The following is a 55,628-nucleotide window of genomic DNA, read 5'->3' as shown; positions in this document are numbered from 1 at the left end:
CCTGAAGGCCCGGGGTTCCTCGCAAGATCCCGCTGAAAGACTCTCCGCCGCAGGCCAGAGCCATCCGCAGGTGGAATCAAGAAGATCTCAACACCGGCTTCATCAGGTACCGGATCGACCTGCCGCGGTAGGGCCAGCCTCACAGCCAGCCGCGGCGCTGGGCCTGGAGGGCGAGCTGGAAGCGGGTGGTGGCGCCCAGGCGGGCCATCAGGAGCTCCACGCGGCGGAACAGGGTCCGGCGGCTGATGCCGAGTTCGCGGGCGATGTCCTGGTCCGGCACACCGCCCGCGAGCAGCGCGAGCAGGCGGCGGTCGGCGGGCAGCGGGCGCTGCGGCGGGCCGGCGGGGCCGCGCAGGGAGGGTGTGCGGGAGGCGTGCAGAGGCAGTGCGCTGTGCCAGGTCTGCTCGAACAGCGCCGCCAGCGCCGAGAACAGCCCGCACGGCTGCACGATGAGCAGGGTGTGGTGCACGTCGACCTCCTGGATGGACAGGGAGACCAGCGCGCAGGCGTCGTCGATGATGATCAGCTTCACGAACACCGAGCTCACCACCCTCGCCTGCTCGCCTGCGGCGATGCACGGCTCGATGGAGCGGATGAGGTTGCCGGGGAATTCCAGCGACTCCCGCGAGTACACCACGCGCTGGGTCACGCCCCGGGCGAGGGTGGCCAGAGCCTCGTCGGTGGCGGTGGGGATCGGGAAGTACGGCGGGGAGTCCAGCTGGCGGATCTGGCCGCAGGCGCTGGCCCAGGCCTGGCGCAGCCGGGGGCCGATCTCCTCCCCGGTGGCTACCTCGACCAGGTCGTTCTTGAACGCGCCCGACCGCCGGCGGCGGAAGGCGTCGAAGGCCCCGGCGACGGTGATGCAGGAGGCGTCGAGCTCGGCAGCCCGGCGGCGGCCGAGGAGTTGCAGTCCTGCGGCGGGCGGCAGGGGGGCGACTGTCTCGCGGCCGTCGGCAGCCACGCTGCCGAGCCCCGCCTCGACCAGCTCGGCGTAGGCGGCGGCCAGTTCGGCCCCCGTCAGGGCGGTGACCGCGCCCAGCTCGGGAAGTCGTACGGGCGCCCGCTCCAGCAGGGCCAGGTAGAGCCGGATCGCGGCCGCACTGATGCCCAGCCGCCGCAGTGCCTCGCCGACCTCCCCCGTCGCCATGGGCGGCAAGGTACCAACGCGGTGCGGCGGACGCACCACCTAGGCCCAAGAAGGCCGGGGTGGTGCGTCGCACGGCGACGGGTCAGTAGTCGATCGTGTTGTGGTGCAGGCAGGACCGGGGACCCGCGCCCACGTCGTAGCCATCGGCGGCGCGGTGGCTCCAGAACTGGCTGAAGCTGCCGGACACATGGCCGAGGAAGGTGTTCCACAGCGGCCCGGCCGGGTCTTCCGTGCAGGTGTCGCCGGGCTCGTTCGTGGTGTCGTACAGGTCGATCACCGAGCCGAGGACCCGGCCCTCGACCGTGTCACCGTTGTCCCAGCCCGTGGTGCCCCAGGTCGGTCCCTCCAGGTCCTGAGCGCGGCCGCCGGGCCAGCGGAAGGTGGGGTCGCCGAGCGCCGCGACACCGAACCAGGTGGCGAAGCCCTCGGTCCAGGCGCAGCCCGCCGAGCTCGTCTTGGTGATGTAGTGCGGGCTGCAGTTGGGGGAGGCGGGGAAGGCGTCCTCGTAGACATCGTCCATCATCGCGTGGCCGAACTCGTGCAGGACGAGGATGGGAGCGTCGGGGTCCTCGGCGGCGAGGTGCACGGCGTTGCCCTGGAGCGAGTAGTACGTGCCGTCGGTGGAATCCGGGGCCCAGTTGACCAGGCCACGGCGGCAGGTGGTGTCCCGGGCGTCCCAGCAGTTGCCCGGCTTCCAGTTCCAGCCGGTGTTGACCGCGTCGAAGGCCTCCACCCCGCGCATCAGCGCTGCGTCGGCCGGCTGGAAGGCGCCGACGTCGGCGGTGGAGCCGGCAGGGACGTCGGCGCGGACCGGGGTGGCGAAACGATACGGCTGACGGGACTTGCCGTTGCGTATCACCCAGTTCTGGTTCTCGGTGGCGAACTGGACGTAGACGTCCTGGCCGCCGCCCTCCTCGTCCGTGTTGTCGAAGCAGAGCGTGAAGCCGCCATCGGCGCCCGTCACACCGGTGGTCAGGAGGTCGTCCGCGCCGCGCGCGTCGTCGTCGTAGACGGCCACGCGGGCGTTGGCGGAGACCCGGGTCACGCCGGTGTGGTCTACGTAGTTCCAGGTCCCGGTGGCGCAGGCGGTGTTCGCGGCGGTGATCGTGCCCGCCGGGGCGGAGACCGGCTCGGCGGGGCGGTGGGCGAGGCCCGGCCGGGTACGGCTCGCGCCGGAGGCCGCCGGGGCCGCGGGGCTGACACTCCCGACCGGGATGCCGAACTGCGACTGCCGTGCCCCGACCGTGACGAAGACGCTGTCGGCGTCGGTGTCCTCCGGGTCGGCGGCCGAGGTGGCGATGGCCCGGACGCCGGCCGGGCCCTCGGCGACCGCGCGTACGGTGCCGCTGAGCCGCCACGGGCGCTGCTGCCCGGCACGGCCGGTGCCCTCGGCCCGGTGTAGGCGGCCGCCCTGGACGGGGACGAGCGAGGCGGCCGTGGAGGTGCTGAGCCCGGGGGGCGCGCTCACCCATTCCAGGCCTGCGGGGAGCTGTACGTCGAGGCGTACGTCCCTGTCGCGGGCGACGGCGGATACCTCGATGTCGAGCCGGGCCGTCCCGCCCAGGACGGGCGCCTCGGACAGGCGCAGCGTGACGGCGAGGCAGCGGCCGCCCTCGTCGGTGCGGTCCGGGTCCGTCTGCGCGGGCGGTCGGCATACGGCGGTGTCACCGCCGGGCGCGGCCAGGGCCGGGCTCCCGCCGGGCACGCCGGCGAGCGCCAGCAGCAGCCCGCACACGGCGGCGCGTACCGCGGTACGGCCGGGGCGCCGGTGGCGCCTACGACTCAGATGCATGGGGGTCCTCTCCAGTCGGCGAACTCGGTGTGGCAGCGCGTTCTACCGGATCCGGCCCCCGCGCGGTGGCCGATCCGTGTCACCGACGCGGATCGGCAATCCCGGCAAGTCACAAGCAGGCCAAGCTGGTCGGGCGCGCCGACGGGGCGGCGTCCGGAGCGGTGGAAGGGGGTGTCCGGGCGGTCCCCGCCGCAAGGACACCCGCTCCGTTCCGGCCCACGTCGACCACTGGCGGCTTTCAGCCGATTCGGCGCGAACTTCGTGGGCCCGCGTACCGGCGGCCGACATCCCCGGCGATCCCGGCGGCGCACGCGATGACGTACAGGAAGGGCCTGCGCTGCTGCTCGGTCACGTGGGTACTCCCAGCCGGCGGCTGAAGTGGTGCAGTTCGGCAGCGTACGACGACGGTCCCGGGCGGCCATGCCTGCGACCAGCTCGCGGACGGCAGGCCCATCCGCTTATGACGCGCAGCGGACCGGAACGCGACCCCGACCGGACGTCCGCCGTCGAGTACGCGTGCCGTCCCCCGCTCCCAGGCCAAGCCGCTCAGCCTGTCCGGCGACCAGCTCACTCGTCGCCCTCGTGGCGACTCCACTCCAGTTCCAAGGTGATATGTGCATCGCCGGAAGCCTTGGCCACGACAAGCCCCGCCTCGGCGACGTGTCGCACCGGGCCAGGCCCGACTCGAAGGTGTCGGCCGAGGACTCGACCAGCCCCTCACCGCGGCTCGCCCTGATAACTCCGGAACCCTGTCCTTCGGACAGTTCCACGACGAACGTCTCACTTGTCGAAGGGCACTCTCAGGTACACGCGACAGCCTCTCCGGTAGTCGGGCAAGTCACCTAATTTGTCAGCAAGTTGAACAACACTCAGCTACTGCTGTGCGGTCATGTTAGGCCGAGCGGGTGCTGTGAGCCGAGGGAACAGTGACGGCCATTCTCATGCTTTTGGGAATTCCTGCCAGCGACCTGCCGGGCAAGCCCCGATCGCACGACCGGGAGGGCGTCGACCGGTCTCAGTGATCGATTATCCTGCGCGCTAGCACTCGAGTCGCAGCACTGGCATGACGCCTTCGGCCGCCCTCAAGCGCACCGCGCCGCTCGGCCGGTACTCCGGTGTCTCCTTCCGTCACCTCGAGGCATCCGGCTGAGCTGGAGTGCCTGAAACAGGTATCGCCCAGAGGAGACGAAACACTTTGTCGAGAACGCACATCAGGGGTCGCTGGAGACGGACCCTGCACCGGGCAATAGCCGTTGCCGTCGTGGTCGGTGTGGGATCGGTCGGAACGGTGCTGCCGGCGGGGTCCGCCGCAGCGCTGGTACAGCCGGCGGCAGTCACCGCCGACGGCGACGACGGCAGCGTCAGCCCGGAGGACAAGGCCCTGGCGGAGGCGAAGGCGACGGGGCACGCGGTGGAGCTGACCTCCGCCCGGACCGAGCTCTCCGACACCTGGGTGAACCCGGACGGCACGTTCTCCGTCAAGAGGTACGGTGCGCCGGTACGGGTGCTGCGCGACGGGGCGTGGCTGGCCGCGGACCCGACACTGGAGTTCGCCGCCGACGGGTCGGTGAAGCCCAAGGCCACCTCCGTCGTCGTCTCCTTCTCCGGCGGTGGCACGGGACCGATCCTGACCGGTGTGAAGGACGGCCGCACGCTGTCGCTGTCCTGGCCGACCGCCCTGCCGAAGCCGACGCTGAACGGCAACGTGGCGACGTACGCCGAGGTACTGCCGGGCGTCGACCTCCAGCTCAAGTCCGAGGTCGAGGGCTTCTCCCAGCTCGTGGTGGTCAAGACCCCGCAGGCTGCCGCCAACCCGCAACTCGCCACCCTGAAGTACACGATGTCCACCGTCGGGGTCACGGTCTCCACCGACCCCTCAACGGGCGTGGTCGTCGCGAAGAACCCGGCGGGTCAGACGGTGTTCAGCAGCCCGTCCCCGCTGATGTGGGACTCCACCACGACCGGCAGCAGCCCGCAGGTCCCGGCGGACGGGATGCGCCTGGCGTCCGCGTCCATGACCACCTCGGTCGCCGAAGCCCCGGAGCCGGACAGCTCGTTCGAGCAGCCGGCCGGTGCCAAGGAAGCCGTGATGCCGACCACGGTGAGCGGCAACAGCCTCCAGATCACCCCGGACCAGAATCTGCTGACGGCGGCGGACACCACCTACCCCGTCTACATCGACCCTTCCTGGGCCTGGGGTGGCCGTAACAACTGGACCCGGGTGTCGAAGAAGTACCCGACCAAGAACTACCTCAACGCCAACGAGGTGGCCCGGGTCGGCTACGAGAACGAGACCAACGGCCTGTCGCGCTCGTTCTTCGAGCTGGACACGTCCAACGTCCGCGGCGCCAAGGTGGCCCGATCCACCTTCCGGATCAAGAACGTCTGGTCCTGGTCCTGCCAGGACCGGCAGGTGCAGCTGTGGCACACCGGTGCCATCAGCAACAAGACCACCTGGCAGAACCAGCCGGCGAAGATCGACTGGCTGTACAACGTCAATGACTCCAAGGGCTGGTCCAACGACTGCGCCGCGGGCAACCTCGAGTTCGACCTGACCTGGAAGATGCAGCGCGTCGCCGCCGCCGGCGACACCAGCATCACCCTCGGCATGTACGCGGCCGACGAGAGCGACACCTTCGGCTGGAAGAAGTTCGACCCGAAGACGGCGGTCCTGGAAACGGTCTACAACAACCCGCCGCAGACCCCGAGCGGCCTGGGCACCAACCCCAAGACCGACTGCTCCACCGGCGGCCTGATCGGCAACACCACGGTCAGCCTCTACGCGCTCGTCACGGACCCCAACGCGGGCAACCTCTCCGCCCAGTTCCAAGTCTTCCGTGACGGAACCATGGTCGCCGACGAGTGGATCCCCGGCCTCAGGGACCGTGTCTCCACCCTCGTGGTCCCCGACTCGAAGCTCCCGTCCGGCAGCTACACCTGGAAGGTGCGCGCGTACGACCAGAGCGAGTACTCGGACTGGAGCCAGACCTGCAAGTTCACCGTCGACCGTACCCGGCCGGCGAAGCCGCCGAAGATCAGCTCGACCGTCTTCCCGAACGGTGACGCCGGCTGGCCGGCCAATACCGGCAAGGCCCGCACCCCCGGCTCGTTCACCCTCTCCCCCAACGGCGTCAACGAAGTGGTGTGGTACGGCTACTACACCGACTGGGACCCGGAGATCAAGAGCGTCACCGTCGCCGCCGGCACCTCGGCCAACGTCAACCTGACCCCGCCCGGCGTCGGCCCGCACTTCGTGTACGCCTTCAGCCAGGACCCGGCCGGCAACCGCTCCGACACCGCGACGTACCTGTTCTACGCGGGCCGGTCGGCGACCCGGGATCTGCCCGGCGACCTCAACGGCGACGGTCACAAGGACATCTGGAGCAACGACTCCTTCGGCACCCTGCTCACCTACGCGGGTCAGGGCAACGCCAAGTTCTCCTCCATCACCAACGGCGGGATCAGCCTCGGCACGGCCAAGACCAGCAGCTCCGGCGACTGGGGCCAGGACGGCTACAACGACCTGGTCACCCTGGAGAACGACCCGGTCGACAAGATCGACAAGCTCTGGTCCTACCCGAACAACGGCTTCGGACACCTCCAGCAGAACAAGCGCACCCAGATCAACGTGAGCTGCCCCGTCTACAACGAGGAGCTGGGCTGCTTCGAGGAGGGGGACGACCACTGGCAGGGAGCCTCCCAGATCGTCAACCCGGGTGACCTCAACGGGGACGGCCGGCCCGACCTGCTGGTGAAGCAGGGCAAGCGGCTGTGGGCGTACTACGGCGAGCGCAACCACCTCCTCGACATGCACGGAGCCCCCGTGCTCGTCGGCGGCGAGGACTGGGACAAGTACACCGTCATCACCCCGGGCGACCTCAACGGCGACACCATCCCCGACCTCTGGCTGCGCGACAACGCCAACGGCGACATCCTGCGCAGCTACGGCAAGAAGAGCCTGGACGGCAAGATCGTCGACCTGGCCACCTGGGGCGCCGAGCCCCGCACCAAGGTCGGCGTCGGCGTGACCCAGGCCGCCTACCCCGAGGTCGGCTCGGCCGGGGACCTCTCCGGCGACGGCGTGACCGACCTGTGGGCGCGGCAGGCCGACAACACCATGTTCGGCTGGTACGGCCAGGCGTGGAGCGGCAGCGTCAACTCCTTCTCCGGCGGCTTCCAGATCGACGGTGTGAGCGGTTCGCGCATTCCCCCGGGCACCACCCTGGCCTCGGGCCAGCAGTACACCACCGGCAGCTCCAAGCTCGTCATGCAGACGGACGGCAACCTCGTCCTGTACACCAAGGACAACAAGCCGGTCTGGGCCACCAACACCAATGGCAACCCGGGGGCAGTGGCCCGGATGCAGACCGACGGCAACTTCGTCGTCTACACCGCCAACGGCTCCACCGCCCTGTGGAGCAGCAAGACCAGCAACCACCCCAACTCCTACGCCGTCCTGCACGGCCGGGGAGTCCTGGTGATCTACGACGCCGTCGGCCGGAGCCAGTGGACCAGCGGCTCGCAGAGCCGCCCCGACTACAACGGCGACGGCTACACCGACGTACTCACCCGTGACGCCAACGGCGACATGTGGGTGTACCCGGGCACCGGCGGTACGGGCACCAGCACGCTGGGCGGCCGGTACTTCGTCGGCAACGGCTGGTGGCGGGACTACTGGACGAACGCGTACACCGCCGACCTCAACAACGACGGATACACGGACATCGTCGGACGCAACCGCAACGGCGAGCTCCACCTGTACCCGGGTACCGGCAAGACCGGCACCAATTCCTTCGGCAGCCCGTCCCTGATCGGCACCGGCTGGAACACCTACGACACCCTGGGCTTCGGCGACATGAACGGTGACGGCCGCACGGACGTCATCGGCCGGGACAGCGGGGGCGATCTGTGGGTCTACCCGCACAGCGGCGGCACGGGCACCAGCACGCTCGGCAGCCGGGTCTTCATCGGCAACGGCTGGTGGCCCGCTTCCTGGACCACCATCCGGTTCGCCGACCTCAACGGTGACTACAAGATCGACATCATGGGGCGCACCGATGGGGGCGATCTGTATGTCTATCCGAACACCACCGGCAGCAACGGCACCATCACCTTCGGCGCCCGCTACTTCAACGGCAACGGCTGGTGGAACGGGTACTGGAACCCCTTCGCCACCGACCTCAACAGTGACGGCGCGGCGGAGTCCGTGGGCATAACCAACAACGGGGAGCTCTACGACTTCCTGCCCACCGGCCGCACTCTGATCGGCACCGGCTGGGGCTCCTTGGACGTCATCCTCTGACGCCCGGCCGTCGGCCTTGAACAAGGGGGGTGGGTTCCCGTACGGGAACCCACCCCCTCGCGCATCCCGTCGCGGCCGCGGCAATCCGTCGGAGCCGACTGGGATACTGACCCCATGAGCAGAAACGCAGAGGTCATCGTGCTGGCGAGGGGCGCCGAGCAGGTGATGGAGCCGCTGACCCGGCCGGACGAGAGCCGCGAGTGGCACCAGACCTTCATCCCCGTCTACGACGCCATGTTCGAAGGATCCGGTACGACCTCCGCCGAGTGTTACACCTGGATCGTCCAGTTCCGCCGCCGCAACTGGCTCGGTCTGCTCGGCCACCTGGAATCACTGGACTGGCCGGATCCCCAATCGGTCCAGGTGCTCGTCCGGGACCAGGACGACTCCTGCTTCGGCCTGTGGATGATCTACGACGGCAAGCTGACCGAGGTGCCGTTGCCGCGTACGAACCGAACTCCGTTCACGGACAGTGTCACCGGGGTCCTCCGCCGCACCGACTACAGCTGAGCGAGCCCATCCCGAAACACCGAGGCGGGGTGCCCGCACCCCCGGCATTGCCGGAGGGCGGACACCCCGCCTCAGTCATGCATCAGGCCGGTGTCTCAGGCCCATCTGCCGGGATCGTTACGGTGCTCCTCGTTCCACTCGTTGGGGAAGAACGGGTCCGGCTGGTCGTCCGTCAGGCCCAGCGGATCGCATGAATCCTTGAACATCTCCCAGCCCCCGCGTACCCAGCCGTAGTCACGCACGTAGGCGGGCGCCTGTATCCCGGCCAGGAAGGGGCCGAGCAGACCGACACCCCGCACCTTGGGGCCCTTTGCCTTGGGCGCGGACGGCTTGGGGACCACCTTGGGCGGCGCCACGGGCAGCCGCCGGTTGTCGAAGTTCCCGGCCGGGTAGATCACGCGGACGTTGGGATTGCCCGCGAAGTGGTTGGCCCAGTCCTCCGCCTGTGCCATGTCCTTGGCCACGAAGATGACCTCGTCCGCCTGGTTCGCGAGCTTGTTGGTGACGGTGCTCGGCGCATCGCCCTTTCCGTCGGTCGTCGACCGGGTCGAACCTGTGGCGTCGGCGGTGGAGACGGACACGATCTTGCCGTTCTTCCAGGTCACCTTCACGAAGTCGGCGGTGGTCCCGGCCTTCACCACGTTGCCGTCGGCATCCTTGACCGGCGCGTACTTGCCCAGCGTTTCGGGGTTGTCCTTGTTCGCCTTCTTCTCATCCTGGAGCAGGTACTGCACGCCGGTGCCGGTCTTCTCGTCGTAGTACAGCCCGGCCCGCCTCAGGTCATCGTTGATCGTTTTGAGTGCGTCGTCGGCCGTGGTGCCGTCCGACACGGTGGTGATGTGATGCGGCACGCCTTGCTTGTCGTAGACCTTGGTGACGTTTCCCTTGCCGTCCTTGTCAGCACTCAGCGACCTGTCCGGATCGATGAACTGGTATTTGCCGTTTTTGCAATACGTGGGGTTCGCCTGGCAGTACGCCCGCTCTTCCGGGTCGTACAGACCGGTCGGGTCGCTGCGTGTGATCGGGTTGTTGTGGCTGTAGCCGTACCCGTCCAGCTGCAACGGATCGGTCAGATCCATGAGCGGGTCGACGCTGATGAAACGCCCGGTCGCCGGGTCGTACTCGCGGGCGCCCAGATGGGTCAGTCCGGTGTCCGCGTCGCGGGTGCCTCCGACGAAGCCCCGCTCACCCACCCAGGTGGTGGGCTGCGCACCGCGGGGGCCGCCGAACAGGCCGGTCTTGCGGCGGACGATCGCCTGGGTCGACGCGTCGACCTGGGTGGTGCCCGTGCCGTGGTGGTCGGCCAGCAGGAAGGTGAGCTTCCCGCCGGTCCGCATCGCCACGGTGGTCTCGCCGGCGCTGTAATAGCGGGTGCCGGTGACCGTGCCGTCCTTGGCGAGCTTCAGCTCGTTGCTGCCCGGCAGGTACATCGTAGTGCCGGAGGAATCGGTACGCGTGACGCGGTTGCCGTCGGAGTCGTACCGGTAGCTGGTGACCAGGCCGCCCTGCGTGGTCTTGGCCAGGTGACCCTCGGTGTCCCACTCCAGGACCTGCTCGGCCGCGGGACCGACCTTGCGGCTGGTGGCGTTCCCCGTCTCGTTGTACGCGTACGACTCGGCGGTAGTGCCCGCCGGGCCGGTCTGGGAGACCGAGGTCAGGGTGTGCTTGCCGGCCGCCGGGTTCCCGTAGGTGCGGGTGATGTCACCGGTGGGGCCGGAGGGCGTCTTGTGCTGGACTTCGGTCTTCCGGTTGCCCGTCGGACCGTAGGTGTACGTCGTCCAGTACGCGTCCGGGCCGCCCACGGTGGCCGCCGACGGACCCGCCGCACAGCCGTTCGGGGCGGTCGGCGCGGCCGTCCACGCCTCGGTGATCTGGCGCAGTGCGTCGAGGGTGAAGCACTGGGTGTCCGTCACCTCCTGGGCGTCCTGCCCGGAGACGGTCTTCACCGAGGTGATGTTGCCGTTCGGGTCGTAGCTGTAGCGGGTGTCGTCGATGTGCTGGGGTGCCAGCTCGCGGTCGGTGACGGAGCGGGTCAGCGCGCCGGTGTGCTCGTCGTACTCGTAGGAGCTCCACAGGTGCTTGGCGAACTCGCCGTACTCGGCCCGCGTCGCCCGGCCGTAGTGGTCGTACGTCATGGCGGAGATCAGTGGATCGACGCCCGCGCTCACGGTGTCGAGCAGACTGCCGGTGGCCGTGTAGGTGTTGACGGTCTTCTCGGCGGGCAGTCCGCCCATGGCGGGGTGCTGGACCCACATCACCTGGCCGGTGTTGGCGTTGTAGCTGGTGGTCCACTTGTAGGTGCCCGCCAGCCCGCCGTTCTCCGGGGACACGGGGATGGTGACCTGGTTGGTGACCGGCTTGTAGTTGGCGTTGTAGACCGTGACGGCCTCTTCGTACGCCTTCCCGTCGATCCACCGGGTGGCCTTGGCGAGCTTCCCCTTGCCGCCGGTGGCGGTGTCGTAGGCCCAGGTCGCGAGGGTGGTCGTGCCCTGCTTCAGCGCGGTCTTGCGGCCGAGCTCGTCGTAGTCGGTGTGCAGGGTGATGCCGCGGGCGTTGGTGATGTCGGTCGCCCGGTTGCCCGCGTCGAAGGTGACGTCCGATACGCCCTTGTCGGGGTCCTCCACATGGGTCTGCCGGCCGCGGATGTCATAGCCGAACTTCCACACCGCGCCCGAGGGGTCGCGGACCTGGTCGAGCATGCCGCGCTTGTTGTACGCGTACGTCGTCGACTGGGACGTCGTGCGGGCCGCGTCCGTGTACTGCTTGATCTCGGTCGTGCGGCCCATGCCGTCCGTGACCGTGGTCGACGCGGTACCGCCCGTCTCGGGGACGACCGTCGTGGTGTCACCGGTGTAGCTGGTGGTGGTCCGCTTGGTCTCGTCACCGAACCGCTTGGCGATCACGTCGGTGACGCGGCCCGCCCCGTCGAAGAGGGTGTCGGTGGACGCCGGGTAGTTCAGCTCCTGGCCGGTGACCAGGACCGCCTCCGGCTTGCCGGTGGCGTAGAACGTGCCCGAGGTGCGCCAGGCCAGACCGCGGGTGTCGTACGAGGTCTCGCTGATCAGCCGACCCGTGCCGTCGGGGGACGGAGTCTGGCTCTGCCGGGAGCGCAGCAGGCCGTCGTAGAAGGCGTATGCCGTCTGGTAGACCGAGTTGTGGTCCAGGGCGCTGGTCGTGACGACGTTCGGGCCGTCGTTGCGGATGGTGTACGCGAACGTGTAGCTCGGCGAGGCGGGGTTGGTGGACGCCGGACGGGTCGGGGTCCAGATCTTGGTGACCCGGCCGAACGGGTCGTACGCGGTGGTGGTGACGCGGTTGTTGGCGTCGGTGACGGTCAGCGGCTGGCTGCGCAGCGGGTCGGAGACCGTGGTGACCTGGTGGCTGAGCGGGTTGGTGACCACCGTGGTGACGGGCACCTCGCCCGTGGCCGGCGTGTAGGCCGTCGTGGTCCGCTTGCCGTAGATGTCGGTCGTGCTCAGCGGCCGGCCGTAGATGTCGTAGTCGGCGACGGGTGTGGTGCTGGTGACGTCGTACCCGGTGCCGGTGCCGTTGATCTGCTCCACCTTGGTGACATCGCCCTTGGTGGGGGCGGCGCCGAGGGTGGTCGAGCCGTCGAAGTAGCTCTGGTTGTCGGAGATGACGTCGGCCGGGCGGCTGATCGCGGAGCCGCAGGCCCCGGCGACCACCTCGGTGCGGTAGACCCGGTTCAGCAGCCAGGCCCCGGTGTTGCGGGCGAAGAAGGCGGTGGAGCAGGACTCGTCGCCGGTCTTGTCCACATCCCCCAGGGTGGAGGTCTGGGTGACCATGCCGTACGAGTCGAAGGTGCGGGTCAGCGCGGTCTTGCGCTGGCCGCCGCTGACGGTGGTGAGCGTCTCCTCCTTCTCCACACCCGTCATGTACGCCTGCAGGTCCGGCAGGCCGGCCCGGGTACGGGTGGCGGTCACCGCCGAACGCCACGGCGTGGCCGAGGTCGCGGACAACAGCTTGCTCGTGTCGTCACCGTTGAAGGTGGCGCTGGCGCGCGGCAGACCGGCGAACTGGTCCCGGTCGGTGACCGCGACGCCCGCGTAGTCCTTGACCTGCGCCCCGTCGATGCCCCGGAAGTAGCGGGTCTCGGAGAGGGACTTGGGGTCCGCGGCCGCGCCGGTGCGGGTCTGCACCCGCCCGTAGCCGCGCGGGACGGAGTACGTGCGGTCCTCGGCCTTGGTCAACTCGTCGGTGCTCTTCGTCCAGGCCGCGCCGTCCAGGTAATCGTACGAGGTGACCTTGTCCGGGGTCGAGGCGAGGTTGTCCCCCTCGACGACCTGGGTGACGACGTAGCTGTTGAACCAGTCCTGCTGGGCGGTCTGCCCCTCGAAGGCCCACTTCACGGGGAAGCAGCGGGTGGTGTTGGTCCCGTCGGCCGGCGGCAGGGTGGTGGGGGTGCAGTCCGGCTGCGAGTAGTACGCGCCGATCGTGCCGCCCGTCTCGGTGGTGATCTGCGACATCCGCAGCCTGATGAAGGGCGCGCGGCCGTCGCCGGTCGTGTCGATGCGGTTGGGGCGCTGCTCACCGGTGAAGGTCACCGGCGGCAGGGTCAGGGAGCCGCCCACCTTGCCGGTGTGCTGGATGGACTTCAGCCACATCGGGGTGGAGACGCCGTCGCCCGAGGCCGGGAAGTCCTGCGCCAGTGCCCAGTTGTCCACGTCCTTCAGGACGCCGCCGGTCAGTACCTTCGTGGTGATCGAGGTGAGGCGCTTGCGGGACCAGTAGGTCGGGGCGAACTGGTCCTTGCACTCGTCCCCGTCCTTGCAGTACTGGTCGAAGGGGGTGTCCGGCCAGTTCGCGGCGTTGGTCTCGTCGAAGGTGCCGCAGTTGGTCAGGCAGCGCTCGGAGACGTCGAACTTCACCTGCCCCATGGCCTTGCCGGTGTAGACGGCGTCGGAGCGCAGACCGTAGTCGATGTGGTCCAGCCAGCCGCTCCGGACGTACGGGGTGCTGGTGCCCTTGCCGGTGGAGGCGTTGAAGGCCCGGCCGTAGTTGTTCTTCTCGGTGTTCCAGTAGTACGCCATGGCGTCGCCGTGCGTGTCGACCACGTAGTCGAGCTGCCAGCGCCATGCCTGCTGGCACCAGCCGGAGGCGAAGGATGCGTTGTAGCAGGGCTCGCCGGACTGGTTGCCGAAGACCGGGACGGTCCAGGCGGAGTTGGTGACCGGGTCGTCGGCCGCCGTGCCGTTGTCCTTCCAGCCCGGAAGGCGGTTCAGGCCGAAGAAGTACTGGGTGCCGTCCGGCGTGGTGACCTTCCAGTGCTCACCGTTGTTGTCGCCGTTCGAGGCACCGGTGAGCTTTTCGACCTTCTCCCCGGAGTCGTTCTCCGGGTGCCATCCCATGGCCGCGTCGTAGACCAGCTCGGTCGACTTGCCGCCGAGGTGCAGCACGGCGTTGTCGTTGAACCAGCACTCGTCGAATTCCTTGGTGGTGTTCGTGCCACCGGTCTTGTCGTCCTCGCAGGACTTGTACCTGCGCTCGACGAAGCCCGGCTCGTAGGCCCACCCGTCACCGACCCAGCTCGGCTGGTTGTTGGATGCCGCGGTACGGCCGTCGACGGCCTGCGAGTTGTAGCCCAGGCCGACGCTCGGCGCCAGACCACCGGGGACTCCCGGCACCGGGATCGGGTAGTTCCAGCTCAGCGAGCCGGTCGAGCCGCCGGCGCTCCAGGCTCCGGAGGGGTCCAGCGGGGTCGCCTTGTAGTCGCCGGAGGAGCCGCCGGAGTCGGCTGTGACGGCCAGCGCCATGGCTTCGGAGCCCGAGGCGCCCGAGGCCGCCGTCATGCTCAGCGTCTTCTGGACGGGCCCGGGCTGCGGGGCTCCCGCTATCTCGGCCGAAACGCTGCCGGTCTCGGTGTTGTTGTCCGAGGGCAGCGGCTTCTGGCCACGGCACTCGGGCTTCTGCGGTGTGGTCAGCGCGCAGGCGGGAAGCTCCACGAACCGCAGCCGCGCCGCCCAGTCACCGCCGTAGGCGCCGCGGAACTTCGAGTAGTCGATCGCGACTTTGAGCCCGCCGGGCGCGGCGGAGGCACTGTCGCGGTCGACGCGCAGCAGTACGCCGTCGACCCCGGCCTTGCGGGTGGCGGCCCGGTCGGCGACCGTGACCTTCACCTTGGCGCCATTCGCGCTCGGCGCGGGCTTGCTGAACAGGTTCTGGAGGCGGTTCGCCACGCCGGCTGGGGCGACCGGGGCCTTCGCCACCTTCACGGGCTGTGATCCGGGCCCGGAGGTGGTGTTCAGGTCGATGTCGGTACTGCCCGCCGCGGGCCAGGTGACCTTCGGGGCGCCCTTCCAACGGTGGGCGGCCGCGTCGTCCTTGCGCTTCGTGCCGCCGGCGGCCATGGGCTTGACCGGTACCGGCTTCGGCTGCTTCAGCCCCGGCAGGGAGAGCCCCGCCCCCTTGCCGGGCTCGGCTGTCGCGGATGCCGGAAGCATTCCCACGATCACCGCAGTGGCGAGGCCGAGTGTCAGCCCCCGCCCGATGTTGCGTCTCAACGTGCGCCTTTTCGAAAATGAGATCGAAATTTTTCAGCCGCACAGTAGCAGTGGCCACACGCGCGGCAGGCACCTCTTCCCCGTTGCAGTGGGACGGTTGACAGACCCGCCCCGGTCACCCGGGCGGTTTGGTTTGGGGGGTGATCCTCAATACGATCCGGCGATGATCACAAGAAGATGGTTGGCGGCCGGGGCGGGCGGGCTGTTCGCCGTACTGGCCGTCGGGCTGTTCCCGGCGAATGCCGCCGCCGGGGAGCCCGCGGCGAAGGAATCCCCCAAGGTCGAGCTGGTGCTGGACGTCAGCGGATCGATGCGGGCGACCGACATCGACGGCAAGTCCCGTATGGCGGCGGCGAAGCAGGCGTTCAACGAAGTGCTGGACGCCACACCGGACGAGGTGCAGCTCGGCATACGCACCCTCGGCGCCAACTATCCCGGTGACGACCGGCAGCTCGGCTGCAAGGACACCAGGCAGCTCTACCCGGTCGGCAAGCTCGACCGGACCGAGGCGAAGACGGCGGTGGCGACCCTGGCGCCCACCGGCTGGACCCCCATCGGGCCGGCCCTGCTGGGGGCCGCCGATGACCTGAAGGGCGGCGACGCCACCCGGCGGATCGTGCTCATCACCGACGGCGAGGACACCTGCGCCCCGCTCGACCCCTGCGAAGTGGCGCGGGACATCGCGGCCAAGGGCATCCACCTGGTCATCGACACCCTCGGGCTCGTCCCGGACGCCAAGACGCGCAACCAGCTGCTCTGCATCGCCGAGGCCACTGGCGGCACCTACACCTCCGTCCAGCACACCGCCGAACTGTCGGGGCGCGTGCGGCAATTGGTGGACCGGGCCGCGACGCCCGTGGTGAATCCCGTGGCGACCGACGGAGCCAAGCAGTGCGAAGGGGCCCCGCAGTTGGGGGCGGGCCTGTACAGCGACCGCGAGACCTTCGGTGAGCACCGCTGGTACCGGGTGGACGTCAAGCCCGGCCAGGAGCTGCGCGCCTCGGTGAGCATCGCCGCCGACCGCGCCGTCAACAACGACTACGGCGTCATGCTGCGCGCGACGACCACGCACGGGCGGGAGATCGTCCGCGGTTCGGAGGCGGGCGACGGCCGGACCGACATGATCTCCACCGGCCTGCGCTACCCGAAGGCCCGGGCCGACGACGACGCCGCCGACGACGGGGACGGCAAGCCGGCGGCGGAGACCGTCTGCCTCCAGGTCAGCAACTCCTTCTCGGCGGGGCCCTCGGTCAAGACCGCCCCGGGCCTGCCCCTGGAGCTGACCGTCGACCTGGTGGACGCGCCCGACGAGGCGTCCGACGTGGCCGCCTTCGGCCTCGGCCGCGGCTGGTGGCTGCTGGCCGTGCTGGTGCTCGCCGGGTTCCTGGCGGGTCTGGTGTGGGGCTGGGTCTCGCGCTGGCGTATCTCGGTCTGGAGGACCAACTGATGCGTACCGTACGCACACTGACCGCCCTCGCGCTGGCCGGTGCCGGCCTGTTCGCCGGGGCGGGCGCGGCGGTCGCGGCCGTCGCGGCCGGCCCGTCGCCGAGTCCGAGCGGCAAGGCGGCCGGGCCGACCGAGGCCGGCACCACCTTCCGTACCGCCACGGCGCTCCAGCCGGGCCAGCAGGGTACGGCCGACGCCTCCACCGGTGACTACCTCTACTGGGTGCTCCCCCTGGACGCGGGAGCGCGGGCCACCGTCGACGCGACGGTGAAGCTGCCGCCGTCGGTCTCCCGGCACGGCGCCTCTACCTGGCGGCTCGACGTGTACGACGGGCTTCGCCGCCGCCAGGCCTGCATGTACGGCATGCAGACCAGGGCGGCTGCGAAGGAAGCCGGCTCGGTCGAGCTGTCCTGCACCCTGCGGACGGTCCGGGCCGGGGCGGACACCTGGGCCAACGACCCGCTGCCGGGCAGTTACTACGTACGCCTGACGGTCCTCGACGTGGCCCCGGAGGACCTCGGTCTGCCGGTACGGGCGCAGGTGCAGGCCCGGTCGAAGGAGATCGGGGGCGCGGTCGCGGTGGACGGCGCCCTCGCCGCGCCGCTGACCGCACCGAAGCCGGCGGTCGCCGGGGAGCCGGAAGGCGGCTGGTCCGGCGGCTGGTGGTCGGACCGCTGGATCTGGACAGCGGCCGGCGGACTGCTCGCGACCCTCGCCGGCATCGGCGGCTACCGGCTCACCCGCGGCACGGGCCGCCCCTCGCGCGTGCCCGGGGCCTGACCGCCCGGACAACGGGTGGGAGCGGGTCGGCGCCGGACGCCGGGACCGCTCCCACCCCCTCGGCGGCGGGCGCCGTCACCTCGTGAAGACGAGGCTGACGTTGTGGCCGCCGAAGCCGAAGGAGTTGGCCAGGGCGGCCGACCATTCGCCCCGGCGGTTCTCGCCCCGCACGACGTCCAGGTCGATGCGCGGGTCGAGCTCGTCGAGGTTGCGCGTCGCCGGGACCACGCCGTCCCGGAGCGCGAGTACGGCGGCCAGCGCGCCGAACGCCCCGGAGGCGCCCATCATGTGGCCGGTCATCGACTTGGTCGCGGTGACCGCCGCGTGGGTCCCGACGGCGCGGGCGATCGCCTCCGCCTCCGCCACGTCACCGGATTCCGTGGAGGTCGCGTGGGCGTGGACGACACCGATGTCCCGCGGGTCCACATCGGCGTCGCGCAGGGCCTGTTGGATGGCGAAGACCTGGCCGTCCGCATCGGAGGCCGTGATGTGCTGGGCGCTCGAACTCACCGCGCTGCCCGCGAGTGCGCCGTAGGTGCGCGCGCCCCGGGCCCGGGCGAATTCGGGGCGCTCCAGCACCATCATCGCCGCGCCCTCGCCCATGACGAAGCCGGACCGTTTGACGTCGAACGGGCGCGACACCGACTCCGGGCTCTCGGAGGCCGTCGACAGCGCCTTCATCTGGGCGAACGCGGCGATGGTGAAGGGGTGCAGGCACGCCTCCACACCCCCGGCGACGACCACGTCCACCCGTCCGGCCCGGATCAGGTCCTGGCCGAGGGCGAGCGCCTCGGCTCCCGACGCGCAGGCGCTGACCGTCGTCCTGGCGCCGCCCTTCGCACCCAGGTCCATGCTCACCCAGGCGGCCGGGCCGTTCGGCATCAGCATCGGGACGGCGAACGGCGACAGCCGGCGCATTCCGCTGCGCTCGAACACGTCGTCCTGGCCCAGCGTGGTGAGGACGCCGCCGGTGCCGGTGCCGATGACCACGGCCAGCCGTTCCGGCTCGACCTGCGGCGCGCCGGCGTCCCGCCAGGCCTCGCGGGCGCTGAGTATCGCGAGCTGCTCGCCCCGGTCCAGCTTCCTGGCCTCGGTCCGCGGCAGCAGTGACGCCGGGTCCACCGGGAGTCCGGCCGCCACATGCACGGGCACGTCCGCGGACCACTCCTCGTCGAGGAATCGCACCCCGGACTCCCCGGCCAGCAACCCCGCCCAGGACGCCCGCGCATCGGAGCCCACCGGCGTCATCGCCCCGGCACCCGTCACCAGCACCTGACCGTTGTCGGCCATCTCAGCCTCCCGAGCTGTGTGGACTTCAGACAAGACCAAACGTGATCTTGTAAAGATCCTGACAGCATTCAGAGGGCCCGTCACGGCACGTGGCCACCGTTTCGGCCGCCGAGGTTTGTGGGGGTGCGACAAATCAGGGGGTCAGGAGGCGCGTTCGGAGGCGGTCCACCGTGGCGGGGGTGATGCCGACACGGGTGGTGAGGTACCCGGCCGCGGAGCCGTAGCGGGCCTTCAGGTCGGCGAGGACCAGGGACAGGACGGCCGCCGGGGCCCGCCCGTACGAGGGCCAGCGCAGGGTGCGGCCCGGGTTGGCCGCGTGCCAGTCGGCGGTGAGGCGGGCGGTGGCCAGCTCGGTGAGGGCGAAGTCCGCCAGGATCTCCTCCTCGGGGACGTCCAGGAGGGTCAGGACGAGGGCCGCGATGAGCCCGGTGCGGTCCTTGCCCGAGGTGCAGTGGAACACCGTGGGGCCGGGGTCGGCGGCGATGAGCTCGATGGCCCGGCGGATCTCCTCGACCCCGTCCTCGGTCACCTCGGCGAAGCGGTCGGCGAGGTAGCGCCAGGGGTCGGTGTCGGGGTCGATCTCGGCTTGGTCGTAGGGCCGGTGTTCGATGCTGAGGTTGGCGTACGTGAACCGGTCCGCCTCCGGGACCCTGCCCTTGGCATCGGCCTCCCAGGGGTAGCGGAGGTCGATGACGGTACGTATGTCCAGCGCGAGGAAGCGCTCCCAGTCGGCGCCCTGGAGCTTGCCGAGGGAATCGGCCCGGTAGAGCGTGCCCCAGGCGACGGTGCGGCCGTCGGCGGCGCGGTAGCCGCCCATGTCGCGGAAGTTGTGGAGGCGCTCGAAGGTGATGTGGCGGCTGGTCATGCCGGTGTCTTCCGTTCGGTCGGGGGATGCCGTCAACGGGGAATGCCGTCAACTGCTCACCCCCAGCATGCGTTACCCGGTCGCCGAGTCCTCGGGGTCGAACAGCCGGATGTGCCAGAAGCCGGCCGGCCTCTCGTCGACGTGCCAGCGGCCGGGCGCGCCCACGTTCGGAAGGTCGACGCCGGAGGCGACGGTGGCTCGGGCGAACTCGGCCGGCCCGGAGAAGGCGGCATTCCGGAAGGTGGCCGCGGCCTGGAATTGTGGGTTCAGGAACTCCACGGGGCCGTGGAACGCGCAGTGGTCGAAATCGATGCCGGACCCGAACTGCACGCCCTCGAAGCGCACCTGCCCGTGGAAGGCCGAGTGGCGGAAGGCGGCCAGCCCCACGAAGCGCGCGTCGCGCCACAGCAGCCGGTCACTGAAGGCAGCGTATGCGAACCGTGCGCTCTCCCCGCAATGTGTCCCCTCGAAGGCGGCCGGGCCGTCGAATCGGGCGTGGTTGAAGTCCACCGGGTACTTGAAACGGGTGGCCCCGAAGGAGACCCGGGACTGGAACGAGGCGGACGGGAAATTGGCCGAGCCCTCGAAGACGGCGTTCTCCATGACCATCTTCCCGCAGAACGTGGCGTGGCCGAAGTCCGCCTGGTCCTCGAAACGGGCGCCGGTGGACACCAGGTCCCGCTCCCACGTCGAGGCCGTGAAGTCCGCGCGCCCGAGGAACACGGCCTCGGTGAGCCCGGTCAGGCCGCCGAAGGTCGCATGGGTGAAGTCGGCCCCTCCCTCGGCCCGCACCCGGTTCAGGTCCGCCGAGGACTCCAGTAGCGCCAGCCTGAAGGAGACGTCCTCACGGAACTCGGCGCCCGTGAACCCCGCAGGGCCGACGAAGAGCGCCCGGCGGAAGGCGGCCGGACGGTGGAACCGGCTGCGGTCGAACACACCGCCGTTGCGGAAGACGGCCCCGTGGAAGGAGGTCAGCCCGGTGAAGTCGGTGTTGCCGAACAGTGCCCGGCCGCCGAACACGGCGCGCTGGAAGGAGACATCGCCCGAGAACTCGGCATCCTCCGTGCTCCAGTCGTCCTTGAACTGCGCACGGTCGAAGAATCCCGAGCCCAGCGTCACGCGCCCACTCACCGGGTCCCGTACCGCGTCGAGCAACCGCGTCAGCAGGCCATCCGCGAAGGTGGTCCCCCGCAAGTCCACCGACGCCCCCGGCCCGAGTGTCCCGAGATACGCCTCCTCTCCCGCAGGGGTCTGGTGCGCAAGGCAGTAGGCGCTGCCGGGGAGTTGTACGCCGATACACGCGGGCATGCCGTTCGCCGGTACACCGAAGGCGCAGCACGGCCAGTCCACCTCCCCGTACCTCAGCCCCTCGGCCTCCGTCACGGCCTGCCCCAGCTCGCCGGGGTCACCGGTGCACACCCAGCCCGCCAGACTCCCGGAGGCCACCGAGCCGTCCCCACCCTCCCGCACCGGCTCCAGCGTACGGAGCACGGTCGGGCCGAGCAGATCGCCGAGCGCCCCGTACAGGGCGTCGGACACGGCAAGGACGAGAGATCCGCCGGCCACCGGCCACTGCGGCCACTGCGCGTCCTGAATGCGACCGGCCAGCTGGAAGGCGTCGTCCACCGCCGGAACGGTGAAGGCGTCCTGGGCGTCGACGACGGCGATCTCCCCGGCGCCCACGGCCACGGCGAGAGTGGTGTGCGACCCGCCGCGGGCCTCGGACTCCATGGCCCGGGGCAGTTCGGCGAGCAGCCGGCCGGCCTTGCCCAGGGCGCCCGGTGCCTGCACGACGACGAGTGCCCGCTTCCCGTCCTCCTTGACGCTCGCCGGGCCAGTCACCGCGGTTTCCCCCAGGAGCCGCGTCACGAGCGAAATGAGTCGCTCGCTGGGGGGACTACCGGTCGTCATCGGGCCGAATTCGGCATGCAGTGCCAGGCAGACCGATGCCCCCGGGTCCACGACGGGGCGCGTCGCACCGGACGGCTGTCGTTCCCCTCGCTGGGCTGCCAGAACCCCGCGGAACGAGGACTGTTCGACCAGCGCGTGGCCCGACAGGAACACCATCCGGTCCGGCCAGACGCTGTGCACGACGCCGACCAGCTCCCCGTCGCGGGACACCGGGGCGCCCCCGTAGTGGGTCCAGCCTTCCGGGACCGAGGAGAGGCCGACGAGTTCCCCGTTGCGGGCGCCCGCGTACGGGATCACCTCGCCGGTGAGTGCGATCGGCTCCCCCTGGTCCGTGAAGCCGTCGACGTGGGCGCGCCCCGGTCCGTCCGGCTCCGCCGCCCAGGTCAGCTCCGGCAGGGTCCGTGGGTCCACCAGGTCCTCCCCCGCCAGCAGCACGAACACCCGGGGCGTCGCGTCGTCCCACCACACGGGGCGGCAGCGGACCTCGTGCTCCCCGGCCCGTACCCAGGCGACGGCGGTGTGCGCCTGCTGGACGTCCCCGACCGTCAGCACCAGCCGCGGGGTCAGCAGCGTGCCGACCTCCTGGGGCTCGGCCATCGGCTCGAACCGGACCCGTACCAGGCGCTCGCGCAGCCCCGGATCCGCGACCGGCTGCGTCGCGAACGGCATGGCCTGCTCGGGTACCTTGCGGCGGCCCTCCTTCCCGGTGGTGAACCGGATCACGGAGAAGTCGGGGCCGGTGCCGCGGTGGCGGGACATGAACTCCCAGACCTTGCGGCGCACCAGCTCCCGTACCGCGGCCACGTCCCCGCGCAGCTGGGAGCCGAGCAGGGCTTCCCGTACGCCGGGCAGGAACTCGAACTCGGCCTCGTCGGCGGCCTGTTCGGCGCCCCAGGGAGCGAAGAGCCCGCCCAGGGCTACCTCGGCCAGGTGGCCGTGCTCCGAGTCGCGCAGCAGGGACCGCCGGACGAGCGTCATCACGGGCAGGGTCAGCGGTACGGCGGCCAGGTGGGCGGCGAGCTGCTGGGCGGTCGGGGAGGCGCCCGCGCGGAAGCGTTCCACCACCTCCAGGGCGGTACCACCGGCCGGCACGGGATCACGTAGCGCGTCGCGCAGAGGACCCCGCACGGGGCCGCGGGGCGGCCCGCCGCCGTGCGCCGCCTCCGCGTCCAGCCGCAGGCAGGCCAGCCGGCGCCAGCGCCCGTCCCCCGAGACCACCCGCACCAGCCGGGCCAGGCTCCCCGACGCGATCCCGACCACCGGGACCACCGGCCCGCCCCCGCGTGCCCGCCGCGCCGCCGGGACCTGCAGCCAGGAGCGGGTGGCCGTAGCCGGCCGGTCCGCGCGGACGGCGAACGGCACGGGCCGGACGGCGCCGCGCGTCCAGAGCCGCTCGGGCAGTACGTTGAGCACGGCGACCGAGTTGTGGGCGCACCAGTGCCGGAGCACGCCCTGCAACGGCGCCTCCCGCCAGCCGCCCGCGACGGTGTCGGAGACCACGAGGATCAGGCGCCGGCCCGCCGGGTCGGCCAGCTCCAGGGGGTTGCGGGGCGGCCCGCCGCGGCCGCGGGTGACCATCGGGGTGGCCCCGGATCCGGTGCCGGTCAGCTGCCAGGTGCGCACGTCGCGGAAGACGCCGCTGCGGGTCAGCACCCCGCGCAGCTCTTCGACCAGGTCGGACCACAGGAGCATGGAGTGGTGGGTGTCGACCACCAGTGCCAGGTCCAGCCAGCGGCTCTCGGCCGGGCGCAGCACCGGGGTCGGCACCATCCGCTCGATGCTGCGTTCCACGGTGAGCTGCTCGTCCAGCTCTTCGCCCGGACCCCCGATGGAGCGCCGGCCGACGGGACGCAGGGAGCGCATCAGGGCGAGCGGGTCGTCGAGGGAGGCGGCGCGGGGCAGCCGCAGCGGTACGCCGCGGCGTCCGCCGGCCGGGTCGGTGTCCTTGCCCGCGCGGTCGCGTACGGATGCGGGGAAGAGCTGGACGGGCGGCTCCCCGGCGGCGGCCGGCCCCCGGGGTAACGGGTCCTCGGGACGCGGTGGTTCGGCCGGGCCGGTCGGCGGCTCCGCCGGTGGGCCCGGAGCCGGATCGGCGCGCGGGGGCCGGGCGGCCGGGTCGACGCGGGCGGCCAGCCACAGGATGTCGGCGAGTTCCTGCGCCCCGATGCCGGGGCGCAGGCCGCTGTCGTCGGCGCCTTCGGCGAAGGCGGCGAGCAGCTTCTCGATCACGCGATGGGCCCGGTCAGGTGCTGCATCACGGTGGCGAGGAAGCGGTCGCGGTCCGCGGGGGCCGACCAGGCTCCGGCGAGGCGCAGCTGGATGGCGTTGAGCAGCTGGTCGGTCGCCAGGTCCCCGTCCTCGGCGCGGTCGAGGAAGCTCAGGACGAGTTCCCGGTATTCCGAGTTGCCCTCGATGTCGACGCCGAGCCGGCGGCGGACGATGCGGGCGAGCTTGTCAGGTCCCGGCGGCTCCAGGTGGAGGCGGACGCAGCGGCGCAGGAAGGCGGGCGGGAAGTCCCGTTCGCCGTTGCTGGTGAGGACGACGATGGGGAAGTACCGGCACTGGACCCGGCCTTCGGTGATCCGTACGGCGGCGTCGGGGCTGTCGTCGGTGCCGATGGCGACGGTCGGGTCCTCCTTGGCGAGCCGGGCGAGTTCGGGGATCACGAAGCCGCCGTCCTCGAAGACGGTCAGGAGGTCGCCGGGGAGGTCGATGTCGCTCTTGTCGATCTCGTCCACGAGCAGGACCCGGGGGCGGTCCTGCGGCAGCAGGGCGGTGCCGAGCGGGCCGAGCCGCAGATAGCGGGAGATCGACGGGGGCGCGGCCGGGGCGGCCGCGATAGCGACCGGGGCCACCCCGGCAGCCGCCCCGGCCACCCCGGCGGCCGCCACCCCGGTGACTCCGCCGGCGCTCGCCGCGGCGATCCCAGCCGTCGCGCTCGCCGCCGCACCCGGTGTCCGCAACTGCTCCAGCCCCGCCTCCTGCAGCCGCCCGATGGCGTCGTACAGGTAGAGCCCGTCCCGCAGCACCGTCCGGCTGGTGATCGGCCAGTGCAGTACGGGTCCCAGCTCCAGGTCCACCGCGATGCTGTACGCGAGCGTGGACTTGCCGACGCCCGGCTTGCCGGTGATCAGCAGCGGCCTGCGCAGATGCAGTGCCGTGTTGACGACGTCCTTCTCCGGCTCGTCGGGGACGTACCCTTCGCCCCGCCGCCAGGTGCGCTCCCAGGCCGGCCCCGCGCACCCGGGCGGCTCGTACCCCGGGTCCGGGGTGCCCTTGAAGTCCCGCCAGGGCGGCGGTGGTCCGGCCACCAGCCGGGCGCGGCGATCCGCGCCGCCGCCGGTGCCGTGGTACACCCACCAGTCCTTCACCACTGCCTCTGCCTCCATCATCGGGTGTCGCGTCGTTCGGGATTCGGGTAGGGGGACCAGGGGGCGTCAGGCCAGGGACCGGAGGGTGAGCGTGTCGTCGGGATCGTCCCACAAGAGCACCAACCGGTCTCCCCCCTCCGCCAGTTGACCGGGCCGGGCCGCGGCGGCCGCCGCCCGGCGCACCTCCCGCACCCGGGCGGGCAGCGCGAGGACGTTGATCGCACCGGGTTCGGGACAGTCGTCCGGCGCCAGCAGCTCCAGGAGTCCGCCGGCCGTCACGCCCCCGGCGCCGCGCCGCCACACTGCCACCGGGACGCCCCCTTCGAGCACGGCCTCCAGCAGCCCGCCGGTGTGCACGGCCGAGGTGTGCCCGAGGACGCAGGCGGGCGCCGGCCCCGTCCCCAACTCCATCCCGAGCGCGTCGGTGACCTCCGCGTCCGCCACGACCCGTACCGCGTCGGCATGCCGGCCGCCCTGGGCGCAGATCCAGCGCCACTTGACCCGCCATTCGGCCCGGGTGTCCTCCCGCTCCTGCGGGCAGCGCACCACCACCTCGTAAATCAGCCCGAGGGGGCGGGTGCGCCCGGCCGGGCCGCGCGGCACCGGCCACTGGTCGAAGTCGGCGTCCAGCAGCTCGTACGGGACGTGGAACTCGATCCGCTCCACCGCGGCGTACGGCTGCCCGGCGTCGGCATCGGATGCCGGATCCAGCATCCGTGACACGAGAGCCAGTTGGCGGACCAGCTCGGCACGCACCGCTTCCAGCCGGATCGGATTTCCCTCCGACTCCCAGATGTGCCGGGTCCCTTCGCGGCGCAGCCATATCCTGGCCAGGAACCCGTTCTCCCCGCCCGGTGGCGCCTCCAGCCGGATGTGCAGGGAGGTCTTGGGCGCCGGTGGCGGCGGCGGAGGCACCGCGGGCAGCCCGAGCCGCTGCTGCGTCCCCCGTACCCAGCCCCGCAGCCGGGCCGCCCAGACCGCGTCGCCCGGTGCGGCCCGCTCTGCGAGGAAGCGTACGAAGGGCACCGTGAGCGGCAGCCCGCTCCGGCCGCCCTGCCGCTCGTCCAGGTCCTGGACCACATCGAGCAGGGTCTCCCCCGGCAGGCCGCCTTGCACCGGAGTCGTACAGCCTGCCGCCTTGAACGCCCAGGCGTAGGCCTCGTACGCGCAGCGCGGCAGGTCACGGCCCTCGAAGAGGCTGCCGAGCCCGTCCCAGGCGGTCTGGTCGAGCCGGGCCGCGCGCGGCAAGGAGACCCCGGGCGGGTCCTCGTCGAGGAAGGAGCAGGCGTCCCAGTCCCGGTCCACGACGAACTGCGGCAGCTGCCAGCCCTCGCCGCGCTCGCGGAGCTCCTGGAAGCCGTGGTGGATGGTCCGGGCGGCGTCGGCGAGGCCGGTGACGCCCTCCCGGACCGACCGCTGCCCGAGCTGGCCGAGCAGGGCTTCGGTGAACCGTCCGGCGCCGCGCTCGGCGTCGTTCTGCGCGGCCTCGCCCTCACGGGAGGCGTACAGCCGGAACTGCCGCCGCCCGGGGACGGTGGAGCCGCCCCCGTAGTCGGTGTTCCCGAAGTTCCATCTGCTGTCGCGCGGCGCGTCGACGCGGCAGGCGTCCACCAGGGCCGCCTGGAGCGGGAAGCGCCGGTGTTTGACCAGGTCGGTGCGCCACCAGCGCAGCGCGGAGTCGAGGTTGAGGTGCCGGATCTGGCCGGGGCTGGCGTCGGCGCAGGGCAGCATCAGCTCCTGGCGCTCCCCGAGGTAGCCGTGTCCGGCCCAGAAGATCCACAGTAAGTCGCCGTCACACTGCGGGAGTTCGTCCAGCAGCGCCGCCTTCACGTTCCCCTCGGTCGCGGGGCGGTACGTCGATCTCAGCGCGGCCAGGCCCGGCGAGGCTTCCCAGTCGAGCGTGTCCGGGTCGTCGAGCGGGGACAGCAGCAGCCGTACGTGGCCGGCCGGCACCTGCCCCGGCCCGGTGAGCCATTGCGCGAACCGCAGGGCGTCCCGTGCGGGGCCGCGCAGGTTCCAGCGGTGGCTGATGGCGTAGCTCTCCACCCCGGCGACGAGCGCGAAGGTGCGCCGGGGTCCGAGGGTCGGGGGCAGGTGGTCTGGGGGAGTCACCCGATCTCACCCGATCTCCGCTTCCGCCACCGCCTGTTCGATCCGCTCGTAGAGGGACTTCTGTTTCCAGTAGGCGCTGTGACAGGCCGGGAACGGCTGCCGGCTGCCAATCTCGTGGTCGGTGACGCGCGGGTCGCCGGGGAAGACGGGCCCGGCGAGGTAGGCGAGCACGTCCTGGCGGTCGTAGACGTTGAGCCAGCGGGGGAAGCCGTACGGGAGCTTCGCGCCCGGGGCGAGTGCGGTGAGCGCGCCGAGCTCGTAGAGGAACGGCGCCTGCGAGCCTACGGTGACCAGCAGTTCGGCGCCGGGGACGGGCTCGCCCCGGGCGGCGCCGAGGGCCAGGAGGTCCACGAGGGCGATCCCGCCGAGGCTGTGGCCGATGAGTACGGTCGGCCCCGGCTCGGCGGTGATCCGCGTGTGCAGGAACTCCCGCAGGTCCGCGCCCCGGGCCTGGTAGCGCAGGATGTCGCCGAGCGCGGGCGTGGCGCCGACGGTGAGGGAGCCGCGCCAGGCGTTGAGCAGCGGCTGGGTGGTGACGCGCATGGCCAGCCGGCCCAGGACGGCGGCCGCGCGGGCCCCGGGCACCCGGGCGTCGCCGCCGAGCCGGGTGGTGAGCAGCTCGCACAGGCGGTCCCGTTCGGTACCGGTGCAGTCGGCGTCGGCTCCGGCGGTGGCGAGGGCGGCGGCGGTCACGGCCCGGGCGAGGGCGGTGGCCAGCTCGCGGGCCTGCGGTTCCCCGGCGGCGCGGGCGCCGGCCCGGGCGGCCTCGGCGGAGCGGGCGGTGCTCTCCAGGGCGGCGGGGAAACCGGCGGCGAGGCCGGTGCCGTGCAGCAGGGAGGCCAGCTCGTCCCCGTCGGCCGGCGTGGAGGGCAGCCCGGCGAGCAGGTCCAGTACCCGGACCCCGGCGGGCTGTACTCCCGGCATCGCGAACTCGTCGCCGTCGCCGTCGTCGTCGCCGCCCCGGCCGGTGCCGGTGTCCCAGCCCGCCTCGGCGAGCACCCGCAGTTCGCACAGCGGGTCGGCGAGCAGCAGGGCCCACTCGGCGGTCTCGGCGTCCGCCGCACCGGGGGCGTCGGGTGCGGCGTCCAGGGGTGCGTCCAGGGGTGCGTCCAGCGGGCGCAGCCCGGGTACGGACCGGCCGCCGGCGCTGAGGCTCGCCCCGAACCGGTCCCCCCAGAAGCAGGAGTCGACGGCCGCGTCGGGGAACCTGGCCGTCAGCCGGTCCCGGACCAGTGCGAACAGCGTGTCGTGCCGCTCGCGCCGCACCCCCGTGCCGTGGACAAACAGAAACCGCATTGCCGCCCCGCCCCCCTCGTAGGCTCTCCCCCGCCCGGCACGATAGCGCCGACGGCGTGACGAAGGGCGTGGAACGGCGAGTTCAGCTTCTACGGGGGATCGCCGGGGGCGGCGTCCGTGGGAGATCGCTCAGCGCTTGCGGGCGAGCGTCAGGCCGTCCGCGATCGGCAGCAGGACGGACTCCACCCGGTCGTCGGAGCGCACGTGCGCGTTGAACTCCCGGATGGCGAGGGCGTTGCCCTCGGCGTCGGCACGGACCGCCTCGCCGCCATACAGGACGTTGTCGGCGAGGAGCAGCCCGCCGGGGCGGACGCGCGGCACGAGCTGGTCCCAGTAGGCCTGGTAGCCGGGCTTGTCGGCGTCCAGGAAGACCAGGTCGATCACCGGCTCGGGCGGGAGCGCGCGGAGGGTCTCCAGGGCGGGGGCGATCTTCAGCTCGATCCGGTCGGCGACCCCGGCCTCCTTCCACGCCTCCTGGGCGATGGAGGTCCACTCCTCGGAGATGTCGCAGGTCAACAACCGACCGCCGGGGACCAGGCCCTCGGCCAGCGCCAGGGTGGAGTAGCCGGTGAACGTGCCGACCTCGACGATCCGGCGGGCGCCGAGGAGCTTGCCGAGCATGGTCAGGAACACCGCCTGCTCGTGCGGGATCCGCATCTGGGCCGGGCCGCCGAGCGTGCGGGTGCGGGCGACCAGCTGCTCCTGCACCGGGCTCGGCGGTTCGGCCTGGGCGACCAGGTACGCGTACACCTCGCGGGTGAGCGGCACGGTCTTCACGTCGTCCTCGGACCTGCTCATGCCTTGCGTCCCTTCGGAGGGGTGGGGGTCGGGGTCGGCTTCGGGCTCAGGGTCGGATTCGGGCTCAGGGTCGGATTCGGGCTCGTCCGGCTCGGGGGCTGCGGGATCTGGGAGGCGAACGCGGGCGGCCCCTCGCACACGGCCACGGCCACCAGGCGGGCGAGCGCCTCCCGCCCGAAGCGCTCGGGGGCGCCGTCCGGGACCGGGCCCAGGCCGTACGCGCCGATGTCGGCCACGCACCGGCCCAGCAGCCCGACCAGCTGCGCCCGGCACACGGAACGGCACACGGGCCGCCGCTGCACCTGGAAGTGGACGTCATAGAGGTCCTGTTCGGCCTCGGTCGGCTCGTGCCCCGGACATCGGCCGGTGTGCTGGAGCAGGGACGCCGCCCCCTCGGGTACGAGCCTGCGGGCCACCGCCATGCGCACCCGCAGGTTGTCCTTGACGGCGCGGGTCAACTGGTCCCGCGCGGGCGCCGCCCGGTGCCGGTCCTGGGCCGCGCGCAGGGCCTGCGGTACGGGGGCGTGGTCGCGGGCCCACTCACCGCTGAGGGCGGGGTGCGCGGCCATCGCGGGGGGCCGCACGAGGGATCCGTACAGCGCGGGCGGGCAGCTGCCGGAGTACAGGGACAGCACGGAGTCGACGTCGTACAGGGCCACCGCCCAGGTGATCAGCCGCCCGGCCGCCTCCTCGGGGGCCGCGGCCAGGGCGTGCAGGGCCGCCGTCAGGAGCTGCGCCACGGGGAGGGCCGCCTGGTGGCCGGTGAGCCAGCGGTGCCGGGCCCGGTCGGCCTCACCGGCCGGGGCGCGGTAGGCGGCGGGCGGATTCCCGGTGAGGGTCTCACGCAGGGCGGCGAGCTCGCCGCGCAGCCGCTCCTCGCAGCCCTTGTGGCCGCAGTCGGCCTGCTCCTGACCGGGCATGGGCAGCACCAGCGGTGGATGCGCGGGAACGGCGGTACCGGCGTCCGGCCGGGCATCTTCGCGGGTATCCGTAGGCGTATCCGTAGGCGTATCCGTACGCGCACGGTTACGGACATCCGCAGAGACATCCGCACGGACATCCGTACTGCCGTCACTGGCGTCCGCGCGGGCGTCCGCGCCGGGGGGCGTGGCCACACGTACTCGGGCGGAGTCGAGGCGCATCTCTCAGTCCCTGCGGTTTCGGGTGCCTGCGTGTGGGCCCGTGTGGGCCGCGGGGCCCCGAACGCCCGGGGTCACCCTGCGCCATCAACGATCGTGCGGCCGGTTGGGAAACGGAGCCGTGGCGCCGCCTTGACGCGGCCGTTGACCGGTCAGAAGGGCGCGGTGCCGTAGTAGCGGCGGCAGGCGCGCAGCATGCCCTCGGCGGAGAGGGTGAAGACGTCGACGAACTCCTGCTGTTGCGGGGCGAGATGGCCGATGGCGACCACGCAGTCCCCGTCGGCGACGATGCGGACGATGTGGTGGCGGGTGCCGGGGGCGCGGGGGTGTTCCAGGTCGGCGCCGAGGGCGCCGCCGGAGTGCAGGAGGGAGCCGTAACCGTCCAGGTCGCCGGCGTCGAGGTAGTCGTAGGCGAGGCGCACGTGGTCGACGCCGGAGCCGGTGACGACGGGGCTGGGCGGGACCCGCCTGGCGTGCCCAGGGGTCATGGGAGTCCTTTCGTACCTGCCGCCCCCCGTGCAGGTGGCGGCAGGTCCACCGTGCGCCGAAGGCGCAACTCGGGGCTATCCCCGCCCTATCACCGGGCGGCTCGGGCACGCCGCGGGGAGGCGCTGGGCGCGACGCGGGAAGGACGCGGGGAGGGAGCGGGGAGGGCACAGAGGGGCCGAAATCAGCCATCACCGGTTCACCGCCACGAAATCTCCACACCATGGACAACCGGAGAGTTGTTCGGGAAGACTGACCCCCGCGCTCCTCCATCCACATTCAGGCGTGCCTCCAGCTGGGAGACTCATGACCGTTTCGCCCGGCGGGGTTCCGCACACCCCGGACACGGTGGTTTTCCGGATCCTCGGACCCTTACAGGTAACCGGCCAGGGCGGGCCGGTACGGATTCCGCCGGGCCGGCAGGAGGTCATCCTCGCCGCGCTGCTCCTTGAGGCGAACCGGGTGGTCAGCACCGACTACCTGGTCGATCTGATCTGGGACGACGAACCGCCCGACACCGCCCGGACGCAGGTGCAGATCTGCGTGTCGCGGCTGCGCAAGCTCTTCACGAAGGCGGAGATCGCCGCCGCCATCACCACGCGGCCGCCGGGGTACGTCCTCAAGACGGAGGGCGACCTCGTCGATGCGGCGGTGTTCTCCCGCCGGGTCACGGACGCGCGGGTGGTGGGCAAGCAGGGTGACCTGGCGGAGGCGGCGGAACTGCTGCGTGCGGCGGGTGAGTTGTGGCAGGGGGACTGCCTGAGCGGGGTGTCCAGCGAGACCCTGCGGAGCAAGGCGCTCCAGCTGGACGAGGAACGGCTCACGGCGGCTGAGGCCCGGATCGATCTGGAGCTCGACCTGGGACGCCACCACCAGCTGGTGGGTGAGATCCAGCTGCTGGTACGGGTCCACCCGCTGCGGGAACGGCTGCGCGGGCAGCTGATGCTGGCGCTGTACCGCTCGGGGCGCCAGGCGGAGGCGCTGGAGAGCTACCGGGTCGGGCGCGAGCTGATGATCGAGGAGCTCGGCCTGGAGCCTGGCGGCGAGCTGAGGCGCCTGGAATCGGCCATTCTCTCGGGCGACGTTCCCTCCGGGGGGAGGGGCGGGGGGTACGACGGCCCGTCGGGCGGTACCTACGCAGGCAGACCGGGGGGCAGATTCATCGCCCGTCCCGGGGGGGCGTTCCCGCCCGGGGGCGCGGGGCCGGACCACCCTCGGGGCCCCGCCGACGGCGGCCTGTTCCCCGGCCCGGCGGCCCCGGGATACGTCGGCCCGCCGGGCGGTGCGTTCACGGGCGCCCCCACAGGCACGTTCACCGACCTGCCGAACACACCCACTGGCGGGTACACCGGAACCGGGTCGGCCGGAGGGCACATGCCCGACGGCGGGTACCCCGCTCCGGGCTCGGCCGGGGGGCACACGCCTGGCGGCGCGTACGCCGGTCCAGGGCCTGCCGGGGCCCACCCCGGGGCCCGCACTCCTGACGGCGGCTACACCGGACCGGGGTCCTCCGGCGGACACGCGCCCGGCGGCAGCTACACCGGCCCGGCGACCGCCGGAGCCCACCCCGGGGCGCACGCGCCCGGCGAGGGTTACCCAGGCCCGGCGACCGCCGGGGCCCACCCCGGGGCGCACACGCCCGACAACGGTTACACCGGACCGGGATCGGCCGGCGGAGACGCGCCCGGCAGCAGCTACCCCGGCCCGGGGGCCGCCGGAGCTCACCCCGGGGGGCATACGCCCGACGGCGGTTACGCCGGACCGGGGTCGGCCGGCGGACACGCGCCCGGCGGCGGTTACCCCGGCCCGGGGGCCGCCGGGGCCCACCCCGGGGGGCATACCGCCAACGGCGCGAACGTCGGTGGGGGCTCGGGCGGAGGGCAGGGGTCCGGCGGCGGGTATACCGGGGGGCACCCGGGTGTCCCGGTCTGGGACGGAGGGCCGCTCCCCGGCCAGGGGGACCGCCCGCGGAGCGGTACCGCGGATGGCGGCGCACGCCGCGACGGGGCTCCGGCCTGGGTCGGCGGGGCGCAGGTCGGGCAGGGGGGCGGGGGCGGCCACTTCCCCGTACAGCCCGGGCAGGGGGCGGCGCGGGCTGCGGAGGGGTACAGGGAGGAGATCCCGCGGCAGCTGCCCGCCGACACCTCCGACTTCGTCGGAGACGAGGCGCGGATCACCGGGATCGAACGCACCCTGCTCGGTGAAGGCGGCCGGCGGGCCGTCGGGCTCGCGGTGATCGTGGGCAAGCCGGGCACCGGCAAGTCCACCCTCGCCACCCACATCGCGCACCGGCTCAGCGAAACCGCCTTCCCCGACGGGCAGTTGTACTGCGACCTGCGGGGAACGGGAACGCCCGCCACCTCCGCCGAGGTGCTCGGCCGGTTCCTGCGGGCCCTCGGTATTCCCGGGCCGGTGATCCCGGAGTCGCAGGACGAGCGCGCCGAGATGTACCGCACGCTCCTCGCGTCCCGCCGCGTCCTGGTGGTGCTCGACGACGCCGCCTCCGAGAGCCAGATCCGGCCGCTGCTGCCCGGCAGCAACACCTGCGCCGTGCTCGTCACCAGCCGGGTCCGGCTCACCGGGCTGCCCGGCGCGCACCGGGTCGAGCTCGACGTCATGGGCACCGGGCACGCGCTGGAACTGCTGGCCCGGGTAATCGGGGCGGACCGGATCGAGCGCGAGGGGGTGGCGGCCGAGGCGTTGGTCCGGACCGTGGGAGGGCTGCCGCTCGCCCTGCGGATCGTCGCGGCCCGGCTGGCCGCCCGCCCGCACTGGACGCTGGCCTCGATGGTGCACCGCCTCGCCAACGAACGGCACCGCCTCGACGAGCTGACCCACGGTGAGATGACCATGCGGGCCAGCCTCTCCCTCACCCACGACGGGCTCGCCCCGGAGGACCGCCGGCTGCTGCGGCTGCTGAGCCTCGCGCAGGGTCCGACGCTGCCGGGCTGGCTGGCCGGGGCCCTGCTCGACGACCAGCGCCCCTTCCCGTCCGACCTCCTCGAACCGCTGGTCGACGTACAGATGCTGGATGTCGTCGGGGTGGAGTCCACGGGCGGGTTCCGGTACCGCTTCCACGAGATCATCCGGGTCTTCGCGCGGGAGCAGCTCGCCGCGCACGACGAGCCGGCCGCCCAGTCGGCGGCGCTCGGCCGGATGATGGGCGGCTGGCTGTCCCTGGCCGAGCAGGCCCACCGGCGTATCTACGGCGGCGACTTCACCGTGCTGCACGGCACCGCACCGCGCTGGCAGCCGCCGGCCGCCTGCGTGGACGAGCTGCTGGTGGACCCGCTGGAGTGGCTCGACAGCGAGCACGCGAATCTGGTCCAGGCCGTCGAGCACGCGGCCCGGGAGCGGATGGACGAGCTGTGCTGGGATCTGGCCACGACCCTGGCGACCCTGTTCGAGGGGCGCGGCTACTTCGACGACTGGGAGCGTACGCACCAACTCGCCCTGGACTGCGTACGGTCGGCCGGCAACACCCGGGGCACGGCGGCCCTGCTCAGCTCGCTCGGGGTGCTCTACCTCGGCCGCAGCCAGCATGACGAGTCCCGTTCGGCGCTGTCCTCGGCCCTCGCCCTGTTCCAGGAACTGGGCGACCGGCAGGGGCTGGCGCTGTGCCACCGCGACCTGGCGCTGCTGGAGCGGATGCGGGGCAGCGAGGACCAGGCTCTCGTCCTGTACGACCGGGCGCTGCGGGATTTCGACGAGGTCGGTGACGTGGTGGGCCGGGCCATCGTCCTGACGCAGAGCGCGCACATCTGGATGCGGCGCGGACAGACCTCGGTCGCACAGAGCCGGCTGGACGAGGCCCTCGGAATCTACCGCTCGGTCGGGTACACGGGCGGCCAGGCCCGCACCCTGCGGCGGGCGGGGCAGCTGCAACAGGGCCAGGGTGAACACGAGCGTGCGGTACAGACGTTCACCGAGGTGCTGGAGCTGTGCCGGGACAGCGGGGACATCATCGGCGAGGGCCATCTGCTGCGGGACCTGGGGCACGCGCACGCCGAGATGGGGCGGGGCGAGGCGGCCCGGGGCTTCTACGCCCAGGCGCTGTCGGTGCGGGAGCAGATCATGGACCAGGGCGGGGCCGCGCTGGTACGGCTGGACCTGGCGCGGCTGCTGGCGGCGAGCGGCGGCAGCGGTGAGCGCTCCCGCTCCCGGGAGCTGCTGGAGACCGCGGTACGGGCCTTCCGCGACCGGCGGATGGAGCCCGAACTGGCGGAGGCGGAGCGGATGTTGGGCGCCCGGCTGCCGGAGGCCCGCGAGGCGTCCCGGCCGGAGGTTCGTGACACGTCCCGACCGGAGGCCCGCGAGGTGTCCCGGCCCGAGGCCCGTGACATGTCCCGCCCGGACGCGGCGGTGCGCGCACCGGGGGCGGAGACCGCCGCCGGGGTCTGACGGCCGTCCGGCTGCGGGGTCAGTCCCACGGGTTGGTGTCGGTGGAGGTGCTCGGCGCCGGGGTGGACTGGGGGGCGGTGGTGCCCGTGGTGGTGGGGGCGACCGGGCCGTCGGCCTGGGCGACCTGGGTGCCGAGCACGGCGGCCCCGGCGATGGCGGCGGTGACGAGGGCGGCGCGGAGGGCGTGGGCGATGCTCATGTCGGGGTCCCTTCGTCGGTGCGCTCCGGCTTTCCGGGGCGCTTCCTTCGTTCTGGACCTCACGTTAGGAACAGCGGGAATCCCCGGACCGGCCCCGCCCCTATCCCCGCGCTATCACGGGCGGGCGATAGCCGGGGATAGGACCTTCCGCCCGGCCCGGTTCGCCGGGTGATGCCGACGCGATAGCGCGCTGCCGACGATGAGGAACAGGAACCGGGCCGCAATCACCCCAGGCCCAGCCGTTCCCCACCACCCTCGCCGGGAGCGCTAAATGACTGCTCATGTGAACAGCCTGGCCGTGCACACCGCCCCTCTGCCGGAAACCTCCCAGGTGGGAGCACTGATACGGGCCCACCGGCTCCGTATCGGGCTCACCCAGCGGGAGTTGGCCGACCTTTCGACGATCAGCGTGCGGGCCATCCGCGATCTGGAGCAGGGCAAGGCGAGACGGCCCCGCCCCGACACGGTGCGGTTGATGGCCGACGCGCTGCGGCTGGGTCCGAGAGCCCGCGCCGCGCTGGAGGCGGCCGCGCAGCAGGGCCGGGCCACCGGCCCGGGGTGGGCGGAGCCGCCGGCGCCGCCGACCGCGCTGCACGCGATGGTCGGGCGGGCCGCCGAGGCGGCCGCGCTGGAACGGGAGCTCGCTTCGGGTGCGGAGCGGCTGGTCCATGTGGTGGGGCTGACCGGGGTGGGCAAGACACGGCTGGCGCTGGAGGTCGCCGAGCGGCTGCACGGGACCGGGATGCCCGTGCTGTGGCACGCCTTTCCCGGGGCGGCAGCCGACTATCTCGCCTCCGGTGAGGTGGAGTTGGCGGCCAGGGTGGCGGCCGCTGCAGCCGGCCTGTTCCCCGGCGCACAGGACCGGGGGGACACCGGGGGCGGCCGGGAGGACGCCGAGCCCGGCCGGGGGCACCCCGGCACCGGCCAGAGGGACGCCGGCACCGGCCGGGAGGACGCCGAGCCCGGCCGGGGGCACCCCAGCACCGGCCCGAGGGACGCCGGCACCGGCCCGAGGGACCCCGGCACCGGCCCGAGGCACGCCGGCACCGGCAAGGGGGACCCCCGGGAGGCCGGGGTCGGGGGGCTCGCCGAACTGCTCGCCGAGCAGCCCGCCGTGCTCGTGCTCGACGGCACCCCGGCCGGGCCGCCCCGGTTCGACCGGCTGACCGGGCTGCTGCGCACCTGCCCGGGGCTGCGGCTGCTGGTCACCTCCGATCAGCCGTGGGAGATACCCGGCGAGCGGATCTTCCTGCTGTCCCCCCTGGAGGTACCGGCCGAGGGTGTCGGCTCGCACACCGCCCCGGCCGATCCGGCGGCCCCGGCCGTACGGGTGTTCCTCGACCATGTCCGCCGGGTGCGCCCCGAGTTCAGCCCGGGCCCCGCCGACCTGGAACGGGCGGCGTGGATCTGCCGCCGGCTGGACGGGCATCCGGGGGCGCTGGCCGCCGCCGCGTCCTGGCTGGTGGTGTGCGATCTGGACGCCCTGTGCCACAGCCTCGACGGGGACCCGGTCGCCCTGCTCGACCACCTCGGGGGGGGATCCGGCGCCGAGCGTTTCCGCGGGGCGCTGTACGACCGGCTGGACCGGCTGCCGGCCGAGGCCCGGGAGCTGCTGGCCGCGCTCTGCGACGAGCGCGCCGGGGAGTCCTTCGAGCTCGCCGACATCACCGCGTTGACCGGTCTCGGCCTGCCGCAGTGCGGCCGCATGCTGCGCGAGCTGCTGATCAGCGGCACCGTCCGGGCCGCACACGAAGGCGGCAGCTCCCGCTTCCGGGTGCTGGGCCTGGTCCGGGCCGCTGCTGCCTACCGGGCCGCGGGCCGAACTGCACTGCACACAGCGGCAATTGCCGCCCGATAACTGCTTCCGGAGTGCCGGAACAACTGCCGCAGGCACCGTCGGCCCGCGGGTTGGATGACGTACGGCCGGACGAACGCCCAGCAGCACCCAATTCCGCGCCGCCACAGAAACGATTCCGAGGAGTCCCCGCATGTCCCCCAACGCGTCTGAACAGGACACCGCGCACGGGCCGGCCGCTGTGCGGCTGCCGCTGTCGGCGGCGCAGCGCGACATCTGGATGGCCCACGGACTGGATGCCTCGGGCTGCCGCTACAACATCGGGGAGTACCGGGAGATCCTCGGCGCCCTGGACCCGGCGCTGCTCACCCGCTGCTGGTACCAGCTGGCCCGCGAGGCGGACGCGCTGCGCATCCGCGGCACCGGTTCGGACGAGGACGGCGGCCTGTGGCAGCTGCTGTACGCCGAACCGGGCGAGCGGGAACTGGAGTTGGCCGACCTGAGCGACGAGGAGGAACCCGCCGCGGCGGCACGTGCGTGGATGCGGGCCGAGCTGGCGCGGCCGTTCGACCTGGTGGGCGGCTGGCTGACCCGGCACGTGCTGATCAGGGCGGGCCGCACCGAGGCCGGCGAGGAGCGGTGGTTCTACTTCCACGCCTTCCACCACCTCGCCATCGACGGCATGGGGGTGGCCCTGCTCGACCAGCGGCTGGTCGAGCTGTACGAGCGGGCGGCCGCCGGGGATCCCTGGGGGCCGAGTCCGTTCGGGGCGCTGGCCGACGTACTGGCCGAGGACGCGGAGTACCGGGCCTCGGACGCGGCCCGGGCCGATCGGGAGCACTGGGCCGCTCACCTGGCGGGGCTGCCGCAGACGCCCCGCCTGGGCGAGGGCCGGACCGGCCGCGCGGCGCCGGGCGGGACGCCCTCCGGGGAGCTGCCGTTCACGCGGCGCACCGTGGTCCTCCCGCCGGCCCGCGCGGACCGGCTGCGGGAGGTGGCCCGGGCGCACCGGGCGCCGTGGACGATGCTGGTGATAGCGCTGGTCGGGGCGTACGTGCACCGGGCCGGCGGAACCGGCGAGCCGGTCCTGGGCCTGCCGGTGACCGGGCGGCGGACGGAGCTCGCGCGGTGCACACCGGGCATGCTGTCGAACGTCATCCCGCTGCGGGTGCCGGTGGCGGCCGACGGGACACTGGCCGAGCTGCTGGCCTCGGTGGTCGCGGAGACCCGGCAGGGGCTCAAGCACCAGCGCACCCGGTACGAGGACATGTGCCGCGACCTGGGCCTGGGTGAGGCGGAGCGGCGGATCACGGCTCCGCTGGTCAACATCATGGCGTTCACGCCGGGCATGCGCTTCTGCGGTCTGCCGACCACCCAGTACAACCTGAGTAACGGCCCGGTGGAGGACCTGGCGGTCGGGGTGTACGACCTCGGGCCGGAGGGCGGGCTGCGGATCGACTTCGACGCGGCGCCGGACGTGTGTGACATCGCGGCGGTCGCCGGGCACCAGGACCGGTTCGTACGGTTCGTGGAGGCGGCCCTCGAAGGGGTGGAACGGCCCCTTTCCGAACTGGAGTTGTTGGGTGAGGACGAGCGTCGGCAGGTGCTGGAGGAGTGGACGGGCAGCCGGGCCGAGATCGGCGAGGCGGCAACGCTGGCGGACCGCTTCGAGGAGCAGGTGCTCCTACGGCCGCAGGCGCGGGCGGTCGTGTTCGGCGGGCAGGAGCTCTCGTACGCGGAGCTCAACGCCCGCGCCAACCGGCTCGCCCGGCATCTCATCGAACAGGGCCTGGGCCGGGGCGACTTGGCGGGGGTCCTGCTGGACCGCGGCATCGAGTTCGCGGTCGTCCTGCTGGCCGTCGTCAAAACGGGAGCGGGATATGCGCTGCTGGACCCGGAGTTCCCCGACGAACGGCTGACCGGCACGGCGGCCGAGGCGGGGCTGCGGTTGGTGGTGACCGACAGCGGGCACCGGGAGCGGATCGACGGCCCGTGGGCGACGGTGCTGGTGGACGCCGAGAGGGAAGCAGTCGCCATCGCCGGGCGGGATCCCGGCAACCTCGGTGTGGTACTGACCCCGGCGGATGTGGCGTGCGTGATGTTCACCTCCGGGTCGACGGGACGGCCGAAGGGGATCCTGTCCTCGCACCGGAACCTGGTCTCCACGGTCACCGCCCAGACCTACGCGGCCTTCGGGCCGGAGGAAACCTTCCTCCAGTGCTCACCCGTCTCCTGGGACGCCTTCAGCCTGGAGTTCTGGGGAGCACTGCTCCACGGCGGAAGCACCGTTCTCCAACCGGGCCAGCGCCCCGAGCCGGCGCTCGTCGCCGCGCTCGCCCAGGAGCACGGGGTGACCATGCTCCAGCTCTCCTCCAGCCTCTTCAACTACCTCACCGACGAGCACCCCGACACCTTCACCACCACCCGCATCGTCTACACCGGCGGCGAACCCGCCTCCCCCACCCATGTCCACCGCCTCCACCAGCTTCACCCCGGCCTGACCATCACCAACGGCTACGGCCCCGCCGAATCTATGGGCTTCACCACCACCCACACCATCGAACCCAGCGAGGAGGTCCCGGGCACGGTCTCCATCGGCCGGCCGCTCACCAACAAGCACGCCTATGTGCTGGACGCGCGTCTGCGCCCCACCCCGCCCGCTGTCACCGGGGAGCTCTACCTCACCGGCGACGGACTCGCCCACGGCTACCTCGCCCAACCCGCCACCACCGCGACCCACTTCGTCCCCAACCCCTACGGCCCGCCCGGCACCCGCCTCTACCGCACCGGCGACCAGGCCCACTGGGACACCCACGGCAACCTCCACTACACCGGCCGAACGGACTCGCAGATCAAGATCCGTGGCTTCCGCGTCGAACCCACCGAGATCGAGACCGTCCTCACCACCCACCCCGACATCACCCAGGCTGCCGTCGTCCACGCCGACCAGCAGCTGACCGCCTACGTCACCACCGCCCCCGGTGTCCCCCTCAGTCCCGCCGCCCTCAAGGCCTGGCTGCGCGAGCGGCTGCCCGAGCACATGGTCCCCGCGCGGTTCGCCGTCCTCGGCCGGCTGCCGCTCACCCCCAACGGGAAGATCGACAAGCGCGCCCTGCCCGCCGTCGAGCTGCCCCTGACCAGCGGAGGCCGCCAGCCGCGTACCGAGCTGGAGGAGATCGTGCGGACCCTGGTCAGCGAGGTCCTCGGCTCCCCGGCCCCGCTGTCCATCGACGACAGCTTCTTCGACCACGGCGGCCATTCCCTCCTCGCCGCCCGCCTGACCAGCCGTATCCGCTCCACCCTTGCTGTCTCCCTCACCCTGCGCGACGTCTTCCAGCACCCCACCCCGGCCGCCCTCGCCCGCCGGATCGCCGCCGTCTCCGGCCGGCCCGTCCTGCCGCCGCTCACCCGGGCCGAGCCGAGGCCCGATCGGCTCCCGCTGTCCTTCGCCCAGCAGCGGCTCTGGCTCGTCTCCGGGCTTGAGGCGCACGGGACCTCGTACAACGTCCCGATGGCGGTACGGCTGGAGGGCGAGCCGGACATCGAGGCGCTGCGCGCCGCCTTCGCCGACCTCGTGGCCCGCCACGAGCCGCTGCGGACGCGGTTCACCACCGTCGGCGGTGACCCGTACCAGCTCGTCAGCCCCGCCACTGAAACCGTCGCCTTCGAGCTCCGGACGGTCGAGCCCGGCGGACTCGAAGCAGAACTGCTCGCCGCTGCCCGGCACTCGTTCGATCTGGCGGCCGAACACCCCCTGCGCGTCACGCTGTTCCGTAGCGGGGATGCTCAGTACACCCTGCTGATCCTGCTGCACCACATCGCCACCGACGGGCAGTCGCTGCGTCCGCTCTTCGACGACCTGTCCTGCGCCTACTCCGCCCGGCTGGCGGGCGGCTCCTGCGATTGGTCTCCGCTGCCGGTGCAGTACGCCGACTACGCGCTCTGGCAGCGCTCGGCGCTCGCCGGCCGGCCGCTGGAGGAACACCTCGCCTACTGGAAGACGGTGCTGGCCGATCTGCCGGAGGAGCTCGGGCTGCTCCACGACCGGCCGCGTCCGCCGGTCGCCGGTCAGCGGGGCGGGGTGGTCCGGGTGGACTTCGGGCCCGAGCTGCACAAGCGGGTGGTGGAGCTGGCGCGCGCCGAACGCTGCACGCCGTTCATGGTGCTCCAGGCGGCGCTGGCCACGACCTTGACCCGGCTGGGGGCGGGGACGGACATCCCGCTCGGCTCGCCGGTCGCCGGGCGGGCGGACGAGGCGCTGTCGGGGCTGGTGGGCTTCTTCGTCAACACCCTGGTGCTGCGCACCGACACCTCCGGGAATCCGAGCTTCCGCGAGCTGCTGGGCCGGGTGCGGGCCGCTGATCTGGATGCCTTCGCCCATCAGGACGCCCCGTTCGACCTGGTCCTGGAGGCGGTGAACCCGGCCCGGTCCCTCGCCCGGCACCCGCTGTTCCAGGTGTGCCTGGCGCTGGAGTCCGGCCCCGCCGCCGGGCCCGCCCTCCCCGGTCTGCGTGCCGGAGCCGCCGAGCCGCTCGCGACGGGGGCCGTCAAGTTCGACCTGGAGTTCCTTCTGCACGCCGAGGAGGACACCGGCCTGACCGGGGCGGTGCTCTACAGCTCCGACCTGTACGAGCACTCCACCGTCGAGCGGATGGCCGGCATGCTGCGGCGCACGCTGGAGCAGGCGGTGGCCGGGCCGGAGCTGCCGCTCTCGCAGCTGGAGTTGTTGGGTGAGGGCGAGCGTCGGCAGGTGCTGGAGGAGTGGACGGGCAGCCGGGCCGAGATCGGCGAGGCGGCAACGCTGGCGGACCGCTTCGAGGAGCAGGTGCTCCTACGGCCGCAGGCGCGGGCGGTCGTGTTCGGCGGGCAGGAGCTCTCCTACGCGGAGCTCAACGCCCGCGCCAACCGGCTCGCCCGGCATCTCATCGAACAGGACTTGGGCCGGGGCGACTTGGCGGGGATCCTGCTGGACCGCGGCATCGACTTCGCGGTCGCCCTGCTGGCCGTCGTCAAAACGGGCGCGGGATATGCGCTGCTGGACCCGGAGTTCCCCGACGAACGGCTGACCGGCACGGCGCGGGATGCCTCGATCGGCGTCCTCGTCACCGACACCCGGCACGCCGCGCGGGTGGACGGCCCCTGGCCGACCGTCCTGGTCGACACCCACCGGGACCTGATCACCGCCCGCGATCCCGGGAACCTCGGTGTCGCGCTGACCCCGGCGGATGTGGCGTGCGTGATGTTCACCTCCGGGTCGACGGGACGGCCGAAGGGGATCCTGTCCTCGCACCGGAACCTGGTCTCCACGGTCACCGCCCAGACCTACGCGAGCTTCGGGCCGGAGGAAACCTTCCTCCAGTGCTCACCCGTCTCCTGGGACGCCTTCAGCCTGGAGTTCTGGGGAGCACTGCTCCACGGCGGAAGCACCGTTCTCCAACCGGGCCAGCGCCCCGATCCCGCCCTTGTCGCCGCGCTCGCCCCGCAATGGGGCGTCACCATGCTCCAGCTCTCCTCCAGCCTCTTCAACTACCTCACCGACGAGCACCCCGACACCTTCACCACCACCCGCATCGTCTACACCGGCGGCGAACCCGCCTCCCCCACCCACGTCCACCGCCTCCACCAGCTCCACCCCGGCCTGACCATCACCAACGGCTACGGCCCCGCCGAATCCATGGGCTTCACCACCACCCACACCATCGAGCCCACGGCCGAGCCCACCGCCACCGTCTCGATCGGCCGGCCGCTCACCAACAAGCACGCCTACATCCTCGACGCCCACCTCGCGCCGGCACCTCCCGGCACCACAGGCGAGCTCTACCTCACCGGCGACGGACTCGCCCACGGCTACCTCGCCCAACCCGCCACCACCGCCACCCACTTCGTCCCCAACCCCTACGGCCCGCCCGGATCCCGCCTCTACCGCACCGGCGACCAGGCCCACTGGGACACCCACGGCAACCTCCACTACACCGGCCGCACCGACACCCAGATCAAGATCCGCGGCTTCCGCATCGAACCCACCGAGATCGAGACCGTCCTCACCAGCCACCCCGACATCACCCAGGCCACCCTCGCGACCCACCCCGACCACCACAGCACCCCGCAGCTCACGGCCTACCTGGTGACGGCCGATCCCGAACTGGCCCCCCAGGACGTCCGTCTCTGGCTGCGCACGCTCCTCCCCGACCACATGATCCCGGCGTTCGTGATCACGCTCGACCGGCTGCCCCTCACCCCCAACGGGAAGATCGACAAGCGCGCCCTGCCCGCCCCCCAGGCGGTGACGACGGCCGGCGGACGTGCCCCGCGCACAGCGCTGGAGGAGTCGGTGCGCACGTACTTCAGCGAGGCCCTGAACACGCCCTCGCCACTGTCCATCGACGACAACTTCTTCGACCAGGGCGGCCACTCCCTCCTAGCCGCCCGCCTCACCAGCCGCATCAGTACCACCCTCGGCGTCGCCCTCACCCTCCGCGACGTCTTCCAGCACCCCACCCCCGCCACCCTCGCCCAGCACATCGAGAACCGGCGGCGGTCCGACGCCCCTTCGCCCCGGCGGGCCAGGCCCGCCCTGCGCCGGCGCACCCCCGACCAGGAACGGAGTTCCTCATGAGCAACGACCAGTACCCGGCCTTCACCCCCGCGCCCGACGACGTGGTCTGGGACCTCCCCGGCCAAGGCCCGCAGCGCGTCTCGCTGCTGGTCCTCCCGCACGCCGGCGGCAACGCCCACGCCTACGCGGAGTGGCGCCAGTACCTCCCGGACGACGTACGGCTGCTCATCGGCCAGTACCCGGGCCGCGGTGCCCGCTTCGCCGAGGAGCTGCCGCGCGGGATCGCCGACCTGGCCGGGCCGGTCGCGGCCGCCCTGCCCGCCGGGGCCACGGAGGACCTAGTGGTGCTCGGGCACAGCATGGGCTCGCTCGTCGCCTTCGAGGTGGTACGAATCCTCCAGGCGGCCGGCCGCACCCCCCGGGCGCTCGTCGCCTCGGCCTGCCGGGCGCCGTTCCTCGCCAACCCGTGCGCCGTGTACCCGCAGCTGCTGGACGACGACGAGCTGGTCGCCGCCATCAAGGAGCGCGGCGGCACCGACGACGGCATCCTCGACGAGCCCGAGCTGCGCGAGATCATCATCCCTTCCATCCGAGCCGACTTCGCCATCGACGACGTCTACCGCTGCGAGGAGTCCGAAGCCCGGGTGGACTGCCCGGTGACGGTGATCGGCGGCGACGCCGACCCGGTCGCGCCGGCCGCCTCGCTGGGCCGCTGGGCGCAGATCACCGACCACGCGTTCACCTCGTACGTCCTGCCGGGCGGCCACTTCTACTTCCAGCAGCAGCTGCCGGAGTTCTTCGCCGTGCTGGCCTCGGCCGTCAGCGGGCACGCCACCGCCACCGCCCCGGCCGCCGCCTGACCCTTCCCCGGCCGGCCCCTTCCTCCGCTCGCCCCCTTCCTCCGCTCGCCCCCTTCCTCCGCTCGCCCCCTTCCCCGCTCGACTCCGCACCCTCCTGAGGACCTTCCATGACCACATTCGCAGCTGACGCCCCCGCCGAGACCGGAGTCACCCCGGTCCGCGAGCCCGGCAAGCCCGTCATCGTCCACACCCCGGCCGGCGCCGACCTGGAGACGTCCGTCGCCTGGCTGGCCGCCCACCGCGCCGAGATCCAGGCCGAGTTGCACCGCTCGGGCGCCGTACTGCTGCGCGGCCTGCCCGTCGAGGACGCCGCGAGCTTCGCCGCCGCCCGTGACGCGCTGATCCAGCGGCGGGCCGGCTACAAGGAGAAAGCCACCCCGCGCACCGACTTCGGCGAGGGCGTGTTCTCCTCCACCGACCTCCCGGCGGTCCAGCCGATCCGGCTGCACAACGAGAACAGCTACACACTCGACTTCCCCGGCGTCCTGCTGTTCGGCTGTGTGATCGCCCCCGAGGAAGGCGGCGCCACCACCGTCGGCGATATGCGCGAGGCCCTGCGGCTGCTGCCACCGGAGCTCGTCGAGCGGTTCGCACGGGCCGGCTGGCTGCTGGTGCGGAACTACTCGGAGCTGGCCGGCCTGCCCTGGTACAAGACGTTCGCGACCGAGGACAAGGCGGTGGCGGAGGCCTACTGCGAGGAGAACACCGTCGGCTACGAATGGCTCGACGACGACTCGATGATCACCCGTCAGCGCCGGTCGGCGATCGTCACGCACCCCGTGACGGGCGAGAAGACCTGGTTCAACCACTTCGCCTTCTGGAACAGCCGCACCCTCGACGCCGACATCCGCGAAGTCCTGCTGGACACGTACGGGGAGGACGGGCTGCCGTTCAACACCTACCTGGGCGACGGCACCCGGCTCACCGGCGCCGAGGTCGACGCGATCAACGCCGTCTACGACCGGGTGACCGTACGCGAGACCTGGCAGCGGGGCGACCTGATGATCGTCGACAACATCCTGTGCGCGCACGGCCGCGAGGCCTACAAGGGCGACCGGAAGATCCTCGTCGCCATGGGCGAGCCGGTCGCACTGGCCGACTGCTCCCCCGAGTCCCAGCCGTCCACCACCGTTTTCGCCGGGGAGTGACCACGATGACCGCCGTACTTCCCGAGCGTCCCCGTACGTACGAGGCCCCGCGCGCCTCCACCGATCTGCTGGAGCGCCTCGCGCTCGCCCCCGCCGGGCGGACCGCCGTCGTCGCGGGCGACCGCGAACTGACCTTCGGCGCGCTGCGCGCCGAGGCGATGCGCATCGCCGGCCGGCTCACCGCCCGCGGGATAGGGCCGGAGAGCGTGGTCGCGCTGTGCCTGCCGCGCGGCGCCGACCTGGTGGCCGCCCTGATCGGCACGCTGACCGCGGGGGCCGCCTACCTCCCCGTGGACCCGAAGCTGCCCGCCGAGCGGCGCCGCTACCTGGTCGAGGACGCGGGCGCCGACCTAGTGGTCACCGCGGATCCCGCCGCCGGGCCGCTCGCGCCGGGCGTGGAGCACCTGGCGGTGGCCGAACTGACCGCGCCGGACGGGACGGAGCGTGCCTTCTCCCCCGTGCCCGTGCCCGCCGGCACCCTCGCCTACGTCATCTACACCTCCGGGTCCACCGGCCGCCCCAAGGGCGTCGAGATCGGCCGGGGGGCCGCCGCCGCGCTGCTGGCCGAGCTGGAGGACGCGGGCATCGCCGTCACCGAGGCCGGACGGGTCGGCTGGAACGCCTCGCCGTCCTTCGACGCCTCCGTGCAGCAATGGGTGCGGGTCTGCCGGGGCGACACCCTGGTGATGATCGACGAGGAGACCCGCGCGGACCCGGCCCTGCTGGCCCGGCTGGTCGACGAGCAGGCACTGACCGACCTGGACATCACCCCCTCGCACGCCGATGCGCTGCTGGACCTGCTCACCGCCGACGGCGGACCGCGCCCGCTGACCCTGCTCGTCGGCGGCGAGGCGATCAGCCCGGCGCTGTGGCGGCGGCTCGGGGAGCGCGGCGCGGCGGGGGTGCTGCGCACGGTGAACCTGTACGGGCCCACCGAGTGCACCGTGGACGCCACCGCGGGCTGGGTCGGCCCGGGCGACGGCCCGCACATCGGCAGTGTGCTGCCCGGGCTGCGGATGCGGGTGCTGGACGGAAAGCTGAACCCGGTGGACGCCGGCGAGAGCGGCGAGCTGTATCTGGCGGGCCCCCGCGTGGGCCGCGGCTACCGGCGCCGGCCGGGGCTGACGGCGGAGCGGTTTGTGGCGGACACGGCCGGCTCCGGCGGCCGGATGTACCGGACGGGCGACCTCGTACGACTGCTGCCCGACGGCCGGCTCGGGTACCTCGGCCGGGCCGACGGGCAGGTCAAGCTGCGCGGGCACCGGATCGAACTCCCGGAGATCGAGGCAGTGTTGGCGGCGCAGCCGGGTGTCGCGGAGGCGGCGGTGGTCCTGCGGGACGACGTCCACGGGGCGCCGGGTCTGGTCGCGTATTACCGCGCGGTCCCCGGACCGGGCTCCGCGCCCGCGCTCGGGCCGGGCTCCGAGCCCGCGCCGCCCGGGCCCGGCTCAGCGCCGGGCTCCGTCACCGAGTCCGCGCTGCGCGATTCCCTCGCGGCCGCCCTGCCCGCCTACATGGTGCCGGCGGCCTTCGTGGCCCTGGACCGCTTCCCGACCACGACGAACGGCAAGCTGGACCGCCCCGCGCTGCCTGCCCCGGCCGCCACCCCGGTGACCGTGCCCGCCGGCGAGGCCACGGCCGGAATGACCCGCTCGCAGGAGCTGGTCGCGGGCGTCTGGGCGACCGTACTCGGTGCCTCGCACATCGGCCTCGACGACAACTTCTTCAAGCTGGGCGGGCATTCACTGCTCGCGATCAAGCTGGTGTCGCGGGTCCGCGCCGAACTGGCCGTTGCCCTCCCGGTAAAGGCCGTTTACGCCAACCCCCGGCTGCGGGACCTCGCCGCCCACATCGACACGCTCGTCGAGGCGACCGCCGCGGCGGCGGCCGCCGAACGCCAGGACGGATAAAGGACATGACCGTGATCCCGTTGTCGTTCGCCCAGCGGCGGCTGTGGTTCCTGGGCCGGCTGCACGGCCCGTCGGCCGTCTACAACGCGCCCGTCGTCCTGCACCTCGACGCGGAGGCCGACACCGAGGCGCTCGGTGCGGCCCTGGCCGATGTGGTGGAGCGGCACGAGGTGCTGCGCACCGTGCTGCCGGCCGGGGCCGACGGGGAGCCGTACCAGCGGGTGCTGGACGCGGCCGCCGTCCCCGGGCTGGCCACTGTGGAGTGCGCGGCGGACGAGCGGGACACGGCCGTCGGCGCATTCGTACGGCAGGCGATCGACATCACCGCCGAACCGCCCTTGCGAGCCCGGCTGTTCACCTCCGGTGACCGGACCCCGGTACTGGTGCTCCTGATCCATCATGTGGCCACCGACGGGTGGTCCGTACGACCGCTGCTGCGCGATCTGCGCGAGGCGTACGAGGCCCGGCTGGCCGGGCGGGGCCCCGGCTGGGAACCGCTGCCCGTGCAGTACACGGACTACAGCCTGTGGCAGCACGAGCTGCTCGGTGACCCCGCCGACCCGGACAGCCTGGCCCGGGAGCAGCTGGAGCACTGGCGGGCCGCCCTGGCCGGCGCCCCGGCGGTGATCGGCCTGCCAGCCGACCGGCCGCGCCCGGCGGAGCCCTCGGGGCGGGGCGCCGCGGTGACCGCGCGCCTCGACGCGGCGGCGCACAGCGGGCTGCTCACCCTGGCCCGGAGCCACCGGGCGAGCCTGACCATGGTGGCCCGCGCCGCGCTGGCGGCGGCCCTCGGCGCGGCCGGGGCGGGCGAGGACGTGGTCATCGGCGCGCCGGTCGCGGGGCGCCCCGACGAGGACCTGTACGAACTCGTCGGGTTCTTCGTCAACTCCCTCGCCCTGCGCACCGACCTGTCGGGCGATCCGGCCGTCGGGGAGCTGCTGGACCGGGTCCGGGAGGCGGACCTGGCGGCGTACGAGCACCAGGAGCTGCCCTTCGACCTGCTGGTGGAGCACCTCGCCCCGGAGCGGGCGCTCGGCCACCACCCCTTCTTCCAGGTGATGCTGACCGTGGACGCGGGCGGCGAGGGCGCCGCTCCCGTGACGCTGGGCGGCGGGATCGGCGGCCGCCTCGCGGAAGTCGCCCTGGACGCCGCCAAGTTCGATCTGACCTGGTACTGCGCGGAGCGGCACACCGCGGACGGCCGGCCGGACGGGATCGATATCGCCCTCCAGTACGCGGCAGACCTGTTCGACGAGGACACCGCGCGGCTGCTGCTGGCGGTGTACGCGCGGGCCCTGGAGGGTTTCGCCGCCGATCCGTCGCGGCGGCTGGGCGAGCTCGGGCTGGTGACGGCCGGGGAGGCCGAGGCGCTGGCGGGGCGGCGCGAGCGGCTGGCTTCCACCGCGGTGACGGCCGAAGCCGCCGCCGGGCCGGTGCGGCGCGATGTCCTGTCGCCGCGGGAGGAGATCCTGTGCGGGCTGTTCGCGGAGGTGCTGAACCGGGAGACGGTCGCCGCCGACGCCAACTTCTTCCGCAACGGCGGGCATTCACTGCTAGCGAGCAAGCTCGTCAACCGGATCCGCGGCGCGCTCGGCCTGGAACTCGGCATCCGGGACCTGTTCCTGGCGCCGACTCCGACCGCCCTGCACCGGCGTCTCGGCGAACTCGGCGGCGCGGCCGCGACCAGGCCCCCGCTGACCGCCGTACCTGCCGCGGAGCGGCCCGAGCGGATCCCGCTGTCCGCGGCGCAGCGGGCGCTGTGGCTGGTCGGCCGGATCGAGGGCCCCTCGGCCACCTACAACGCGCCGCTGGTGCTGCGCCTGGACGGGGTCCCCGAGCGGGAAGCGCTGGCGGCCGCGCTGGGCGACGTACTGGAGCGGCACGAGGTGCTGCGCACCGTGTACGGGGCCGAGGGCGGGGAGCCGTACCAGCGGGTGCTGCCTGCGGGCGGGGAGCTGCTGGATGTGGCCACGTGCACGCCGCGGGCGCTGGACGGACTGGTCGCCGGATTCGGCCGGGAGGTCTTCGACCTGGCTGCCCAACTACCCTTGCGCGCACGGCTGTTTCTTCGGGGGGACGGCAGTTCGGTGCTGGTGCTGCTGGTGCACCACATCGCCACCGACGGCTGGTCGGTCGCCCCGCTGCTGCGGGACCTGGGCGAGGCGTACGAGGCCCGGCGCGCGGGCCGGGGCCCGCGGTGGCGGGCGCTGCCGGTGCAGTACGCCGACTACGCGCTCTGGCAGCGCGAGCTGCTGGCCGAGCCGGCCGCGGCCGGGCTGCTGGACCACTGGAGGGCCGCCCTGGACGGGCTGCCGGCCCGTACCGCGCTGCCCGTCGACCGTCCCAGGCCCGCCGAGCCCTCGGGCCGTGGGGCCACCCTGTCGGCCGGGCTGGACGCGCAGGCGCACCGGGCACTGGCGGCACTGGCACGCGGGCGGCGGGCCAGCCTGTTCATGGTGGCCCGGTCGGCGCTGGCGGCGGCCCTGTCGGCCACGGGCGCCGGGGAGGACCTGGCGATCGGGACGCCGGTGGCGGGCCGGCCCGACCAGGATCTGCACGATCTCGTGGGCTGCTTCGTCAACTCCCTCGTGCTGCGGGCGGATCTGGCCGGGGACCCGTCGGTCGGCGAGCTGGTCGACCGGGTACGGGACGCGGATCTGGCCGCTTTCGACCATCAGGACCTGCCATTCGACGTACTGGTGGAGAAGCTGGCCGAGCCGGACTGCGGCCGGGCACTGGGCGAACACCCTTTCTTCCAGGTCATGTTGACCGTGCAGGAGGCGGCCGACGACCGGGTGCGGCTCGGCGGCATCGCGGGGCGTGCCACGAGCACCGACCTGGGCGCCGCCAAGTTCGACCTCAGCTTCCACTGCGCGGAGCGCCGGGGCGCGGACGGTGGGCCGGGCGGCCTGGACGTGCACGTGCAGTACGCGCAGGACCTGTTCGACGCGGGGACGGCGCGGCTACTGCTGGAGGTGTACGTACGGGCGCTGCGCGCGTTCGCCGGCTCCTCGGAGTCCCGGCTGGGCGAGCTGGCGCTGGTGACGGCGGAGGAGGAGCGGGGGCTGGCGGAGCGGCGGGCCCGGCTGGCGGCGGCCGCGGAAAAGCCGGCGGAGGCCCCCCGCACCCCGGTGGGGCTCTCCCCGCGGGAGGAGATCCTGTGCGGGCTGTTCGCGGAGGTGCTGAACCGCGAGGCGGTCGCCGCCGACGCCAACTTCTTCAAGTCCGGCGGGCATTCACTGCTGGCCAGCAAGCTCGTCAACCGGATCCGGGCCGTGCTGGGGGTGGAGGCGGGGATCCGGGACCTGTTCCTGGCTCCGACGCCGGCCGCCCTGCACCGGCGGCTGGGCACGGCGTCCGGTCGGTCCCGGCCCGCGCTGGTCTCCGTACCGCGGCGGCCGGAGCGGATCCCGCTGTCGTACGCGCAACGGCGGCTGTGGTTCCTCGACCAGCTGGAGGGGCCGTCCGCGGCGTACAACATCGCGCTGGTGCGCCGGCTGGAGCGGCCGCTGGATCCGGCCGCGCTGTCGGGGGCGCTGGCGGATGTCGCCGAACGCCACGAGGTACTGCGCACGGTGTACGGGACCGAGGGCGGGGAGCCGTACCAGCGGGTGCTGGAAGGGGCCCGGCCGCAGCTGGAGCTGGCCCAGCCGGCCGATGTGGCGGCAGCGGTGGACGAGGCCGCCGGGCACGTCTTCGACCTGACGCGGGACCTGCCGCTGCGGGCCTGGCTGTTCCTGCCGGACGGCGAGGGGCCGCAGACGCTGGTGCTGCTCCTCCACCACATCGCGGCGGACGGCTGGTCCACCGGGCCGCTGCTCGCCGACCTGGGCACGGCGTACGAGGCGCGGCTGGCGGGGCGGGAGGCGCGGTGGTCGCCGCTGCCGGTCCAGTACGCGGACTACACCCTGTGGCAGCGGCAGCTGCTGGCGGACGCGGACGGTGAACTCGCCCACTGGCGAGGGGCGTTGGCGGGACTTCCGCCGCTGATCGACCTGCCGACGGACCGGCGGCGGCCAGCCGAGCCCTCGGGCCGGGGCGCGGTCACCGGCTTCGAGGTGGCTGCGGACACCCACCGGCGGCTGACCCGGATCGCGCACGCCCACGGCGCCACCCTGTTCATGGTGGTGCAGGCGGCGCTGGCGGCGGCCCTGACCCGGCTCGGCGCGGGCACGGACCTCGCCCTGGGCACCACGGTCGCGGGCCGTGCGGACGACGCACTGTCCGGGCTGGTCGGGTTCTTCGTGAACACGCTGGTGCTGCGTACCGGGACGGCCGGGGACCCGACGTTCGTGGAGTTGCTGGGCCGGGTACGGGAGGCGGACCTGGCGGCGTACGCACACCAGGACCTGCCGTTCGACCGGCTCGTCGAGCACCTGAACCCGCACCGGTCCTCGGCACACCATCCGCTGGTGCAGGTGATGCTCCAGGTGAACCCGGCGGCGGGCGGCGTGCCCGACGGCGGTGCGCTGGCGGGCACGGAGCTGGCGTACGGCTCCCGGCACGCCAAGTCGGACCTCACGTTCGCCCTGACCGAGAACCCGGACGGCGGGCTCGCCGGCGTACTGGAGTACGCGACCGACCTGTACGGGCCGTCGGGGGCCGCCCGCCTGGCCGGGCTGCTGGTGTCGGCGCTCGAGCTGTTCGCCGCCGACCCCACGCTGCGGGTCGGGGACCTGGCGGCGCCGGCCGACCGGCGGGGCGAGCGTCCCCTGGTGGGCGGCTACCGGATCGACCTGTCGCACGTATCGGAGGTGCTGTCGGAGCACCCGTCGGTGACGCGGGCGCGGGCGCGGGTGGTGGACGGCCGCCTGGTCGCGTTCGCGGAGGGCGCGTTCGCAGAGGGCGCAGAGGCGGACCTCCAGGCCTGGGCGGCGGACCGGCTCCCGGAGTACGCGGTCCCGACGGCGGTGACCCTTCCGGCGGCCCCGGCCGAGGGCCCGGCCGAGGGCCCGGCCGAGGTCCCGGCCGAGGTCCCGGCGTCCGGTGTGGACGACGGGCTGGCCGCCACTGTGCTCCGGCTCTTCGCGGAGGTCCTGGAGCGCGGGCGGATCGGCCCGGACGACAATTTCTTCAAGGCCGGCGGGCACTCGCTGCTGGCGGTGCGGCTGGTGAACCGGGTCCGGGCGGAGCTGGGCCGCGAACTGACCCTCCGTGAGGTTTTCCGCAACCCGACCCCGGCCAAGCTCGCCGCCCTCCTGTCGGCGGCCCCGGCCGTGGCGCCGGTCCCCGCCCTGCGCCGCCGCACCCGTGGAGGCACCCCGGTCCGGCAGCCGTAGGAGCCACGCCGACCGGGGCGGCACCCGGAAACCCGCACGAGTGAGCGGCCCGACTCCGGTTGGGCCGTTCAGTCGTTTTGGTGAGCAATCGTCAGATAACGATATGTAACTTCATTGTGTTCACGTTCCTTGCGGCGGACCCCGCCGCGGCACCCGCAGGAAAATGAGGTCCCCGATGAGGCGCATGCAGCGAAGCGACGAGGACGATTCCCCGCCCGGGCGGGGAAGACGCCTGGTCTGGCGGCGGCTGGCCGTCCTCGTCGTCGCCCCGCTGCTGGCCCTCGCGGGCGCCTCCGCGACCGCCCAGGGCATCTGGGTGACCGTCGCACCCATGCCCACCCCGCGCGCCGGCCTGGCCGGGGCGGCGGCGGAGTGCCCGGACGGGCTGTACGGCACATGTGTGTACGTCGCCGGCGGCGCGAAGTTCGAGGCGTACCGCCCCGCCTCCACCACCTGGAGCACGCTGCCGCCGTTGAAGACGCCCCGTGACAGCGTCGCGTCCGCGACGGCGCCCTGTCCGGGCGACGGGCATGGCGACTGCGTCTACGCCTTCGGCGGTGTGTCCGGCGGCCCGTCCCTGGCCACCGCGGAGGCGTACGGCACCCAGACCAACACCTGGCTGACCCTGCCCCCGATGCCGGCCGGCGGCCGCCAGTCCGCTGCCGCGGCGACGGCGCCGTGTGCGGAGGGGCTGGGACTGCGGGGGACGTGCGTGTACGTCTTCGGCGGCCGCAACACCGCCCTCCCCGGGCCCAGCCAAATCCTGAACCTGGTGGAGGCCTACAGTCCGGCCACCAACACCTGGGCAACCGTGACACCCATGCAGACCCCCCGGGTCGGCCATGGCGGCGCGGCCGCACCCTGCCCCGCGGGCCTGGGGCTCCGGGGCACCTGCGTCTACGCCGTCGCCTCGGGCGCCTTCGGCGTCAACGCCAGCCAGTCGGTGGAGGTGTACAGCCCCCTCCTCAACCAATGGATGGACGCGCCCGACATCCCGACCGGGCGCAACTTCCTTGCCGCGGCGACGGCGCCCTGCCCGGAGGGCATGACCGACGGGTGTGTGTACGCCCTGGGAGGCCGCAGCGAAACCGGCGCCACCCTGACCACGGTCGAGGCCTACAGCCCGGTCACCAACGCGTGGACGACGATGCCCCCGATGCCCACACCCCACCGGAGCCTGGCCGGGGCCGCGGCGCCGTGTCCGAGGCATCGGGAGAACCGGTGTGTGTATGCCATCGGCGGACTCGTCGACAGCGGCCCGAACCCCACGGACACAGCCGAGGCCTTCGCGATCGAGCGCGCGGAACGGTGGACCGGCGGTGCCCTGACCCACCCCCCGCAGGGGTGAGCGGTCCATCGCCCGGTTGAGCCGTTCAGTCGTCACGATGGGCGACAGTCGTCTGACTGTATGTAATTTCATCGTGCCAGACCCCCCGGAATTCAGAAAAGAGGTCCCCGATGAGGCGCATGCAGCGAAGTGATCAGGACGAGTCGCCGCCCGGGCGTGCGAGGCGGCGGGGCTGGCGACGGCTCGCCGGCCTCGCCGCCGCCCCGCTGCTGGCCCTGTCGGCCGTCTCCGCGACCGCCCAGGGCGTCTGGGTGACCGCACCCTCCATGCCGACACCGCGTGCCTTCATCGGGGGCGCGGCGGCGCACTGCCCCGAGGGGCTCCACGGCAGATGCGTGTACGCCGTCGGCACCGAGAACGTTCTGGAGGCGTACAGTCCCGCCACCAACGTGTGGGCCAGGCTGCCGCAGCTGAAGACCGGCCGCCACGACCTCGCGTCGACGACGGCGCCCTGTCCCCGGGGTGTGGAGGGCGACTGCGTCTACGCCGTCGGAGGCGCGACCGGCGCTGTCGGCGCTGCCGGCGAGACGGTCCTGAAGACCGCGGAGGCGTACAGCACGCGGACCAACGCCTGGCTGACCCTGCCCCCGATGCTGACCGCCCGCACCGGCGCGAGGGCCGCCACGGCGCCGTGCGTCGAGGGACAGGGGCTGGGTCTGCGGGGGACGTGTGTATACGTCTTCGGCGGCAACCCCGGCGGGCGGGCAGCAGCTGTGGTCACGCCCCTGAACACGGTGGAGGCGTACAGCCCGGCGACCAACACCTGGGCCACGCTGCCGACGCTGAAGTACGCGCGCTACGACCACGGGGGCGCGGCCGCACCCTGCCCCAGCGGACTGGGTCTGCGGGGCATCTGCGTCTACGCCATCGGCGGAACCGGCGCCTCGGACCCGTCGCTCAGCTCGGTGGAGGTGTTCAGCCCCCTCCTCGACGCATGGGTGGACGGGCCCGACATGCCGACCGGCCGCTCCGCTCTGGCCGCGTCGACGGCGCCCTGCCCCGAGGGCATGAGCGATGGCTGTGTGTACGCCGTGGGAGGTTCCGACACCGCCGTCCTGGGCACCTTCGAGGCGTACACCCCGGTCACCAACGGATGGGTGACGCTGCCCTCCCTGCCCACGCCCCGCCGGGGACTCGGCGCGGCCACCGCGCCGTGCCCGAAGGTCCAGCAGAGCAGCTGCGTCTACGCGTTCGGCGGGAACGCCACGCTGACCGATGCCGTCACGGGTACGACCGAGGCCTTCGGGATCGAACGCCCGCCGCAGCAGCCGGGCGGCGTCCAGCGGCCCGACCCGCAGCAGAACCCCGGCACGGGCCAGAACCCCGGCACGGGCCAGAACCCCGGCACGGGCCAGAACCCCGGCAC

The 55,628-nt window shown here is 72.8% G+C and carries 26 protein-coding genes; 13 read left to right on the top strand and 13 right to left on the bottom strand.

Annotation, left to right across the window (positions count from 1 at the left end; genetic code table 11):
• Positions 1-139: 139 nt before the first annotated feature.
• A complete protein-coding gene (locus tag J7I97_RS21930) occupies positions 140-1,147 on the bottom strand; it encodes a LuxR family transcriptional regulator (RefSeq protein ID WP_214937501.1) in 1,008 nt (335 codons plus the stop codon).
• An 82-nt stretch (positions 1,148-1,229) separates the two neighbouring features.
• Positions 1,230-2,939, bottom strand: coding sequence for a hypothetical protein (locus J7I97_RS21925; RefSeq protein WP_214937499.1), 1,710 nt, complete (start codon positions 2,937-2,939; stop codon positions 1,230-1,232).
• 1,270 nt (positions 2,940-4,209) lie between these two features.
• On the opposite strand from J7I97_RS21925, the gene J7I97_RS39960 reads away from it, so the two are divergent.
• Both J7I97_RS39960 and J7I97_RS21915 read left to right on the top strand, forming a co-directional pair.
• Positions 4,210-8,241 carry an FG-GAP-like repeat-containing protein gene (locus J7I97_RS39960; protein WP_214937497.1) on the top strand — a complete coding sequence of 1,344 codons (4,032 nt, stop codon included), beginning with the start codon at positions 4,210-4,212 and terminating at the stop codon, positions 8,239-8,241.
• Positions 8,242-8,355: 114 nt separating this feature from the next.
• Positions 8,356-8,751, top strand: coding sequence for a hypothetical protein (locus tag J7I97_RS21915; RefSeq protein WP_214937496.1), 396 nt, complete (start codon positions 8,356-8,358; stop codon positions 8,749-8,751).
• A 95-nt stretch (positions 8,752-8,846) separates the two neighbouring features.
• Here the strand turns inward: J7I97_RS21915 and J7I97_RS21910 are convergent, their stop codons facing one another.
• Positions 8,847-15,272 (bottom strand): RHS repeat-associated core domain-containing protein, encoded by a 6,426-nt coding sequence (locus tag J7I97_RS21910; RefSeq protein ID WP_251059051.1) that lies wholly within the window; start codon positions 15,270-15,272, stop codon positions 8,847-8,849.
• A gap of 163 nt (positions 15,273-15,435) precedes the next feature.
• On the opposite strand from J7I97_RS21910, the gene J7I97_RS21905 reads away from it, so the two are divergent.
• Both J7I97_RS21905 and J7I97_RS21900 read left to right on the top strand, forming a co-directional pair.
• Entirely contained in the window at positions 15,436-16,719 is a 1,284-nt protein-coding gene (locus tag J7I97_RS21905) for a VWA domain-containing protein (protein ID WP_214937494.1), read from the top strand.
• The gene (locus tag J7I97_RS21900) at positions 16,719-17,498 is read left to right on the top strand and encodes a hypothetical protein (RefSeq protein ID WP_214937492.1); all 780 of its coding nucleotides are present in this window, start codon (positions 16,719-16,721) and stop codon (positions 17,496-17,498) included. The genes J7I97_RS21905 and J7I97_RS21900 overlap by 1 nt, the downstream gene beginning before the upstream one ends.
• 75 nt (positions 17,499-17,573) lie before the next feature.
• On the opposite strand, the gene J7I97_RS21895 is transcribed toward J7I97_RS21900, so the two are convergent.
• The 9 genes from J7I97_RS21895 to J7I97_RS21855 all read right to left on the bottom strand — a co-directional run bounded on the left by J7I97_RS21895 (position 17,574) and on the right by J7I97_RS21855 (position 30,768).
• On the bottom strand, positions 17,574-18,788 hold the full coding sequence (locus tag J7I97_RS21895; protein WP_214937490.1) for a beta-ketoacyl synthase: 1,215 nt from the start codon (positions 18,786-18,788) through the stop codon (positions 17,574-17,576).
• A 133-nt stretch (positions 18,789-18,921) separates the two neighbouring features.
• Positions 18,922-19,653, bottom strand: a complete 732-nt coding sequence (locus tag J7I97_RS21890) for a tyrosine-protein phosphatase (protein ID WP_214937488.1) — start codon at positions 19,651-19,653, stop codon at positions 18,922-18,924.
• Positions 19,654-19,725: 72 nt separating this feature from the next.
• Positions 19,726-23,793: a pentapeptide repeat-containing protein gene (locus J7I97_RS39625; protein WP_214937486.1), complete on the bottom strand. Its 4,068-nt coding sequence runs from the start codon at positions 23,791-23,793 to the stop codon at positions 19,726-19,728.
• Positions 23,790-24,956, bottom strand: coding sequence for a MoxR family ATPase (locus tag J7I97_RS21880; protein ID WP_251049589.1), 1,167 nt, complete (start codon positions 24,954-24,956; stop codon positions 23,790-23,792). Before J7I97_RS21880 ends, J7I97_RS39625 begins: the two co-directional genes overlap by 4 nt.
• A gap of 45 nt (positions 24,957-25,001) precedes the next feature.
• Positions 25,002-27,047 (bottom strand): caspase family protein, encoded by a 2,046-nt coding sequence (locus J7I97_RS21875; RefSeq protein WP_214937484.1) that lies wholly within the window; start codon positions 27,045-27,047, stop codon positions 25,002-25,004.
• Positions 27,048-27,053: 6 nt separating this feature from the next.
• Positions 27,054-28,343, bottom strand: a complete 1,290-nt coding sequence (locus J7I97_RS21870; protein ID WP_214937482.1) for an alpha/beta hydrolase — start codon at positions 28,341-28,343, stop codon at positions 27,054-27,056.
• A gap of 129 nt (positions 28,344-28,472) precedes the next feature.
• Complete coding sequence (locus J7I97_RS21865) at positions 28,473-29,141, bottom strand: O-methyltransferase (protein ID WP_214937480.1); 669 nt, start codon at positions 29,139-29,141, stop codon at positions 28,473-28,475.
• Positions 29,138-30,061: a hypothetical protein gene (locus tag J7I97_RS21860; RefSeq protein WP_214937477.1), complete on the bottom strand. Its 924-nt coding sequence runs from the start codon at positions 30,059-30,061 to the stop codon at positions 29,138-29,140. Before J7I97_RS21860 ends, J7I97_RS21865 begins: the two co-directional genes overlap by 4 nt.
• A 371-nt stretch (positions 30,062-30,432) precedes the next feature.
• Entirely contained in the window at positions 30,433-30,768 is a 336-nt protein-coding gene (locus J7I97_RS21855; RefSeq protein WP_214937476.1) for a nuclear transport factor 2 family protein, read from the bottom strand.
• 304 nt (positions 30,769-31,072) lie between these two features.
• On the opposite strand from J7I97_RS21855, the gene J7I97_RS38730 reads away from it, so the two are divergent.
• On the top strand, positions 31,073-35,167 hold the full coding sequence (locus J7I97_RS38730; protein ID WP_251059050.1) for a BTAD domain-containing putative transcriptional regulator: 4,095 nt from the start codon (positions 31,073-31,075) through the stop codon (positions 35,165-35,167).
• A gap of 19 nt (positions 35,168-35,186) precedes the next feature.
• Here the strand turns inward: J7I97_RS38730 and J7I97_RS21840 are convergent, their stop codons facing one another.
• Positions 35,187-35,366, bottom strand: coding sequence for a hypothetical protein (locus J7I97_RS21840; RefSeq protein WP_214937474.1), 180 nt, complete (start codon positions 35,364-35,366; stop codon positions 35,187-35,189).
• 271 nt (positions 35,367-35,637) lie between these two features.
• Between J7I97_RS21840 and J7I97_RS39620 the strand changes: the two genes are divergently transcribed.
• The 8 genes from J7I97_RS39620 to J7I97_RS21795 form a co-directional block, all read left to right on the top strand.
• Positions 35,638-37,224 (top strand): helix-turn-helix domain-containing protein, encoded by a 1,587-nt coding sequence (locus J7I97_RS39620; protein WP_285441168.1) that lies wholly within the window; start codon positions 35,638-35,640, stop codon positions 37,222-37,224.
• Positions 37,225-37,354: 130 nt separating this feature from the next.
• A complete protein-coding gene (locus J7I97_RS39615; protein WP_214937472.1) occupies positions 37,355-43,777 on the top strand; it encodes a non-ribosomal peptide synthetase in 6,423 nt (2,140 codons plus the stop codon).
• On the top strand, positions 43,774-44,577 hold the full coding sequence (locus J7I97_RS21825) for a thioesterase II family protein (RefSeq protein ID WP_214937470.1): 804 nt from the start codon (positions 43,774-43,776) through the stop codon (positions 44,575-44,577). The genes J7I97_RS39615 and J7I97_RS21825 overlap by 4 nt, the downstream gene beginning before the upstream one ends.
• Before the next feature lie 107 nt (positions 44,578-44,684).
• Positions 44,685-45,725, top strand: coding sequence for a TauD/TfdA family dioxygenase (locus J7I97_RS21820; protein ID WP_214937468.1), 1,041 nt, complete (start codon positions 44,685-44,687; stop codon positions 45,723-45,725).
• Positions 45,726-45,730: 5 nt separating this feature from the next.
• Complete coding sequence (locus tag J7I97_RS21815) at positions 45,731-47,635, top strand: non-ribosomal peptide synthetase (RefSeq protein WP_214937466.1); 1,905 nt, start codon at positions 45,731-45,733, stop codon at positions 47,633-47,635.
• A gap of 5 nt (positions 47,636-47,640) precedes the next feature.
• Positions 47,641-52,914, top strand: a complete 5,274-nt coding sequence (locus J7I97_RS21805; protein WP_251059048.1) for a condensation domain-containing protein — start codon at positions 47,641-47,643, stop codon at positions 52,912-52,914.
• A gap of 184 nt (positions 52,915-53,098) precedes the next feature.
• Positions 53,099-54,262 carry a kelch repeat-containing protein gene (locus J7I97_RS21800; RefSeq protein ID WP_214937464.1) on the top strand — a complete coding sequence of 388 codons (1,164 nt, stop codon included), beginning with the start codon at positions 53,099-53,101 and terminating at the stop codon, positions 54,260-54,262.
• Between the two features lie 119 nt (positions 54,263-54,381).
• Positions 54,382-55,628, top strand: a 1,247-nt coding sequence (locus tag J7I97_RS21795) for a kelch repeat-containing protein (RefSeq protein ID WP_214937462.1), incomplete at its 3' end; no start/stop codon positions are given.

The organism is Streptomyces sp. ISL-87, from assembly GCF_018614095.1.
Classification (GTDB): domain Bacteria; phylum Actinomycetota; class Actinomycetes; order Streptomycetales; family Streptomycetaceae; genus Streptomyces.
This window is presented reverse-complemented; position numbering and strand designations above follow the sequence as displayed.

Excerpts from the sequence above, each read along its gene's own strand:
- J7I97_RS21905 (WP_214937494.1), top strand. The coding sequence starts at position 15,436 with ATGATCACAAGAAGATGGTTGGCGGCCGGGGCGGGCGGGCTGTTCGCC.
- J7I97_RS21860 (WP_214937477.1), bottom strand. The coding sequence starts at position 30,061 with ATGCCCGGTCAGGAGCAGGCCGACTGCGGCCACAAGGGCTGCGAGGAG.
- J7I97_RS21820 (WP_214937468.1), top strand. The coding sequence starts at position 44,685 with ATGACCACATTCGCAGCTGACGCCCCCGCCGAGACCGGAGTCACCCCG.
- J7I97_RS38730 (WP_251059050.1), top strand. The coding sequence starts at position 31,073 with ATGACCGTTTCGCCCGGCGGGGTTCCGCACACCCCGGACACGGTGGTT.
- J7I97_RS21890 (WP_214937488.1), bottom strand. The coding sequence starts at position 19,653 with ATGACCAGCCGCCACATCACCTTCGAGCGCCTCCACAACTTCCGCGAC.
- J7I97_RS21865 (WP_214937480.1), bottom strand. The coding sequence starts at position 29,141 with ATGAGCAGGTCCGAGGACGACGTGAAGACCGTGCCGCTCACCCGCGAG.
- J7I97_RS39615 (WP_214937472.1), top strand. The coding sequence starts at position 37,355 with ATGTCCCCCAACGCGTCTGAACAGGACACCGCGCACGGGCCGGCCGCT.
- J7I97_RS21800 (WP_214937464.1), top strand. The coding sequence starts at position 53,099 with ATGCAGCGAAGCGACGAGGACGATTCCCCGCCCGGGCGGGGAAGACGC.
- J7I97_RS21895 (WP_214937490.1), bottom strand. The coding sequence starts at position 18,788 with ATGGCCGACAACGGTCAGGTGCTGGTGACGGGTGCCGGGGCGATGACG.
- J7I97_RS39620 (WP_285441168.1), top strand. The coding sequence starts at position 35,638 with ATGACTGCTCATGTGAACAGCCTGGCCGTGCACACCGCCCCTCTGCCG.
- J7I97_RS21915 (WP_214937496.1), top strand. The coding sequence starts at position 8,356 with ATGAGCAGAAACGCAGAGGTCATCGTGCTGGCGAGGGGCGCCGAGCAG.
- J7I97_RS21925 (WP_214937499.1), bottom strand. The coding sequence starts at position 2,939 with ATGCATCTGAGTCGTAGGCGCCACCGGCGCCCCGGCCGTACCGCGGTA.
- J7I97_RS21840 (WP_214937474.1), bottom strand. The coding sequence starts at position 35,366 with ATGAGCATCGCCCACGCCCTCCGCGCCGCCCTCGTCACCGCCGCCATC.
- J7I97_RS21930 (WP_214937501.1), bottom strand. The coding sequence starts at position 1,147 with ATGGCGACGGGGGAGGTCGGCGAGGCACTGCGGCGGCTGGGCATCAGT.
- J7I97_RS21815 (WP_214937466.1), top strand. The coding sequence starts at position 45,731 with ATGACCGCCGTACTTCCCGAGCGTCCCCGTACGTACGAGGCCCCGCGC.
- J7I97_RS21900 (WP_214937492.1), top strand. The coding sequence starts at position 16,719 with ATGCGTACCGTACGCACACTGACCGCCCTCGCGCTGGCCGGTGCCGGC.
- J7I97_RS21880 (WP_251049589.1), bottom strand. The coding sequence starts at position 24,956 with ATGATGGAGGCAGAGGCAGTGGTGAAGGACTGGTGGGTGTACCACGGC.
- J7I97_RS21855 (WP_214937476.1), bottom strand. The coding sequence starts at position 30,768 with ATGACCCCTGGGCACGCCAGGCGGGTCCCGCCCAGCCCCGTCGTCACC.
- J7I97_RS21870 (WP_214937482.1), bottom strand. The coding sequence starts at position 28,343 with ATGCGGTTTCTGTTTGTCCACGGCACGGGGGTGCGGCGCGAGCGGCAC.
- J7I97_RS21805 (WP_251059048.1), top strand. The coding sequence starts at position 47,641 with ATGACCGTGATCCCGTTGTCGTTCGCCCAGCGGCGGCTGTGGTTCCTG.
- J7I97_RS21825 (WP_214937470.1), top strand. The coding sequence starts at position 43,774 with ATGAGCAACGACCAGTACCCGGCCTTCACCCCCGCGCCCGACGACGTG.